Genomic DNA, 56,825 nt, shown 5'->3' with positions numbered 1-56,825 from the left:
ACTTCAGTGAAGGCAGCAAGTGGCTGATGCTGGGGTATGCCAAGCTGGAAGCTATTTAAAACGCTGGATGCTGGACTTTTGTGGGAGCGGGCTTGCTCGCGAAGAACGTTATCGCGGCATGACTGAATGAACGCAGTGCAGCCATTCGCGAGCAAGCCCGCTCCCACAGGGTTTCCCGTGGACCTACAGAAATTGATCCGAACAAGGCACTGAAAGCATGGGCTCAGGCTTTATTTCTTCTTGGACATTCTGGGCCCTGTTATCGGCGGCATTCGCGGCAATGACCGCCATTTTCGCGAAAGTCGGCATCGAAAACGTCAATTCCGACTTCGCCACCCTGCTGCGTACGGTAGTGGTCTTGGTCAGCCTGGCCTTGATTTTGTACGCCACGGGCCAATATCAGTCATTGGGATCGATCTCTGCGAAGAGCTACCTGTTCTTGCTGTTGTCGGGCCTGGCCACCGGTGCATCGTGGATCTGCTATTTCCGCGCACTCAAGGTCGGTCCGGCGTCACTGGTTGCTCCAGTGGACAAACTCAGCGTGGTGCTGGTGGCTGTTCTTGGCGTTATCCTGCTGGGTGAAAAACTCGACCTGCGCCAATGGGGCGGAATCGGCCTGATCACGGCCGGGGTCGTCTTGCTGGCTCTGCGACGCTAGGCGATCATCCTACAGACCCTGTCCACTCATCTGACAAATCAAAGTCAAAAGGCCTTATTGCACTGACTGAAGCTGAACACGACCTGTCAGGCAAAAGCCCGAAACACTCTGCCGCTAGCCAGTAACACTTCAGCTGTGCAACATGGCGCGCGTGCCTTCCACAAATGGGAATTCCCTTTATGAAACGTTTTCTTAGCATCGCCATGGCGTTGTGCATTGGCCTGACGATGAGTCTCGACGTCAATGCCGCCAAGCGCTTCGGTGGTGGCAAAAGCGCCGGCGCTGCGCCGACGCACCAGACCAGCCAGATGGCTCCTTCTTCCCCAGGCATGGGCGGCGCCGCGGCGACCGCTGGTGCTGCCGGTGCCGCTGGCGCCGCCGCCAAGGCCGGTGGTGCTTCGCGCTGGCTCGGCCCTCTGGCCGGTATCGCCGCTGGCGGCCTGCTGGCATCCATGTTCATGGGCGATGGCTTCCAGGGCATGCAGATCTTCGACATCCTGATCATGGCCGTCATTGCGTTCCTGGTCTTCCGCTTTATCGCTTCCCGTCGTCGCAAGCAGCAGGAGCACTACGCTCCAGCCGGCCACGCGCCGATGCAACGCGAAGCGTTTGAACAAAAACCTGCCGGCGGTTCGATCTTCGGTGGTTCGGCAGCGCCTGTTGCCGCTCGCCCAGTGATCAACGCTCCAGCCTGGTTCAACGAAAGAAACTTCGTCGAAGCGGCGCGCAACCACTTCCAGTCCCTGCAACAACACTGGGACGCCAACGAAATGGACAAGATCGCCGAGTTCGTGACCCCGCAAATGCTGGAGTTCCTCAAGCGTGAGCGTGCCGATCTGGGCGATGGCTTCCAGTCCACCTACATTGATAACCTCAATGTACAACTGGACGGCGTGGACGATCGCGCGGACAAGACCATTGCCACCCTGACCTTCAGCGGCGTATCGAAAAACTCCCGTTTCGATCAGGGCGAAGCATTCAGCGAAAGCTGGAACATGGAGCGCGTCCAGGGCGAAAACCAGCCCTGGCTGGTGGCAGGTATCCGCCAGAACGGCTGATTACCCTCCGAGATTCACGTGTTGTAGACAAAACCCCGGCCTCGGCCGGGGTTTTCTATTTCGCGGTTGCATCTATAGCGAGCTACTGTATAAACCGCCCCATATAAACCGCGCCATTCAAGCAAGAGGATCCCGGACGTGGAAGAAATCATCGAGCAACTGCGTGAAGCCAACGAACCGGTACCGGTCCCCTTGGAATTGCCCGACGAAGACCAACTGGTAGAAGTCGAAGAAGAACTGTTCATCAACATTCCGTTCGTCTTCAAGGAATTCCTGCTGACCGTCAGCGACGTGGTTTACGGCAGCCTTGAACCGGTGACCGTCACTGACCCGCAATCGCATACCTACCTGCCTGATGTAGCCGCAAATGCCTGGGATGCTGGCGTACCACGCGATCTGATCCCGATTTGCCAGGACGGCGACAACTACTACTGCGTCGAAGAGGACGGCACGGTGGTGCTGTGGTCGGGAGAAGAAGAGCTGATCACCGAAGAGTCCTGGGAGTCGGTATGGCACTGGGCACGGGACGTCTGGCTGGAAAGCTGATCCAGTCAACGCCGCAGGGTGGTCAATGCCCGGACGACTCCCTGTGATTGTCGAGAGTTTCCAGCAACGCCACCTGCATCCGCGTATGCACACGAATGAACCAGCGCCACAGCAGCGCCGCCACAGCGGCCGCGACCACGGCGATCAATACCAGCAACTTGTTGGTCGGCAGAATACTGGCCGACAAGGCTGCCAACAGCAAAAAGATCACCAGCAGCGACAGGATCGGAATCACTTCGGCGATCACCCGGCGCACTCGTTGTGTGTGGCGCCCGGCCATCTCTGGCTTGACGCCCATTTCCGCCAGCAACATCGACAGCGCTTTGAGCTTGCGGTACGCCGCAATCAAAAAAGGCAGCGACAACAACAGTGCCCCACCCCAGATCAATGCCTTCTGCCAACTCGGATCGCTGATCCAGCCTTGCAAGTAAGCCGACATGCGCTCGGCGAAGAACGCGCCAGAGAAGAAGATCGCGATCACCAACGCCAGGTTGACCCCAACCTGCAGCAAAATCCTTCTGATCATCGAAGCCAGCAACGCCCCCTCCCCCTGGGGCTGGATGCTGCGCAGCCATTCACCGTACATCCCCAGCACTCGCCCCAGACGTTCTGGCATGACGCCCGCGAGCTTGGTCGACAATGGATCAGCTGCGCGGATCAGATAAGGCGTCAGCAGGGTCGTGATCACCGATACCGCCACAGCCACGGGGTACAAGAAGTTGCTGGTGACCTGCAACGTCATGCCCAGTGCCGCGATGATGAAAGAAAATTCGCCAATCTGTGAAAGGCCCATCCCGACCCGCAGCGAGGTACGCCCGTCATTGCCGGCGATAAACGCCCCCAGGCCGCAAGACAGCATCTTGCCGAGAACCACGGCTACGGTGATTACGGCAATTGGCCAGGCGTACTGAAGCAGGATCGCCGGGTCGAGCATCAGCCCGATGGCCACAAAGAAAATCGCACTGAATAGATCGCGAACCGGTTCAATCAAGCGCTCGATTTTCAGCAGTTGCCGGGATTCAGCCATGATCGCACCGATCAGGAACGCCCCGAGGACCATGCTGTATTCAAGCTTGACCACCAGCAGGCAGAAGCCGAAGCACAGGCCCAGCACGGTAATGAGCAGCATTTCGTTGCTGTCGAATCTGGCGACGTAGGCCAGCAGGCGCGGCACCATCAGGATGCCAATGACCAACGCGACGATCATGAACAGCGACAGTTTGCCCACGGTGGAAAACACTTCACCGGAGCTGACAGTGCCGCTGACGGCGATGCTGGACAGTAACGCGATGATACCGATACCCAGAATGTCTTCGACGATCAGCACACCGAATATCAGCTGTGCAAATCGCTCGTTCTTCAACTTCAGATCGTTGAGCGCCTTGACGATGATGGTGGTCGAGGAAATCGCCAGGATCGCGCCGAGGAATAGTGAGTCCATGGTGTTCCAGTCGAACCAGCGACCGATTTCGTAGCCGATCCAGATCATCAGCACGATTTCCAGGAACGCCGCGATAAATGCCGTGGCCCCCACCTTGAACAACTTGCGCAGGCTGAACTCCAGGCCGAGGCAGAACATCAGGAAAATCACCCCGAGTTCGGCCAGGGTCTTGATGGTTTCTTCGTCATGGATCAGGCCGAATGGCGGGGTGTGCGGGCCAATGATGAAGCCGGCGACAATGTAGCCCAGCACCACCGGTTGTTTCAGGCGATGGAAAACCACGGTTACCACGCCTGCGATCAACATGATCACTGCCAGATCCTGAATAAAACTGATGGCATGCATGGCGAGCGGCTCCCTGATTATCGTTGCTCGATTCCCAGACGCAGGAATGCTCTGATCGATACCGAGTAAATATCTGCTTTACGCGTAGGAAATACCCTTGTAACGGGGCTTTCTGAAGGGTAACACCGCGACTTCTGGCAGAAAGGCGGTGCAATATATGGAAACAGATCGATCCGGCGTGACGGCGACTCTGCACCCGGCGTCCCGATAACTGTTGGTTTGAAAAAAACCGCCGAGGCACCCGCAGAGGTGCATCCCTCAAATCTGGCCTTGACCCGTGAGAATGCTATGGAACCCGGAAACGCCCAGCTGTCGATGACGGTATTGATGACCCCTGACATGGCCAACTTCTCTGGCAATGTTCACGGCGGCACCCTGCTCAAATACCTCGACGAAGTGGCCTACGCCTGCGCCAGCCGTTATGCCGGCCGCTATGTGGTGACCCTGTCGGTGGACCAGGTCATCTTCCGTGAGCCGGTACATGTCGGCGAACTGGTGACCTTTCTCGCCTCGGTGAACTACACCGGCAACACCTCGATGGAAGTGGGCATCAAAGTGGTGACCGAGAACATCCGCGAACGCTCGGTGCGTCACACCAACAGTTGCTTCTTCACCATGGTTGCGGTCGATGACCAGCGTAAACCTGCATCGGTACCACCGCTGCAACCAGACAATAGCGAGAGCAAGCGCCGCTTCATCCAGGCTCAACAGCGTCGGCAAATTCGTCAGGAACTGGAAAAGCGTTACCAGGAGATCAAGGGCGACGCCTAACGTGTTCGATCGTTCAATCGCCATCGCGGGCAAGCCCGCTCCCACAGGTTTTACTGTGTTGCACAAAGAGTGCTTACAACTTGAATCCCTGTGGGAGCGAGCCTGCTCGCGAATGGGGGCAGCGCTGAATCAGAGACTGATTGGTGTAGCCTCGAACCGTACCCGCGGATGGGCAATCCGGTCCTGAGCCCGAACCAGTTCCAGCTCGTAGCTGGCACACGCCTGGGTTTCCAGCAGCACTTCATGCACGGCCGACGCCGTGAACTCGAACGCGGCCACCAGGCTGTCGCCCAATAGCACACGCGCCAGGAACAGGCCCGACGTCAGATCACCCACACCCACCGGCTGACGCGGAAACGCCAGCAACGGGCGCTGCAAATGCCAGCTGCCTTCGGCCGTCACCAGCAGCATCTCGAAGACCTCTGCCGGCTTGCCGGGATAGTCCAGATGCTTGACCAGCACCGCTTTCGGGCCGCGCGCCAACAAGGCACGCGCCATGGCCAGGCAATCGAACAGCGATTGCGGCTTGCGCCCGGAAAAACTGTCCAGCTCCAGCTGGTTCGGGCACATGAAGTCCGCCACGGCAGCGGCCTCTTCCAGCAGAAAATCGCTGACTTCCGCCGGAACACTACAGCCCTTCTCCGGATGCCCCATGACCGGGTCACACAGGTACAGCGCCTTCGGATTCATCGACTTGATCCGCGCCACCCCCGTCAAAATCTCCCGGCCCTGGGCCGCGCTACCGAGGTAACCGGAGAGCACCGCATCGCAGTTGCCCAACTCGCCAATCGCCGCGATGCCCTCGACCAGGTCCGGTATCTGGTTCGGCGCCAGCACTTCACCGGCCCACTGACCGTACTGGGTATGATTGGAGAACTGCACAGTGTTGAGCGGCCAGACATTCACCCCGACCCGTTGCATCGGGAAAACCGCGGCACTGTTGCCAGCGTGACCGAATACCACGTGGGACTGGATAGCGAGCAAATGCGGTGTACGTTTCATGCGGTGGATTTCCGTAAAACGAATGAAATTCTAGCCGCGCAGTATGCGACTAAACGCAGCCTGTACGACAGACCAGCGACGCAGTTAAGCTGACACTATCTTGTTGGAGTACCCTGTTGATGCTGACCCTGGGAAATTTATTCGTGCTGATGCTGTTCGCCACTGTCGGCGCATGGCTATGGCATAACCACGGCTTGCGCGAGCGCGCGCTGGATCGGGTCAAGCAGCATTGCAGCAAACTGGGGATCGAATTGCTCGATGGCAACGTGGCCCTGAAAAGAATCGCGTTCACCAGGGATGCCAGTGGGCGGCGACGTCTGGCCCGCGTGTACAACTTCGAATTCACTGTGACCGGGGAAACCCGCCACAACGGCACTATCACTCAGTTCGGCGCCCATAGCGCACAGATTGAACTGGCGCCCTACCCGGTCCCGTTCGATGAAACCGAACCGGTGGTCGATGTGGTGAAGCCACGCGCGGAAGTGATCGAACTGAGCCAGTGGCGTCAGGAACACTCCAAGTGGCGGCCTTGAGCCGTCAGGCCGATCCGGATCGACACTCTGCCAGCTCACTCTGCAGTCTTTCTGCATCCTGCGGTTCACTGAAAATCAGCTCGATACGTGAATCCTGTCGCCACTCACTGGGCTGCCAGTCCAGCACCGAGTTATCCACCGCGTTCGCCGAGAGCCACCCGTGAACACTGTGGATAACCAGCTTTGCCCGTTTCCAGCCAAGGTTTTCAAGCCAGCGGCCAACCTGGTCGGCATCAAACACTTGGCTCGAATGCCAGCGCCAACCAATGCTCCAGCCTCCGTCCTGTTCCTGACTCAAACAAATCGGCAATGCACGATCACTCCAGACGGCCGGCAACTGTGCCAATCCCTTGGGCACCATGAAGTTATCCACACCTGCCGACGCTTTGGCATTCAGTCCCGGCAGCTCGCTCAAGGGTAGAACTGCCTGTTGTGTCCAATACAAAGGATTCGGCGGCAATTGCCGGGCGATTCGCTGGCGACTGTCTTCCTCGAGGCCTTCAGACTTGTTCAACAGTAGTAATCCCGCCTGGCCGAGCGCTTGTTGTTGCGCATCCGGCAACCGTTTTCCAGCGGCAAGCGACTGGGCATCCAATACCAGCACACAAGGCTGCACAGCCAGTACGCCTTGCCACGGTGCTTCGCTCAATTGCCTGAGCAACTGCGTCGGATGCCCCAGCCCTGAGGGTTCGATGAACAGCCGATCCGGTTGCGCCTTGCGCAACAAACGCCCAAGACCAATCTGAAACGGCGCCCCATTGACGCAACACAGGCAGCCCCCGGCCACTTCGCCCAGTGCGATACCATCGGCGTCCCGGGTCAGTAGCGCCGCGTCGAGACCAATCTGGCCAAACTCGTTGATCAGCACCGCCCACCGCTCGCCAGCCGGTCGCTGGGCCAACAGGTGCTTGATCAGGCTGGTCTTGCCAGCGCCCAATGGGCCGGCAATGACATGAGTGGGGATATTCTGCAGCATGGTCGATGATTTCTGAGGAGGTGAGGGATGCGGTTGATTGGCTTGTCGTTGCTCCTGGCAATCCTTTCAGGCGAAGCGCTGGCCCAGGCTTGCGTGGTTCACAGCCAGGCCGAGCGGCTTGATGTCCAGGTTTGCCAGCAGAACCGCAACATCCCGCCAAAACTATTCGCCGAGGGTTTCTGCCAACCGAACCTGCCGGGGCAGAAAGTCGAAGTGCATCATGTCGATCAATGCCCCGACGGCGCATTCGGTATCTGCAGCAACGCCCAAGTCGCCAATATGCCCTACCGCCAGGATATTCACTATTACGGCGTTGCCACCGACACGGCGTATTTGCAGCCGTACTGCGAAGCCCAGAGCCGGGGCACCTGGCTCAAGCCTTGAAGCGCCAGTTCAGGGTCAGCTTACTTCTTCGTACCAAGGGCCGAATGGATCAGGCAGCAAACCCCAGCCTTCAACGCCCAGCGCCATTTCCTCATCGGTCAGCAGGCAAGCATCCAGCTCGGCCGTGAGCTGCGTGAAGTCGATGTTCTGGCCGATGAACACCAGCTCCTGGCGACAGTCCCCGCTGTCGGCGGTCCAGTTTTTCATGATCCCGGTGGTACTTTCCGGGTCCTTCGGCCATTGGTTTTTCGGTACGTAACGCCACCAGCGCCCGGCAAAGCCATAGCGCATCAAGCCACCGGCCTGGGACCAGCTGCCTGCGTCCATGTGCTTGCTCGCCAACCAGAAAAAACCCTTGGAACGCAGTAGCCTGCCGTTGTCCCAAGGACCGTCGATGAAGTTGAAGAACCGCTGCGGATGGAACGGCCGACGAGCCCGGTAAGCGCTGGAAGCAATGCCGTACTCTTCGGTTTCAGGCACGTGTTCACCGCGCAGTTCCTGCAACCATCCCGGTGCCTGGGCGGCTTTTTCGAAATCAAAACGACCCGTATCGAGAATCTTGTTCAAGGGGATTGCGCCCATCGACATCGGAATGATTTCAGCCCGGGCGTTGAGCCGTTCCAATATGGCGATCAGCTCGTCGCGTTCGTGGCTGCTGATCAGGTCGATCTTGCTGAGCAAAATCACATCGGCGAACTCGACCTGCTCAATCAGTAGATCGGTAATCGAACGTTCGTCTTCATCCCCGAGTGTTTCTCCACGGGAGGCCAGGCTTTCGGCAGCCTGGTAATCGAACAGGAAGTTCATGCCATCGACCACTGTGACCATGGTGTCCAGGCGTGCAATGTCGTTGAGGCTCTGGCCGTTTTCATCACGAAAGGTAAAGGTTTCCGCCACTGGCAGCGGTTCGGAAATACCTGTGGACTCGATCAGCAAATAGTCGAACCGACCCTCCTTGGCGAGTTGACTCACTTCCTCCAGTAAATCTTCACGTAACGTACAGCAAATACACCCGTTACTCATCTCCACCAGACGCTCTTCAGCCCGATTAAGGCTGACATCACGCTGAACTTCGGCGCCATCGACGTTGATTTCGCTCATATCGTTAACAATCACCGCAACCCGCAAGCCATCGCGATTACGTAGTATGTAATTAAGTAGTGTACTTTTCCCGGCGCCTAAAAAGCCGGAGAGAACGGTCACGGGGAGTCGATTGGACATCTGCATATTCCTCACAGGGATACCCGGTCGTGGGTCGGGCCTATTGGAATGTTATAGTATAACTAGACAGATTAACCATCCCCTTGCTCAACAGGGCAAAGGACCGGATGCTGAACGCCACTCCCTTCGTGAGACTTCCCCCATGCGCAACGTCCTGAAACCTGCATTGATCATGCTTTCTCTGCTGGCGGCTGCCGACGCGATGGCCCAGATCCCCAGCCTGGCCAAGTGCACTCGCAGCGCCAATCTGCTGGCCTGCGTGGATGCGGATGGCAACGCCTACAGCGTCAATACCGCTGGCAGCACCATCTATTTGCGGGGTTTCGAGACAGTCGGAAAACGCTATTGGGTGCAGACCAACAGCCGCTACGGTCAGCTTACGTTTTTCACCGGCATCGCTTCCGATGGCGAGGCCTGGGTTGGCTACAACCAGCGCATCGGCTGGACCACCATCAACCGGTTTTCCAGCTCCGGCGGCAGCAGTGCCAGGTTCACCTGCAGCCGGATCGCGGGCTGTTAGACCCGCCTGTTTTTCTGCTCCTGCTGCCAGGCGAGGTAGCTGTTGATCGGCCCCGCTGGCCAACATCAGGTTGAGCAAGTGGCGTCTGAACATAATGAAAGCCTGTTCATGAAAAAGGCATCGCCGAATTGACACGTTATACTATAACATGTCAATTCAACTCCCAAGATGGACCTGCTCATGAATGCGCTGACTCTGCCGGATATCGCCGCGCAGGCCTCACGCCAAGCCCTGCCACTGGAGTGGGTGGGTATGTGTGGCATTGCTCTTCCAGTTTTGTTCGATGGCCAACGACTGAATGCAAAAGCCGATGCCGGCGTAAGCCTCGACGATGGCAATGCGCGCGGCATCCATATGTCACGGCTCTATCTGGCGCTTGAGTTGTTAGAGCAGGAAAGCCTTTCACCGGCTTTATTGCTGCGGGTTTTGCAGCGTTTTCTTGAGAGCCACGCGGGGCTTTCCAGCAGTGCCCACTTAACCATTCACGCCGATGTGTTGCTAAAAAGGCCGGCGCTGATCAGCTCTTTGGCAGGTTGGAAAAGCTATCCAATCAGCATCGAAGCACGGTTGAAAAACGCGATGTTCCACGTGGAACTAAAAATCGAACTGCCTTATTCCTCAACCTGCCCATGCTCCGCGGCCCTTTCTCGACAGTTGATTCAGCAGCAATTCGTCGACGATTTCGCCAACAAGTCACTGCAACACGCTGACGTTTTAGCGTGGCTTGGTTCCACTAACGGCATCGTCGCTACACCTCACAGCCAACGCAGCAGCGCAAATTTGCGTGTACGGCTGGCTGATTTCCTGGACGACTTGCCGCTGATCGCGATCATCAATGATGCCGAAGCCGCACTCGGTACAGCCGTTCAAACTGCGGTCAAACGCGCCGATGAACAAGCCTTCGCCCTGGCCAATGGTCAGAACCTGATGTTCTGCGAAGACGCCGCACGCCGTTTGAATCTGGCCTTGAAACGGTCCACCGGCATCAACGCCTTTCACATTCGTGTGACTCACGCCGAAAGCCTGCACGCCCATGACGCGGTGGCCGAAAGCCGTTTCAACTGGGAGGTCGCATGATTGCTTGCCACGCTTTGCGCTGGGGCGCACCTGGACAGCCACTCGTCCCGGCGCTGGACCTCGAACTGCCGAGGGGCAGCCTGACCGCTATCATCGGTGCGAACGGCTCAGGCAAAAGCAGCCTGCTGAAGGTCATCGCAGGCTTGCAAAAACCGTTGGCCGGAAAAGTGCGACTGAGTGTTCCACTCAAGGGTGGTGTGTCGTTCCTGCCCCAGCAACAGAACCTCGACAGGCAGTTTCCAATCAGCCTTCAGGCGTTGGTGGCCGCCGGTTTCTGGGGCAACAAACAGTCACCGGAGATCCGTAGCCAACGACTGACAACCGCCCTCGAAAACTGGTGCCTGAACGGTCTGGAAGATCGGCCTTTGATGGCCCTTTCCGGGGGTGAACTGCAACGCGCCCTGCTCGCCCGCTTGAGCCTGACTGACGCACCTTTGCTGCTGCTCGACGAACCCCACGCGGCCCTCGATGAATGGGGTCAAGCGTTGCTCTGGAAGCACCTGCACGAGTGGCACCATGAAGGCCGGACATTGATGGTCGTGTGCCATGACCTCGCCGCTGTCCGAGAGCACATCCCAAACACATTGCTGATTAAACACAGCGGTTGTGTATTCGGTCCGAGCTTCGAACTGATCCGCCAACAGCCACAAGCACAGGTGGCCTGATGATCGCTGCCGTGCATCTTTGGCAACCCTTCCAAGAATTCGTTTTCATGCGGCGGGCGTTGCTCGGTGGTCTGGTTCTGGCGTGCAGCACGGCGCCCTTGGGCGTGTTCCTGATCCTGCGGCGCATGAGCCTGATCGGTGATGCCGTCGCCCACGGCATCCTTCCCGGTGCGGCTTTAGGTTTCTGGTTTGCAGGACTGAGTCTCCCGGCGCTAACCGTCGGTGGCCTCAGTGCCGGCCTGGGCATGGCAGGCCTCGCGGCCTGGATTACCCGACTCACCGGCCTGCGAGAGGACGCCAGCCTCGCGGCGATCTACCCGATTTCCCTGGCCAGCGGCGTGCTGATTCTCGGCATCGCCGGCAAGCGCCTGGACCTGCTGCACCTGTTGTTTGGCTCTGCGCTGGCGGTCGATGGCCCGACCTTGACCGGGATGCTCTGGGTCTCGGGCCTGAGTCTGATTGCCATGGCATTGATCTACAAACCACTGTTGCTGGACACCCTCGACCCGCTGTTTCTGCAAACCGTGAGCCGGCTCGGCCCTCTGGCCCACGGCGTATTTCTGACGCTGGTAGTGCTGAATCTGGTCATCGGCTTCCAGGCGATCGGCGCGCTGATGGTGGTCGGCTTAATGATGTTGCCTGCCGCCGCAGCGCGCTTCTGGAGTCGCCGCTTGCCAGTACTGATCGTCGTTGCCGCGTTGCTCGGCAGCCTCTCGGTATGGCTCGGTTTATTAATCTCGTTCTACTTCTCGCTGCCCAGTGGCCCGGCAATCGTACTGGTGGCCGGCGGTGGATATCTGTTGTCCGTGGTGTTCGGGCCAGTACATGGCTTGCTGCGCCCCACGCCTTTGCCCACATCCCAATGAGGTGTTTCCCGATGCGCGCTTTACTCGTGCTGTTCAGCTTGATGGTGTCGATGTCGCTGTCTGCCGCCGAAAAACTTCAGGTGGTCACCAGCTTCAGCATCCTGGCCGACATGACCCGGCAGGTCGGCAAGGATCATATCCAGATCACCAACATGGTCGGCCCGGACGCGGATGCCCATACCTATGAGCCGACACCGGACGACGCCAAAGCGCTGCTCAACGCCCGGCTCATCATCAAGAACGGCTTGGGTTTCGAGCCCTGGCTGGATCGCTTGGTAACGAGCACAGAGACCCGGGCAGTGGTCATCAGCGCGAGCCACGGCGTCATACCGCGCAGCCTGGATGAAGACGGCGAAACCGTTCCCGACCCGCATGCCTGGCACAACCTGGCAAACACCGAGCTATACATCGCCAACATCACCAAGGCGCTGATCGCCGCCGACCCGGCGAACACCGTCGATTATGAACGCAACAGTAAGGCGTACCTGAAACAGGTCCACGCCCTGCTCGCCGAAGCCAAGACCAGGCTCGGCGCACTGCCACCGGGCAACCGCAGGATCGTGACGTCCCATGACGCCTTCGGTTATCTCGGCCAGGCCTACGGTATCGAGTTCATGGCGCCTCAAGGCCTGTCCACCGAGCGGGAACCTTCCGCCGCCGAAGTGGCCGCCCTGATCACCCAGATTCGTCAGGCCAGGGCCAAGGCGGTGTTCATGGAAAACATCAAGGACGCTCGCCTGCTCAAGCAGATCGCGGATGAAAGCGGCGCGCAGATTGGCGGCACCTTGTATTCCGATGCGCTTGCCGCTAGCGGTCCGGCCAGCACCTTCACCGGGTTGTTCGAGTACAACCTCAACACCCTGTACAACGCGTTGAGAAAGCCATGATCCGCAAGAATCCTTCCGGGGACCTGCCGGTGATTGCCGAGTGGTGCGACTGGACCCCCTTCGCCCACCGCAGCTTTCGACACAACGTCAGCACCACGATCGTGTCGGGGCAAATTGCCTGGCACGACAAACGTCTTAATGACAGCTGCAAGGTTTTGCCTCTACCGTTCATGCAATAAAGCTCGTTAGAAGCTTGTGAGTACGACGATCATGATCCAGATCACCCTGCCCGATGGTTCATTGCGTGAGTACGACCAACCACTGTCAGTGCATGAGGTGGCCGCCAGCATCGGTCCTGAGCTGGCCAGCGCCGCCGTAGCGGGCCGAGTCAATGGCGTGCTGGTGGACTGCGAATACATGATCGAGGCGGATGCCCGGGTCAATATTGTCACCCCCAATGAGCCGGACGGCCTGGAGATTCTGCGCCGTTCCTGTGCCTTGATGCTGGCCACGGCGGTCAAGCAGCTCCACCCGCATGCACAAATGCGCACGGGCAAGGAATTGGGCGATGGCTTCTTTTACGAGTTTGCCGTCGAGCGCCCCCTGACTCCGGCAGACCTGCCCACCATCGAAGCGCGCATGCAATCACTGGCAGCGACCAATCACTCGATCCGTCGTCGACCTTATCGCGAAGAGATGTCGCTGTACCGACTGGGGGATACCGAGCACCAGAGCCATGGACCGCATGTCCCCTCCACCAGGGTCTTGCAGGCGTTTGCCCTCGATCACATCAGCGGCACGTTGCAACAACGCATCTACGGCACCTGCTGGTCCAACCACCAGGAACTGCAACAGTGGGGCGTTCCACCCCACGTAGTCGTCTTGAGCATGGATGACCGTCAGGCGACTTATGCTCAAGCAGTGACCGACTCCTTGCGCCAAAGGGGCGTGCGCGCCAAGGCCGACCTGCGCAACGAAAAAGTCCGCTACAAGATTCGCCAGCACAGCCAGGCCGTGCCTTACCTGGTAGTGGTTGGCGAAAAGGAACAGGCTGGGGGATTTGTCAGTGTGCGCGGTTGCACGGGGGAGGATTTTGGCCGGATGGCTGTCGAGGCGGCATGTGAGTGGTTCAGTCAGCCTGGGATCAGGGCGGCTGAATAGACGCTTTCGCGAGCAGGCTCGCTCCCACAGGAGGCGCAGGTGGGAGCGAGCCTGCTTCGGGCGGCGATCCGACGAAGCTTTAAGCTCTTGGCTTGACCGTGCCGCAATCCTGCCCCAACCAGACGGCGCGGGACTCGAGGCTGCCTTTCTGCTGAATGCCGGTAGCATTGAACGTGCCGTTGACCTTGGTGGTGAATTCGCGATCACTGAGGAATGTCGCTACGCCCGCCCCCTGGGCTCTCGGGCAGCTGAAGCGGAATTTCCACTGCTTGCCCGAGCGCTCGGTGATTTCCTGTTTGCAGCCCGACTGCGGATCGGTCAGCGGAATGTTATCGGTCTTGACCTGCTCCGGGGTCAGGCACGCCCGGATCCCTTTGCCGCCCATGGTGATACCCTGTTTTTCCAGCATTGCACGCTGCTCGGGGGTCATCTGGCTCTGGAGCTGACCGAGGATCAATTGCAGGTCCGGCATATTCTGCTCATCGACCTTCATGTTGCTCGTGGTCAGCTCCCACAATCCCGGTTGCAGCATTTGCGCGTGAGCCGCCACAGGAAGTGCCAAACCCAGTGCCATGGCCAAACCCAGCAGACGAACGTTCATCAAGTAACTCCTGATCAGTAGTGGCCGTTAGACGTCAGCCGCAGGCTTCGGTTCATGGGCCAATTAATTAGCGACATTCTGCACGGAACATGGTCTGTTAAGCACTGAATCTTCAGGAGCAAGGCAGCCCCCCATGGATTACTTCGGTCCGCATATTTTCGGTTATACCATCGCCCTGTTGCACTCGTTGGGCATGATCGCGGCCATTCACGCCGTGTTGACCGTCCGCACCGCCCAAGGCTCGATCGCCTGGGCCCTGTCGCTGTTTTTCATTCCCTACCTCACATTGATTCCGTACCTGATGTTCGGCCGCAGTACCTTTGATGGCTACATCAAGGCCCGGCGACAGGCCAACGATGAAATGCGCAAGGCCGTTTCCGAACTCAACTGGCGGCCCTGGGTAGAAGAAGCACTCACCGCCCGCGCGTCTTCTGCATACGCCTCGCTCCGAGCGATGCCCAGGCTCGGACACATGCCCTGCCTGGCCAATAACGAAACGCACCTGCTGATCAACGGACAATCAACGTTCGAAGCGATTTTCGAGGCCATCAATCAGGCCAAAGAAGCGGTGCTGATCCAGTTTTTCATTGTCCATGACGACCGCCTCGGTCAACGCCTGCAGAATTTGTTGTTAAAGAAAGCCGCCGAAGGAGTGGCGATTTATCTGCTGTACGACCGAATCGGCAGCCATTCCCTGCCCCAGGGTTACGTGCAGGCCTTGCGTGATGGCGGGGTCGAGGTCAAGGCTTTTGGCCCCCGTAGCGGCTGGTTCAATCGCTTTCAGGTGAACTTCCGCAACCATCGCAAGATAGTGGTCGTGGACGGCATTCTCGGCTTCGTCGGCGGGCACAACGTCGGCGATGAATACATGGGCGAGACACCACCCCTGGCACCCTGGCGCGATACCCACGTGCAAGTGCGCGGTCCTGTGGTGGCGTGCATGCAGGAGTCATTCGCCGAGGACTGGTTCTGGGTGGCCCGTGCCCTGCCGCCGCTGATCCTGCCCGAGGTTTATCCGGAAGACGGCGTGCTATGCCAGTTGCTCGCCAGCGGACCGGCAGACGCCTGCGAAACCTGTTCCCTGTTCTTTGTCGAAGCCATCCATGCGGCGACAGATCGGGTGTGGATTACCAGCCCGTACTTCATCCCCGACGAAGCCGTGTTCGCTGCTTTGCGCCTGGCGGTACTGCGCGGCGTGGACGTGCGCCTGCTATTGCCCTCCCGGCCCGACCACCGAGTCGTCTACGCCGCCTCCAGTCTCTACGCCTTCGAAGCCGTGCGTGCCGGAGTGCGGGTATTCCGTTACCAACCCGGTTTCCTTCACCAGAAAGTGGTGCTGATCGACAGCGAAATCAGCGCCATCGGCAGCGCCAACCTGGACAACCGTTCGTTCCGGCTTAATTTCGAAGTGATGTTGCTGACCGTCGACAGCGCCTTTGCCGCCGAGGTGGAACAGATGCTCAACGATGACTTCGCCAACGCCCACGAAATCGCCAAAGAAGAAGGCCGGGAGACCCGCCGCATCCAACAGGTCGGCATGCGGATCGCCCGGCTTATTTCACCGATTCTTTAGAGATAGATATCGTCGCGGGTCCATGGCAGTTCATGACTGCCATCGGCATGAGCCTTCACCGCAAGAATCTGGTGCAGGTTGATCCAGCCGCGGGCAAATGCATAAGCGCATCCGGCCAGATACAGCCGCCAGATGCGCAGGGCTTGTTCCGGTACGAGCCTGGAGGCCGCTTCAAGGTTGTCTTCCAGGCGTTCGCTCCAGTGATCGAGCGTGCGAGCATAGTGCAGGCGCAAACTCTCGACGTCGACGATTTCCAGCCCGGCCTCGCTGATCTCGGCAGAGATCATCGACAGGTGCGGAAGCTCGCCGTTAGGGAACACATATTTCTCGATGAACTCACCGGCACCGCGGCCCACCGGACGGCCATCGGTGTATTTGGCGGTGATGCCGTGATTCATCACCAGACCGCCCTCTTTCACCGTGCCGAACAGGATCTTGCAGTACTCGGCCAGATTGGCGTGGCCGACGTGTTCGAACATGCCGACACTGACCACTTTGTCGAAACGGCCATCTTGTGGCAGATCGCGATAGTCGAGCAGTTGCAGTTCGACCAGGTCCTCCAGGCCCTCCGCTTTTACGCGCTCCCGGGCCAAGGCCAACTGTTCATTGCTCAGGGTGATACCGAACACTTTCGCGCCAAACTCCCGCGCCGCAAAACGCGCCAATCCTCCCCAACCGCAACCCACATCCAGCAGATACTCGCCAGGCTGCAGACGCAGCTTGCGGCACAAATGACGGAACTTGGCTTGCTGGGCTTGTTCAAGAGTTTCACTGCCGGTCTCGAAATAAGCGCACGAATAGGCCATGTCGCTATCGAGCCACAGCTGATAAAACGCGTTGGACAGGTCGTAATGGTAGGAAATCGCCTTGGCGTCCATCTCTTTATCGTGGGCGCTACGAACAGGCTGATTGTCGTCGTCCTCATCCAGCAACGCCTGGCTCCATTCATCACAGACGCGGATGACATCGCTGATGGAACCTTCAAGTTCCAGTTTGCCTTCGACATATGCAGCGCCAAGGGCATCCAGACTTGGATGATTGAACTGGGTGACCATTTGCGGGTCCTTGACCACAATCGTGACGCTGGGCGTCGGCCCCAGATTGAATTCATGGCCATCCCAGAGTCTCAGGCGAAGCGGTAACTGCAGATTCTGTAAGGCCGGTGGTAGTTGCGCGAGCATGGATAACCCCCTTGTTTCAGACGTCTGATCAGAGGGTAGACCATCTTTGAAAAATAGCTGGCTATCGAATTTATAGCCATTTTCAATGATTCGCGACGCCTGCACCTGCCGCGCCGCGAATGCACAAAATGATGTGCCCTCATCTCCAATGACTATGAACCGGGCGCACAGTTCTAAATATTTGAAACCCAGTGATTGCCCGGTCTGGAGCATTCGCCCTCAGGCGTCGTCCTTGAGTTTGAGCAGTGGCTCCTGGAACCGCAGCAAACGACCGGCATTGCCCAGCACCAACAAGGTGCTGAGGTTATGCAACAACGCCGCAATCATCGCCCCGGCGGCACCGAGCCAGCCGAACGCGGCGAAGGCCACGATCGCCAGAGTCCAGCCCAGGCCGATGATCACGTTGACCTGCAATGTCTGGCGGCACTGCCGACTCAGACGCACACAGGTGCCAAGCCGGCGCAGGTCACTGCCAATCAACACGATGTCAGCCGATGCCAGGGCGATATCGGCGCCGCCGGCCCCCATGGCTACGCCGACCACGCCAGCCTTGAGGGCCAGGGAGTCGTTGATGCCATCGCCGACCACCATCGGCCGGAAACCGCTATCGATTTCCTTGAGCACGCGGTTCAGTTTGTCTTCGGGCAACGCTTGCGCTTCGACGTCGCTGATCCCGACATCCCGGGCGAGGGTTTGCGCCACGCTGCGCCGGTCACCAGTGAGTAACAACTGACGACCCAATCCGAGGTCGCGCAATTCACTCAAGGCAAACTGCGCCTCGGGTTTGACGCTGTCGGCCAACAACAGCCAGGCGAGGAATTCACCATCGAGCGCCAGCCCGGCAATCGGCCCGTCGTGATCGGGAACCGCCGTAGAACTGATGCCCAGTTGTGCAAACAACTCCGGTCGGCCGAGCGCGGCTTGACCCTGCTCGGTCATCGCTACCACGCCCAGACCCTGGCGCTCATGAATGTCAGAAAGCAGCAGGAAATGCTCCTGGGTCACCAACCCCGCGAGCGCACGGCTGACTGGATGACTACTGGCCGAGCCGAGGCTGGCGGCGAGCTTGAGGACATGGCTGTAATCCTCCAGCGGACTGTCGATGGATTGCAGGCGCAAGGTGCCAAAGGTCAGCGTCCCGGTCTTGTCGACCACCAGCGAAGTCAGGTCCGCCAACTCTTCGAGGAATGCCGAACTGCGGATCAGAATCCCGTGGCGTGCCGCTACCGCCACCCCGGCAATTGCCGTGGCCGGTGCTGACAACACCAGCGCACAAGGACAGGCCGCCACCAATACCGCGAGCATCGCTTGAGCATTGTTGGTGATGAACCAGGTTACGGCCGCCAGCAGCAATACCAGCACCATATAGCTGCCAGCGTAACGCTCCAGCAGACGAGTGATTGGCGGCTTGGAACGCTCGGCGTTTTGCATCAGCGCAATCACTTTGCCGAGGGTTGACTCATGGCCAGTGCGGGTCACTTCGATCCGCAGCAGACCGTCGAGGTTGATCGCACCACCGAACACCGGCATCCCGACGCCCGCCTCCATCGGTACCGATTCGCCGGTAATGGAGGCGGTGTCCAGACTGGCCTGGCCGGATAACACCCGGCCATCCGCCGGCACCCGATCCCCAGCCCGCACCTCGACCAGATCACCAGCCTTGAGCGTGCCGTTGTCGACTTCGATGATGGAGCCGTCCGCCTGTATCCGGCGTGCATGGCTGCGGGTCAGTTTACCGAGGGCGTGAATGGCTTCCTGGGAACCGATCACACTGCGCTCCTCCAGCACATGGCCGAAAATCATGATGATGGGCAACAGCGCCGCCGTCAGCAGGTCCCCGGTAGCCCAGGCACCCAACATGGCCAGGGCAATCAACTGATCGGTGATGCCGTGCAGGCTCGGATATCGCAAGCTGTACCAGGCTGAACGCATCACGGGGACGGCCACCAGCAACGAAGCGAAACCCAGCAGCAACTGACTGACACCATTCTGCTCCGGCGCCAGCCAACGCCAGATCAAACCTAACGCCAGCATGCCCAGTGCGAGCATGGCCAGGGTCAACTGGCGCGCGGCGCGGCGCTGTTCGGCCGAAGACAACAGGCTCGGTGCGGCGGCGTTTTGAACGGTCATTGTGCAGCTCCCTGAATGATCAGGCGGGAATCGTCTTTGGGATTGACCGTGGTGACCGAACCGGCCTGGCCGAGAATTTTCGGCATCCGCTCGCGATAAATGCGCAACAGCATTTGCGGGTCAGTTCCTTGTTGCTGTGCCTTGGCCAGGCTCAATACAGTGGCCGTGTCGGCTGACGCCTTGGCCAGCCGCTCACTTGCCTGTGCATAGGCCACTTGCAGCGTGCGGTCGGCCTGTTCGTTGGAGCTTTGCGTCAGCTTCTCGGCTTCGGTGCGCGCATTGGCCACGGCTTTATCGGCTTGCTGGCTCGCCGTCAGTACCGCATTGAAGGCGCTGACCGCAGGGCTTGGCAGACTCGACTGCACATCGACCCGAGCCACTTCAATCCCCAGTCCCTGCCCTGTCGCAGTGAGTTCGGCCAGGCGTTGATTGATGCCCTGCACCAGATCACCTCGCAAACGCTCCCTTCGTTCCGCCGCCTGGTTATCGGCGCCGATCAATTCCGGACGGGCGACCAGGATGGTGTCCAGATCTCGTGCGGCAGTGAGTGCCACAGCGCTGCGGGTGACCAATCGATCCAGTGCAGGCAACACATGTTCGCCTTGAAGCACGAACGCATAGGGCTCGGTGACTTTGTAGAAAACCCGCACATCAAGTTGCACCACACCGGCGTCACCCGTTAACAGATAGCCGGAACCTGCGAGGGCGTCACTGATGGGTGTGGCAAAACTGGCCACGCGATCTGCCTGAATAGCGGCACCACTGCGCAACAAGCCTTCCACTCGACGTTCGATCACCCGATCCGCCGCCGGCAACAAAATCACTTGCTCGAACGGTTGCGGCCAGGCCAACAACAACCCGGCATTCTGAATGCGATCCAGCGCACCGAAATGCAAAACCACGGCGCGATTTTGCGGATCGATTTGCCGCACATTGGAAAAGGCCCACGCCAATGCCGCCAACACCGTCACCGCGTACAGGGCAATAAACGCCAATCGGCCAGCCTGAATCCAGGGGCTGATCAACTCATTTGTTCCACGTGGAACCAAACTCATGGCTGCGATCCGGACTTGTTGTCGAGGCTCGGCGGACCGTCAACCAACACCCGAAACGGTGCAGCGTCGGTGCGCAGAATCAGCTTGGTTCCCGGCGTCACCACCGTGCCCAGGGTGTCTAGCGAGCGCAGCAGGTTGTAGAGCTGTGGCGATCCCGCATAGGCACGACCATAAATCTGCGCCGCTTCAACGCGTGATTGCGCTTCGATATCCGCCGCCTTCACGGTGGCATCGGCCTGCAGAATTCGCGCATCACGTTCGGCGGCAGAGCGAATTTGCGCGGCTTCACGCTTGCCGATGGCTGTGCGTTCAGTGGCGATGGTTTCACGCTCGGCGCGCATCCGGTCGACGGTCGCAGTGAGCGTCACCGAAGGCAGCGTCAATCGTTCGATACCAACCTGCAACACCCGCACGCCATAAGTGGTAAGCAGTTGCTGATCGATTTGCTTGCGCAGTTGTGCTTCGAAATCGGCGATGCGCACTTGGCTGGCATCGGTATTCACCAAACTCGCCAGATCAAAACTGCTGGCGGTGGTTTCCAGTGCGGAGCCGACAAAGGTGCGAATCTGCCGCGCGGCTTCATCGGGCTGGTTCTGCACCGCCCGCATGAAACGTTGCACATTGTCCGGATCGCCCTGTACCTGCCACGCCACGTAGGCTTGGACGATGATGCGCAAACCGTCCCGGGTGCCGACATCCTGCAAACCGCTGGACGTGGTGCGCAGCCGCAGATCTACCGGAATCGCCGCTTCGAACGGAGCCGGCCAGCGCCAGCCCAGCCCCGGTTCAAGCAGGACTCGTGAAGGGTTGCCGAAGCGCGTGATCACCGTGGCCTCCCCCGAGCGCACCTGCACCAGGCTCGCGGCGGCGACGGCAAACGCCACCAACAATGCAGCCCACCCCATGCGTCGCCATGGGAATGGACCCGCCTCTTGTGGATCACCGTGGTGATGATGGTGATGGCCGTGGTGGTGATGCCCGCCATGGCCGTGATCGTGGCCGGCGTGATCATCGTGATCGTGAGTATGGGACTGGCTCAATTGGCAGCTCCTGGCTGAGCGGTTTTACGCGGCGGCGCAGGGTCAACCGGCAGCGTGAACGTACGGAGGTCGATGGTTGGCGCATTGCTGCCGCCGCCCAGTCGATGATCGAGAACCAGCAATCTGGCGTTGGCCAAGCTCTGGGACAATTGACTGAAATACTGCTCCAGCACAAAGGCCTGGCCAGCGCTGGCATAGGCTTTTTGCTCGGCGTTGAATTTCAGGTCCGCAGCCTGGGCACCGGCATTGATTTCACGGGCACTGGCCGACGCCTGATCGCGGGCGATGCTGGCCTGCAACTGCGCCTGGTTGGTGGCCTCGGCAGCGGCGCCGCGTTCCCTGGCGATCAAGGCTTGCGCTCCAATCTGCGCCGCTTGCACACCGTGATAGGCATTGGCTGCACCGGCCGGAGGGTGAATCGCCTCGACCACTGTGGCGAGAATCTCCACGCCGCTGTCGAGTTTTTGCAGGTCAGCCTGGACGGCGCGACCAATTTCTTCGGCCAGCCCTACCCTGTCCTCGCCCAGTAAACCGTCAAGGGTGCGCGAGGCGAAGTCGTGAACCAGGATTCGGCTGGCGGTGCTACGAATCAACATCGGCACATCGGCGCTGTTATAGGTTGCGGCCAACGCCGCCTGATCGCTCAGACCGATGCGATAGACGAAGCGCACGTCCATGTTGACGATCTGAAAGCTCTGCTTGTCTGCTCGGCTGCTGGCGATCACCTGGGATTTGTCGTTTACATGGCTGGCGTCCCACAGGCGATTGGCAATCGCCGGGGCCGGGCCTTCGGCAGGATCGGACTGAGTAGGAGCCGAGGTATCGCTGACACTGGTAGCCAGTTCGTGAACCACACCATTCTCGACGCTCAACACCCTGCCCAGTGGCCACGGCAACCCCATATGCAAACCTGGACCAAACACCTCCACCGGCTTGCCGAATCGCTCGTAGACACCGCGGCCTTGCAGGGCAATTTCGTGAATGCCGGTCAGCGACCAACCAACCAGCGACACCACCGCCAACACCGGCAGCAATGCCCGACGCATGTAGGTGAACGCCCAAATCTGCCGCAGATCGATGCCGAAGCGGTTATGCAATTCGTGCTGCAAAGCCAGCAATGGCTGGGGTGGCCAGCGCAGCATGTCAGCGACAAAACTACGCGCCAACAGCTCCGGCTCAAGGCGCTCACGGCGTGGGCTGAACAATGACAAAAGCGCACGCAACAACAGTTCTGCTGCCACCAGCCCCGGCAGCAGTCCGATCAACACCGCCAGGCGTCCGGGCCATACGGACGTTTCATCGGCAAACAACAGACAAAGAGCACCGAGTGTCTGGCTGATGATCGCCACGCGAGTCAATTGCGCCAACGCGGCGGCTTCAGGCCATTGTGCGGTCTTTTCCTGCGCCAGATGGCGCTCCATCACTAAAAGACCGAACGCCAACAGCATGCAACACGCCGCCCCGACAGTCGCCGCCAGGCCCAGTGCCACTGGGGGTAACGCGAGGTTCCAGACCTGTTCCACGCCCAACAGCGCCAAAAATGCCCAGCCGCCAAGCCATAGCGTCGGCGCGCCAATTTGCTCGAGCAGATGCTGCGATTGCTGGCTGATGCGGTCCAGCAAGCGTTCATACCATCCCGAAGGCGCAACAGATTCGTCGACAACGACCTCGGGCACGGCGGGATTCATGGCGCGGGCACGCCACCGGGCCACCCACCAGGCCGATTGCAAACCCGCCATCAACACCAGCAATGCCGCGCTCAGGTTCAACAGCAAAGCTGGCCACAGTGTTTGCGACAAAAACAGCCCGGCAAAAAACGCCAGCAGCACACCCACCGTCGCGAGGACGCCCACACCGATGGCGAACTGGCGCAAACGCCGCCCTTGAATGAACGCCTGCTGAAAGCGCGGCAACCCGGCTAACGGCGTTTCATCAACATCGAGATCGACTTGCATACCACCCCAGAGTGTCTTCGCTTACAGGACAATTCGTTACGATATAACGAAAATGGTGAAATTTCCGTGTTCAAGCGCGCCATCTAAAGATGCCCAACCTGTCGCTTACCTGAAGCCTTGACCGAAATGCTGCACAATGCTCATATTATGATCGTAATTTTTTCAGGAACTACTTTTAACGATCCCTTTCCCATTCGATCCAGGAGTACAGATCCATGAGCAGCTATGACGTCGTGATACTCGGCGCAGGCCCCGGTGGTTACAACGCGGCAATCCGCGCCGGACAACTGGGACTGAAGGCAGCCTGCGTGGAGGGACGCGCCACACTCGGCGGCACTTGCCTGAACGTGGGTTGCATGCCATCCAAGGCATTGCTGCACGCCTCTGAACTGTACGACGCAGCCATGGGTGCGGAATTCACCCGCCTGGGGATCGACGTCAAACCCAGCCTCAACCTTGCCCAAATGATGAAGCAAAAAGATGAAAGCGTTACCGGGCTGACCAAGGGCGTCGAGTTTCTTTTCCGCAAGAACAAAGTCGACTGGATCAAGGGCTGGGGCCACATCGACGGCCCGGGCAAAGTCACTGTGACCGATAGCGCCGGCGGCAAGACCGAACTGAGCGCCAAGGACATCATCATCGCCACCGGTTCCGAGCCCACTCCCCTGCCTGGCGTGGACATCGATAACAAACGCATCCTCGACTCCACCGGCGCCCTTGCGCTGACCAAAGTGCCCAAGCATTTGGTGGTGATCGGCGCTGGGGTGATCGGCCTGGAGCTGGGTTCGGTATGGCGACGTCTCGGAGCACAGGTGACGGTGGTGGAGTTCCTCGACCGAATCTGCCCCGGCGTGGACATCGAAGCGGGTAAAACCCTGCAGCGTTCCCTGAGCAAGCAAGGCTTGAGTTTCAAATTGAGTTCAAAAGTGACCAGCGCCACCCCCACCGCCAATAGCGTTCAACTAAGCATCGAGCCTGCCGCTGGCGGTACTGCCGAGCTGCTGGAAGCCGATTACGTACTGGTGGCCATCGGGCGCCGACCTTATACACAGGGCCTGGGCCTGGAGAACGTCGGCTTGGTCACGGACAAACGCGGCATACTCGCCAACAAGGGGCATCGCACCGAAGCCGCCGGGGTCTGGGTGATTGGCGACGTAACCTCAGGTCCCATGCTCGCCCACAAGGCTGAGGACGAAGCCATGGCCTGCGTCGAGCAGATCGTCGGCAAGGCCGGTGAGGTCAACTACGATCTGATCCCCAGCGTGGTTTACACCAAGCCGGAACTGGCCAGCGTCGGCAAGACCGAAGAACAGCTCAAGGCAGAAGGCCGGGCGTTCAAGGTCGGCAAGTTTCCCTTCACCGCCAACAGCCGGGCGAAGATCAACCATGAAACCGAAGGTTTCGCCAAAGTGCTGGCCGATGAGCGTACGGACGAAGTCCTCGGCGTGCATCTGGTCGGTCCAAGCGTCAGTGAAATGATTGGCGAGTATTGCGTGGCCATGGAATTCAGCGCCTCGGCCGAAGACATCGCCCTGACTTGCCATCCACACCCGACCCGCTCCGAGGCATTGCGCCAGGCAGCGATGGATGTGGAAGGAATGGCGACGCAGATGTGAGGCTTGAAGAGCTGCAGTGACTGATCTATCGGCTTCGCGAGCAGGCTCGCTCCCACAAGGTTTGCGCTGTACCTGTGGGAGCGAGCCTGCTCGCGAATCAGACGACGCGGTCTAAAGTGGTAAATGCTCCAGCGGCAACGCCCCCGGTGCCTTCACAGTGTGAATCGCAAAGTTGCTGCGGATATCGCTCACCCCCGGCAGCTTCAACAGACGCCCGGTGAGAAACCGGTCATAGGCACGCAAGTCCGGCACCACCACCTGCAACAGAAAATCCGATTCCCCGGACACCAGAAACGCCGAAATAACCTCGGGCAATGCCGTCACCGCCAGGCGAAAACTTTCGGCTTGTTCATCGTTATGACGCTCGACCTTGACCCCGACAAACACTGTCAGCCCCAACCCCACTTCATCGCGATCCAGATTGGCCTGGTAGCCGCGAATCACCCCCGCCTCTTCAAGCATCCGAACCCGACGCAAGCAGGGTGATGCCGACAGGCCTATCTCATCTGCCAGTTGCACATTGCTCAGGCGACCATCCCGTTGCAGTGCGGCGAGAATCTTGCGGTCGTAGGCGTCGAGTTTCATTGTTTGGCAGATCCCGATGGCTCATGCGAAAGAAAGTGGCAGGTTATGCCAATTCGGCGCCCGATAGAAGCTGACAACGCAAGCACCTGCCCCGCCCTTCAGCCCTAGACTGGCACCACCAAATCGACAACGAATGGGGGGTGCAACATGCAAGGTCTCTGGCTGTTTTTCATGGCATTGGCAGTGGTCTATCTTCTGCCGGGGCCTGACATGATCCTGCTGTTGCAGACCGGTGCGCGCCAGGGCAAAGGCGCTGCGCTGGCCACGGCCGTGGGGCTGGGCATCGCCCGGGGTTGTCATGTGGCATTGGCGGCGCTGGGGTTGGCCGCACTGTTCAAGGCAGCGCCCTGGACCTTCGATGTGGTGCGCCTGGCAGGCGCCGCGTATCTGCTGTGGATCGGTATTCAGTGCCTGCGAACCACGATGCTGCCGAGCCTCACCAGCGCTGATGCAACCGGTGAAAAAACGCGCTGGAGCACAGCCATCCGACGCGGACTGCTGACCAATTTGCTCAACCCCAAGGCATTGCTGTTCTGTTCGGTGCTGCTGCCGCAATTCATCAACCCACAGGCCGGGCCGGTGCTCGGGCAATTTGCGACCTTGGGCGTCGTGCTGGTCGCCGTCGGCTTGCTGTTCGACAGCGCTTACGCACTGGTCGGCGCGGCACTCGGCCGGTGGCTGCAACGCAGCCCCTCAGCCCAGCGCCTGCAACAATGGTTGTTCGGTAGCCTGTTGATCGGTTTCGCCGTACGGCTGACCTTTGTGCAACAGGCTTGAACCTTACTGCGCCTTGCGGCGGCGATTGAACAGCAACAACGCGCCTGCCGCGACCACCAGAACGCCACCGACCTGTAACGGCCTCTTGTAAGGCCGTAATGCCGAACGCGCAGCGTCGGTGACCTGAGTCACGTAGCGTTTGTCGGCATTGTCGAAGTCGGGATACGGGCACTGGTGGCCGAAGTCGGCGGCCCATTCCACGTAGGGCCCTTCTTTGATGTAACGCTGATAAATCGCACTTTGCTCCTCAAGACTGCTGTTCCAGCCCGCCGCCTCGCAAAGCACCGCCGCAAACGCCTGGCTGGTATGAGGCAAGTTATCCGCCGCCCTGTTCGCCAGCCCCGTGGCCACGAAGCGATAGTGGTAACGCTGATCGGGTTGGGCAGCGCTGGCCTGTTGACGTTTCACTTCGTCCTCGGCCACCAATGGCCCGACCTTCAGTTCAGCGTTTTCAAGCATGTAGTTACCACCGAACGTGGCGTAGTCCGGTGCCATCTCGTAGCCCAGAATGTCCATGCCCCACTCACGTGCCGTCCAGGCCGCATTGAACAGCGCAGCGGCGCGACGAGTCGGCCACCAGGCAGAATCAGCCGCCATACGTTGCTCGCCATACAACCTGGCCTTGTGCCGCAAGCCATCATTATCGAAGTACGCCGGCGCTTGCTCGTAATGCCCCTCGCGCAACAAACGCCGGCCCAACAGATTGCGCAGGCTCGCCGCCACCGGCAAGGGCACATAGTTGTCGCGGTCCTGTTGGGTAAGCGCCGGTGGGGCCGGCACTTGTGTGTCGACATAGTGCTTGAGTTCTTCGAGGGTCAGCACGCGTTCGGCAACAGTGGCAGCGTCGAACCAGTAAATCCTTTGGCTGCGATAGAGCTGATCGAAGGCTTGCAGGTAATCCCCGCGCTGCAGGGCCAGGATCGCACTTTCACCCTCGACCCGGCATTTGGGCTGGAGCGTTTCGTAATCGTAGTCCGGGGTCCGTCGCTCGCCCCAGGATTCATTCTGCGGAAAGGCCTGGGCCGCTTTGGCATAGGCTGCGGCAGCCGCGCTCTTGTCACCCTCGCGCATTGCCAGTTTCGCCCGCAGCCACCAGGCCAATCCGCCGTCGCCGGCATGTTCGAGCAAAGCCTTGGCGCTGGCGTAATCACCCTGCTGATAATTCATCGCCGCCAGGCGGTCGGCGTTTTCGAGACTGCCACGGGTACTGTTTTGCAGCAGCTTGATCATTTTCTGTTCATTTGGCGGTTGATCGCCGAACGACCAGCCCAATCGACTGATCAGTGACGCGGTCACCAGTTGCTGCACGGGCTGCCCCTTGAGCAACTCGGCCACTTGATCCTCCGGCAGCGTCATCAGGTCCGCCACCAACAGCCTCAGCGATTCGTAGCCCACCGCAGAGCCGTGCAGATTTTGCGCGGCGTACAGCTCGATGGCGCGGTTCCAGTCACCGGCCGTGCGCACCACCCGGGCTTCTTCGCCGAGGCTGGCAACCCCCAGTTCCAGTGGGTCACTGAAGCCGTCGATGCTCAGTTGCCGGGTTTGCTCAAAGGCCTTTGCAGATTGTTCGAGCAGATCCGCAGCCGCATTGGTTTCAGCGCTCATGGCGAACAAGGCGCGCCCCAGCGAGTAAGCCGCCCAGGTGCTGCGCGAGGCCCGTTGCTCTGCGGGCAGCGCCAGCACTTTCCTGAAATACCCGACGGCCAAGGCAGGATCACCCGCGCCAAATGCCACGGCGCCCGCCAGATACAACCTGAGCTCGGGCGGCAGTTGCGCCCCTTCGGTTTCAACCTGACGAGCATCGGTCAGGCTGCGCAGATGTTTCACCAACGCTTGTTGCTCAGCGGAAAGTCCTGCCTGCTCGGCCTGATCCCGCAGCGCCAAAGAGTCGGGTTCATCGCTGTAGTCGGCGCGGGTGGTGACGTTCTTCAAGCCTTTGATGGCGTGGCCGAGGCGGCTGATTTCGAAGCCGAAGTTGCCTTCCGGCAGTTCCGCCAGCGACTGGCCACGGTTATCCAGCAGGCGCATGGGAAAGTCCGGACCGCAGGCCAGCGCCGAACCCAGCGGCAAGCTGAGGCTCAAGCAAAGCAAATGACGCGGCCAGTTACGGGTGAACATTCGAACCTCCTTGATCAATGTGTGCGCAGCGAGCCCAACCAATGGCACGCTGCCCGCCGGCCGGTAGTCGGCCATCGCGCAGGCGGGTGAAGGTAAGCAGATCCGGGCTCTGTTGCAACGCGTATCCGGCCAAGGCATCGGCCCCTTCACAGCCACTGGCCGCCAGCGTCAGGCGTTCGGGCCAGGCGCGGTCGAGATTGCCCTGGTTGCTGACGCCGATGTCATAGAGGCCATTGTCGGCCGAGAGTTGCAGTTTCAAATGACTGTCGAGGACATCGCCACGTGCCACTGCGCGCAAGGTGGTCAAACTCCAGGCCCGACGGTCGTTGGCCAATGGCAGGCGAAACCAGATCAGGCCCGCGAAATGCCGGGGAGGATCAGCGCGTAACTGAGTGCCGAGGGTGCGCAATGACTGCGGATCGGCGAGCAACTCCCGGCGCAGGCCCTCACGCTCCAGCGTTACTTCGCTTTCCACCACAGGCGCGCCATCCGTCGATGGCAGCAAGGCCACGCCGTAGGCCGGTAGCGCCAGATAGAAGGGTTTCGTCGTGATACGGCTCCAGGCCTTCGCCCATTGCCGGGCCTGATCGGCATCGAACAAGCCGCGACGCGGATCGCTCACGGCGTGCACCTGTAACACGCTGCTGTCGACTGTGGATAACAGCGCCGGCAGTTCGCGACTGTCGAGCCAGGACGGCAACGCGGTGATGCTCAGTGGCAGCGAAGTCGGCATCGCTTCACGCAAATGCGCGAGAAATTCGCGGTACGCCGGTAGCCGGGCATTACCCGCATCGTGGTCGATTTCCACACCGACGAGGTTCATCCCTTGTTTCTGCCAATCGCCGATCACCTGACGGATCTGCGCCGTGACCTCTTCCCGATCCAGTGCCTTGAGTTGCCCGTCCAGGCGCACCACCGCAATCACCGGCCGGCCGTCGCGCACGAGCAGTGCCGGGTCTATTCGAGCTCGACTCCAGCCGGTGCCGGGGAAGGCCTGCAAGGCCAGCACCCGCAACGTCGAAAAATCTGCACGGCTGTCCCTGAGGGCGGCGTCATGGGCCGGCGTCCACTGTCGCTGCCAGATGTAGAGTTGCTGGTCCAGCGGCGGCGCGTCCTGTCTCTCGCAACCGGCGGTCAGTGCCAGCGCCATCGACAAGAGAATCGAGCGAGTGAAAAAAACCATTGAAACGCTTGTTCCTGAAATGCAGTAGAGGCTTTACCACGAACCTTGTGGGAGCGGGCTTGCTCGCGAAAGCAGTGTGTCAGCAACGGTGATGTTGGCTGACACTACGCCTTCGCGAGCAAGCCCGCTCCCACAATATCCGGGGCTCAGCCCACCCTACTCAGCCATCGACCGTCAGGCAATGTTCGCCAGCCATCTTCCTTCAGATATCGAGCACCAACGGCTGCGCCCCCTGAGCCGGAATCGCACAGCAAATCAGCACTTGTCCGTCATCCGGCACCTCCGCTGGCGGCAGCGGGTAATGCACTTGGCCGCTGATCAAGCGCGTCTTGCAGGTGCCGCAGGAGCCACCGCGACAACTGAATTCAGGGCGCAGGCCACGGCTTTCCGCCAACTCCAGCAGGCTGCCGCCCTCGGGCTGCCAGCGCGCTTCCTTGGCCGAGCGCTGGAACACCACGGGCACGGACGTGGTGGCGGCCGGCGCTTGCTCGATGACCACGGCATCGGGATCCGCACGCCGGCGCAAGGTGGACGGGCCGAAGGTTTCGGCGTGAATCCGTGAATCGCGAATGTCCAGTTCGCGCAGGCCGTCGTACAGCGCCTGGGTAAAACTTCCGGGGCCACAGACGACAAAATCCGGTTGATCGTAGTCCTCGACTGTCAGCAGGTCCTTGAGTAGCGCGACATCGATACGGCCCTGAAGGTCGAAGTCCTCACCTGGTGTTGCCTCGACTTCCGGTTGGCTGAGCAAACGCACCACCCGCACTGCGTCACCGGCATCTTCGAGCAAGCGATCCAGTTCCTGGCGAAACGGCTGATCGGCCAGTGTGCGCGAACTCTGGATAAACCATGTCGGACGAATACGGCGGGTGCGTAGTCCCTGGTAAACCACTTCCCGCAACATCGACAACAGCGGCGTGATACCCACCCCGGCCGCCAGCAACACCAATGGCCGCCGCTCATGGGGCGCCACGGTGAAATGCCCTTGCGGCGCCCGTGCCTGCAACAGGTCACCGACACGAATCCGCTCATGCAAATGCGTAGACACCCGCCCGTCACGCTTCACGCTGATGCGGAAAAAATCATCGGACGGTGCGCTCGATAAACTGTAGGTTCGGATGTGCACTTCACCGTCGATGTTGAAGCGCAGGGGCAAATGCTGCCCAGCTTGAAACAACGGCAATCCGGCTCCGTCAGCGGGCTCCAGGTAAATCGAGCGGATGTTGTGGCTTTGCGCTTCAATCCGCTCCACCCGCAATGGCCGCCATTGATCGCCCAAAGCTCTGGCCTGCAAGCGCGCCGTGGCCTGCTCCCACGTGCCAGTGAGCAAACTGGTGGGCGACACGCCGTCGAAGCGCCAGCGCAAGGCCAGTGCGGCGGGACGACGGACGACTTGCTCGACATCGAATGTCCACATCCGCTCGGCGCCCTGGAATGCCTCGACCTGAGGGCCTTCCAGAATGATTTCGGTGCGTCCGCTGAGCTGCAGCAAATCACCGGTATTGAAATCGATGAACAGCAATCCGGCCCGAGGATTGAGCAGCAGGTTGCCCAAGGTGTTGAAATGCAGATTGCCGGCGAAGTCCGGAATGGTCAGGCGATTACCTTCCACCTGTACGAAACCGGTCTGGCCGCCGCGGTGAGACACATCCACCGAACGCTCACCGTCGATCTCCACATAACTGGCAACGAAGAACGTGTCCGCCTCGGCGATCATGGCTTTGGCCGCGTCATCCAGTTCGGTGAAACGCCGGGCGACACGCGTCGAAGGATCGGCCAGCGGCACCGGGCGGAACTGGCGCAACTGAATGTACTGCGGGCAATTGCCGAAGGACTGATCCACCGTCACCGCGAAACCGTCGTTCGTCATCGCATGGACATGGCCATTGATGCGGTTGCGACGACGGGTGTGCAGTTCGATACCCAACAGGCCGATGGCCGAGCCGTCGTGCAACTGTGCGGGATCATCAAGGGCAGGCAGGCTGCGAAATTGCAGCAGGCCAGGCGCTGGCGAGTGGGCGAAACCGGGCTGGCCTTCAAGGATGCTGGCCCAGGGACGACCCTCGGTATCCACCGCCCCGTACAGCATGAACGGCAGCTGCTGATAAAACGTGCGGTGCTGATCCGGCATCTCGCTGCGAATCACCTTGCGACCGAACACCTCCATGCGCTCGGCAACGCCCACATGCGCCTGCAGTTGTTTCTCGCCGGCATGCCAGGGTGAACGGTCCATACGGTTTCTCCCCTGCGCCAGTGGCGCAGAATGAGGCGACCCGGCAACCCCGGGTCGCCAGCATCAAGCCGTTTTTTGCAGACCGGCAATGGTGCGCGGCATGCCGACAAAACCTGGCAAGGCTTCAATACGCGACAGCCAGGCGCGAATGTTGGCGTAGTCGTCCAAAGACACATTGCCCTCCGGCGCATGGGCGATGTAGCTGTAGGCGGCAACGTCGGCAATCGTCGGTTCAGTGCCGGCCAGATACGGCGTACTGGCCAATTCGTGATCGATCACTTTGAGCACCGAATGGGCGTAGGCAATCACTTCTTCAGCGTTGTAAGGCGCGCCAAACACGGTGATCAATCTTGCCCGGGCAGGGCCGAAGGCAATCGGGCCGGCAGCCGCCGACAACCAGCGCTGCACCTTGGCCGCCCCCACCGGATCAGCCGGCAGCCAGCGACCGTTGCCGTACTTTTGCGCCAGATAAACCAGAATCGCGTTGGAGTCGGCCAGTACCACGCCCTGGTCATCAATCACCGGCACCTGACCGAATGCGTTGAGCGCCAGAAACGCCGGTTGCTTGTGCTCGCCCTTGGCGAGGTCGACAAAGATCAATTCGGTCGGCAATTTCAGCAGGGACAGCATCAACTCCACACGATGAGCATGGCCGGAACGTGGGAAGTTGTAGAGTTTGATCGCTTGCATGGTCGACACCTCGGGTCAGTGGCGCTGTTCAGGAGTGAGAGGGGTCCTATCTTCCACCGACAACCAGAACAACAGAATCACCAGCAAGCGCAATCCATTATTTCATTGGGTGAAATAGTTCAACGCTCAAGCGCTGGATGTTCGCGCAACGTCTGCACCGCGAAATCAACAAAACTGCGCACCCGGGCCGGTGCTTTGCGCCCGCCCTGATAGACCACATGGATGGGCAACGGCGGCAGTTCGAAGTCGGCCAGAATGATCTCCAGCTCACCGGCAGCCACCTTGCTCGCCACTTGATAAGACAGTACCCGCGTAAAGCCCAAACCCAGACAGGCTGCCGTGATGGCCGCCTGATTCGCTGTCACCACCAGTCGCGGCTCGGCCCGGACACTCAAGGTTTCGCCGTCTTCAATGAATGGCCAACTCTTCAGCTGACCGATGGCAGAGGTCGCGATAATCGGCGCCTGAGCCAGTTCCTGTGGATGCCTGGGCCGACCATGACTGGCCAGATACTGTGGCGATGCGCAGATCACCCGCCTGACCTCGCCCACGCGGATCGCATGCTGATTGCTGTCAGGTAGCTCGCCGATGCGAATGGCCACATCGACTCCTTCCTCGACCACGCTTACCACCCGGTCGACCAGCAGCGCATTGATGCAGACTTCGGGGAATTGCGTCAGGTAGCTCACCATCAGCGGCGTGACAAACAGCTCGCCAAACAAGACCGGTGCGGTGATGGTCAGTTGCCCACGCGGATGGATATGGCTGCCCGCTGCCGAATCCTCGGCTTCCTGCACCTCGGCGAGAATTCTCCGACAGTCCTCCAGGTAGCGCTGGCCGGCCTCGCTCAAATGCACGCTGCGCGTGGTACGCGTGAGCAGTTGCGTGCCGATTCGCTGCTCCAGCGCCGCCACCGCTCGGGTGACGCTGGCCGCCGATAGCCCCAAACGCCGCGCCGCCGCCGAAAAACCCTGTTCCTGGGCGACGGCAGCGAAGACCTGCATTTCCTGGAAGCGGTCCATGGGCACGTCCTCATTTCAGATAGTTAAAGCGCAACCGAAGGCCGGTATTCAAGCGAAGGCGTTCAATAACATAGTTGGGCGCCCGCCCCTCAAATAGATCAATTGGCTACCGCACTCTAGCGTCTTCGCCGTGAAAACGAAGCGTTTCACAATCCTCAAAACAGGGCCCGGGGATTATTGATAGTTATTGAGGATTATTTTCTTGCTACGGATACGACTGTTTGCAATTATCCAGGCCAGCTCGCTGCGCGGCCAATGCCTGACAGGGAAAAGAGTCACTGGTTCGGCCCCAAACCGTCTCCAGGCAAGGGCTCGCCAGCGGACGCCATCCACTACAGCAGAATTCCAGCCTGGGCACACAGGCGGAATATTCGACTGCTCCTATACTACAAACCACCCTGTTACCTATTGAGTTTCAGCAGGTACCTCGTTGAGTTTTCCCTAAATGAAATAAGGCGTTAGTTGTTTACGCTTGGGTGAATTTCCATCGATCCTGCTTTCAAGATTCACTGAGCAGGGAAGAGTGAACGTCAACTAGCTGGCTAACCTGGTGACACCGCAAGGAGTTCGTAAATGTTGCGCACAAACATTTCCGCAAGAGCACTGTCCGGTGGCTTGCTCGATGTACTGATACGCGCCGGCCTGATTACCGTGCTGGTGCTGTTCTGCTTCCAGATCTTCCACCCGTTCCTCAACCTCATGCTCTGGGCGGTGATTCTGGCCATTACGCTTTATCCACTGCATGCGCTGATCAAGCGCAAGCTGGTCAACAAGGACGGTCGCGCCGCCACCCTGATTGTTGTGGTCTCCCTGGCCTTGCTGATGGTGCCGATCTACCTGCTGGGCACCTCGATCAGTGAATCAATCCAGGGCACCCTGGCCATTCTCAAGTCCGATACGCTGCAAGTACCGCTGCCCAACGAAAAAATCGCTTCCCTGCCGCTCATTGGCCAGCCGCTGTATGACTACTGGATGCAAGCCGCTACCGACATGGGCAGTGTGCTGATGAAGGTGATGCCTTATATCAAGTCCGTCGGCCTGACCTTGTTGGGCAAAATGGCTGATGTTGGCGTGGGCTTTCTGTTGTTCATCGGCGCCCTGATCATTGCCGGTGTACTCATGGCCTATGGCGAAAACGGCGAAAGAAGCTCCCTGGCCATCACCTCGCGCCTTTCCGGGCCAGAACGTGGCCCACGCATCACCGAGCTGTGCACGGCTACCATCCGCGCAGTCGCCCAGGGTGTGGTGGGTATCGCGTTCATTCAGATGTTACTGGTCGGCGTGGGCTTCGTGCTCATGGGCGTTCCCGGTGCCGGGCTGCTGGCGATGGTGGCGCTGTTGATGGGGATCATGCAGTTGCCCGTGGTGCTGGTGACCCTCCCGGTAATCGCTTATGTCTTCGCCACCGAAGGGACCAGCCTGGCCACCATCGTGTTTGCCATCTACAGCCTGATTGCCGGGATGGCCGACAACGTCCTCAAGCCATTGATGCTCGGTCGTGGCGTCGATGTCCCAATGCCGGTGATTCTGATTGGCGCCCTGGGTGGCATGGTAAGCAGCGGCTTCATCGGCTTGTTCATCGGGCCGGTAGCGCTGGCGGTGGGTTACAAACTGTTCTGGCAATGGGTCCAGGACCAACCGTCTGCCGAGATACTGAGCGAGACACCAGAGATCGAGGCGTTGAACGAGACGCCTCAAATAGAGGCAATAAACGATCAGCGTCCCCGCTGAGGAGTTTGCGCTTGATGCCTCGCCCCGCTCGCGTCAGCCGGCTGCTGCTCTGTGGCACCGTCGTTCTAGGGGGCTGCACGCAACTGGGTCCGGATTTCCAGTCGCCGGCCCAGCCCTGGGTCGAACACTGGAACAGTCCGGCTCTGGAAATTGCCGGGCAAAAACGTGCGCAACCGGATAGCCGCCAATGGTGGCGTGTGTTCGACGACCCGGTGCTGGATCACCTGATTGCCGAAGCCGATGCCCATAACCCCGACCTGCAGGTCGCTGGCCTGCGGGTCATGGAGGCACGCGCGCAATTGGGCATCGCCCTGAGTGGACGCTACCCGCAATTGCAGCAGGCCAGCGCCGACAGCCTGTACCTGAACCGTCGGCAATCTGGCGGCGCCAACCCTCAGGACTCGCATTTCTGGCAACACAGCGTCGGCTTCGATATTGGTTGGGAGCTGGATTTCTGGGGGCGTTTCAGTCGCGCCATCGAGTCCGCCGACGCCTCCTGGTTTGCCGCCCAGGCCAACTATGAAAATGCCTTGGTGCTATTGCACGCGCAGCTGGCGCAAAACTACTACGCCTTGCGCACCGCCGAGGCGCGCCTGGCCATCGCCCGTAGTAACGCCACCTTGCAAAAGCGCAGTTACGAGATCACCGAGCGCCTGTTCAAAAGCGGGGCCGAAGCTGAACTCGACCTGCAACAAGCCAAGACCCAGTACCTCGGCACCCTGAGCACCATCCCGGATTTCGAGAGCCAGGTAGCGAGCTTGCGAAACGCGTTGTCCACCCTGATTGGCCAGCCGCCGGGCTCGATCCCCGACCTGGATCGCAACACCGGGGTAGTGCCGCTGCTCGATACCGCAGTCTTGCAAGATGTGCCAGCCAACCTCCTGGTGCGGCGCCCCGATGTTCGCGCTGCCGAACTGCAAGTGGCGGCGCAGTCGGCGTTGATCGGTGTGGCCGAGACCGATCTGTACCCCTCCATCAGCCTGCTTGGCAGCATCGTCTGGTCCGCCAACTCGCTCAACGGTGCACCCAACACCCTGGACATGGTGGCCGGCCCCAGCCTGCGCTGGGACATCTTCGACCACGGCCGGATCACCAACAACGTCCGCGTGCAGGACGCCCGCTTGCAACAACTGATCGTTATCTACCAGGACAGCGTTCGCCAGGCGGCGCGCGAGGCCGACGATGCCGCGACCGGCCTGATCAAGGCACTGGAGCGCGACCAGATCCTCGGCGATGCATCGGTGGCCGCCGAACGTTCGGTGACCCTGGCCAACGCCCAATACCGCGAAGGCTATTCAGATTTCCAGCGTGTGCTGGATGCCCAGCGCGCCCTGTTTGCCCAGCAGGATATCTACCTGGTCAACCGTGGCACCGCCGTCAACAGCCTGATCGCCCTGTACAAGGCCCTGGGCGGTGGCTGGTACAGCGACCAGCCGATGATTGACCCGGCCACCCGCCAACAGATGCAACAACGGACCGATTGGGGCGATCTGCTCGACGAACCGAAGGAAAGTGCCCATGACTGACAGCCAACAACCGGCCGCCGAGAACGCCTCGGTCCCCACCGCCGACCCAGCCAAAAAAGCGATCAACTGGGTCGTGCTGCTGATCATCCTGAGCCTGGTCTGGTACCTGATGGCCGACCGTTACACTCCTTACACGCAACAGGCACGGGTGCAGGCCTTCATTGTGCCGGTGGCGGCCGAGGTATCCGGCCGGGTGACCAAGGTGCACGTACGCAACAACCAGGACGTCAAGGCCGGCGAATTGCTGTTTGAAGTCAATCCGGAGCAATACCAGATTGCCGTCGATCGTGCCCGTGCCGACCTTGAATCGACCCGCCGCCAGGTGGGCGCCAACACCGCCGGCGTCGACTCCAAGCTAGCGTCCCTGCGCGCGTCCCAAGCCAACGAGCTCAAGGCACGCCAGGACATCCAGCGGCTTGAACGCCTGTATCGCGAAGACCCGGGCACCATCTCATTGCGTCGCCTGGAAATCTCTCGCGCCACCCTGGAAGAATCCATCAGCCAGGTCGCCGCGGCCAAGGCCGAAGTACAACGTGCACGGGAACAACAGGGCGGAGACGAAAGTGAAAACGCCCAGTTGCTCAGCGCCGCCAGCAACCTTGAAAAAGCCGAGCTGGACTTGAGCAATACCAAGGTCCACGCGCGCTCGGCCGGTCTGATTACCGATTTGCGCACCGATGTCGGCCAGTTCACTTCCGCCGGTGCGCCGGTGATGACCTTGATCGCCATCCACGATGTGTGGATCAGCGCCGACATGACCGAAAACAACCTGGGAAGCGTCCAGCCCGGGACGCCGGTGTCCATCGTCCTCGACGCCCTGCCGGGGAGAATTTACAAAGGCCACGTGCGCAGCGTCGGATATGGCGTCGATATCGGTCAGACCACCCAGCCGGGCAGCCTGCCGAAAGTGGAGAACAGTCGCGATTGGCTACGCCCTGCCCAGCGCTTTCCGGTCATCATCGAGTTCGAGCCCGGTGAGTTGACCAGCCCGCAAGGCATCCGGTCCGGCGGGCAGGCCGAAGTCATGGCATTCCCGAGTGAAAACAACCCGCTGAATATCCTGGGTCGCCTGTTCCTGCGCGTAATGAGCTGGATGTCCTATGCGTATTGAGCGCCCGGCCCGGGTTCAGCGCGCCCTGCGCCTGAGCTTCGGTACGGCGCTGTGCCTGGCGGTGAGCTTCGGTCTGGCCCTGCCCATCCCATTCCTCGCGCCGATGCTGGCGCTGATGATGCTGGCAGCAATGAACCGGCCGTTACCGTTCAAGGCCAGCCTGGGCCTGATCCTGATCCTTTTGCTGACTACCGGGATCGGCCTTCTGCTCATTCCCCTGCTGCGTTACTACCCGTTCAGTGGTGTGCTGCTGGTAGGGCTATGCCTGTTCCTGGCATTCGGTTACGGGCTGCGCGGCGGCAACCCCTTGGTGGCGACATTCCTGGTGGTGGGCTTGACCTTGATCAGTGCGGCCGGAACCGCTGAATTCGCCCTGGCGCTTGAGGTAATCGTGGCCCTGGTCAAAGGGTTGTTCCTGTCCGTCACGACGCTGACCATCAGCCATTGGCTGTTTCCCGACCCCGCCAATGCCCCCGCGGCCAAACCCGGCCCGAGCCTTTCTCCAACCGAAAGCGGTTGGCTGGCGCTACGTGCCACGCTGGTGGTGCTGCCGACTTTCCTGTTGGCCATGGTCGACCCGGCCAGCTACCTGCCGATCATCATGAAAGCCGTCAGCCTCGGTCAACAAAGCTGCGCCACCAGTGCCCGCACCGCCGGCCGGGAACTGCTCGGCTCGACCCTGCTGGGCGGCCTGATGGCGATCCTTTTCTGGTGCGCGCTGAGTCTGTTCGTCAACCTGTGGATGTTCTTTCTGTGGATGTTGCTGTTCGGCCTGCTGGTGGCCAGAAAGCTCTACGGCCTGGCCATGACTCGACAGCCGCCGAGTTTCTGGCTCAACAGCCTGGCGACCCTGATCATTCTGCTCGGCCAATCGGTGCAGGACAGTGCCGCGGGCAAGGATGTCTACACAGCCTTCGCCATCCGCATGGGCCTGTTCATTCTGGTGACCTTGTATGCCTGTGTGATGGTCTATCTGCTGGACACGCGGCGGCGTCGAATGACGACCACCTAGAAACAGAAAAACCCCCGTAGAGGGGGTTTTTCATTGTGGATAACTTATTCCACAGTAACCGACTTCGCCAGGTTGCGCGGCTGGTCAACGTCGGTGCCCTTGAGCACGGCGACGTAGTACGACAGCAGTTGCAGCGGGATGGTGTAGAGGATCGGCGACAGGATGTCGTGAATGTGCGGCATGTGCACCACGTGGGTGCCTTCGCCGTTGGTCATGCCGGCCTTCTCGTCAGCGAAGACGATCAGCTGGCCACCGCGGGCGCGGACTTCCTGGAGGTTGGACTTCAACTTCTCCAGCAGTTCATTGTTCGGCGCCACGGTCACCACTGGCATGTCGTTATCCACCAGCGCCAACGGGCCGTGTTTCAGCTCGCCGGCGGGATAGGCTTCGGCGTGGATATAGGAGATTTCCTTGAGCTTGAGTGCCCCTTCCATCGCGACCGGGAATTGCGCGCCACGGCCAAGGAACAGGGTGTGGTGTTTCTCGGCGAACAGCTCGGAGATTTTTTCCACGGTGCTGTCCATGGCCAGTGCTTCGCCCAGACGGGTTGGCAAACGGCGCAGTTCTTCGACCAGCGTCGCTTCGACGCCTTTGTCCAGGGTGCCACGAACCTGGCCCAGGGATAGCGTCAGCAACAACAGGCCAACCAATTGCGTGGTGAAGGCTTTGGTCGATGCCACACCGATTTCACGGCCGGCCTGGGTCAGCAGGGTCAGGTCGGATTCACGCACCAACGAGCTGATGCCGACGTTGCAGATCGCCAGGCTGGCGAGGAAGCCCAGCTCCTTGGCGTTGCGCAGCGCGGCCAGGGTGTCGGCGGTCTCGCCGGACTGGGAAATGGTCACGAACAAGGTGTCTGGCTGCACCACCACCTTGCGGTAGCGGAATTCACTGGCGACTTCGACCTGGCAAGGAATACCGGCCAGCTCTTCGAGCCAGTAACGCGCGACCATACCAGCGTGGTAACTGGTGCCGCACGCGACAATCTGTACATTGCGCACTTTGGCGAACAGCTCGGCAGCCTGTGGACCGAACGCCTGTACCAGCACCTGGTTCTGGCTCAGGCGACCTTCCAGGGTGCGCTGCACCACGGAGGGTTGCTCGTGGATTTCCTTGAGCATGAAGTGGCGGAACTCGCCCTTTTCAGCGGCTTCGGCACCGTCGCGATACTGCACGGTTTCGCGCTTGACAGCCTGACCGTCAACGTCCCAGATCTGTACGCTGTCGCGGCGGATGTCGGCGATGTCGCCTTCTTCCAGGTACATGAAGCGGTCGGTCACCTGACGCAGAGCCAACTGGTCGGACGCCAGGAAGTTCTCCCCCAGGCCCAGACCGATCACCAACGGGCTGCCGCTGCGGGCTGCGACCAGACGATCCGGTTGCTTCGCGCTGATCACTGCCAAGCCATAGGCACCGTGCAGCTCTTTGACAGTCGCCTTGAGAGCGACGGTCAAATCGTGCAGATCCTTGAGTTTGTGGTTCAGCAGGTGGGCGATGACTTCGGTGTCGGTATCCGAGGTGAACACGTAGCCCAGGGCCTTGAGTTGTTCACGCAGGGCTTCGTGGTTTTCGATGATGCCGTTGTGCACCACTGCCAGGTCACCGGAGAAATGCGGGTGAGCATTACGCTCGCACGGTGCACCGTGAGTAGCCCAGCGGGTGTGGGCGATACCCAGACGACCGACCAGCGACTCGGTGGCCAGTGCCTGCTCCAGTTCACTGACCTTGCCCGGACGACGCAGGCGCTCGAGTTTTTCATCATTGGTGTAGACCGCCACGCCAGCGCTGTCATACCCACGGTATTCGAGGCGTTTCAGGCCTTCGACGAGGATGGCGGTGATGTTACGTTCTGCGACTGCGCCGACAATTCCACACATGCTATTTCTCCTGACTGACAGCCGCGCATATCAATGTGATGCCGCGGGCCTGAATCTGATCGCGAGCCTCAAGCGGCAGGCGTTCATCGGTAATAAGGGTATGGACACTGCTCCAGGGCAGTTCCAGGTTGGGAATCTTGCGGCCGATCTTGTCGGCCTCCACCATCACGACCACTTCACGGGCGACTTCGGCCATGACCCGGCTCAGCCCGAGCAGTTCGTTGAAGGTGGTTGTACCGCGAACCAGATCGATGCCATCGGCACCGATAAACAGCTGGTCGAAGTCGTAGGAACGCAGTACCTGCTCGGCGACCTGCCCTTGAAAAGACTCGGAATGCGGGTCCCAGGTACCACCGGTCATCAACAGCACTGGCTCGTGCTCAAGCTCGCTCAGGGCATTGGCGACATGCAACGAGTTGGTCATCACCACCAGGCCAGGTTGCTGGCCGAGTTCCGGGATCATCGAGGCGGTGGTACTGCCACTGTCGATAATGATGCGCGCATGCTCGCGAATCCGCGCTACGGCGGCACGAGCGATGGCTTGCTTGTATTTGGAAACCGGTTGACCAAGGTCGGCCACCAGTTCCTGAGGCATGGTGATCGCGCCGCCGTAACGACGCAGCAGCAGACCATGGCTTTCAAGTGCCGCCAGATCCTTGCGAATCGTAACTTCCGACGTTTCGAAGCGCTTGGCCAATTCATCCACACTGACTTCACCCTGCTCATTGAGCAAGGCAAGGATGTTATGGCGACGCTGAGGCGTGTTGCGCTTCGACATGAGCGGATAAGTTTCGTTTCGAAAGATAACGGAAGTAATCAAAACCTATCAGCGAAACTTCGTCAAGCGCCTTGCGATAAAAAGAACTGTGGGTAACTTGTAGGAGCAAGCTTGCTCCTACAAGGGAGTTGTGGATAACTCAGCCCTTCTTGATCTTCTCCGGCCGCTTCCAGCCGTCGATGTTCTTCTGACGGGCACGCCCGATGGCCAACTGGGATTTATCCACAGCCGAGGTAATGGTCGAGCCGGCTGCCGTCGTTGCGCCGTCGAGGATATCCACAGGTGCCACCAACGAGTTGTTGGAACCAATGAACACATCTTCGCCCAACACGGTTTTCCATTTGTTGGCGCCGTCATAGTTGCAGGTAATGGTACCGGCACCGATGTTGGTGCGCGCACCCACCTCGGCATCGCCCAGGTAAGTCAGGTGACCGGCCTTGGCACCCTCGCCCAGGTGGGCATTTTTCAACTCGACAAAGTTACCCACATGCGCGCGGGCTTCCAGCACGGAACCTGGACGCAGACGGGCGAACGGACCGGCATCGCTGCCTTCACCCAGAATGGCTCCTTCGATATGGCTATTGGCCTTGATGACCACGCCTTTGCGCAGGGTGCTGTCCTTGATCACGCAGTTCGGGCCGATCACCACGTCATCTTCAATGACAACCTTGCCTTCGAGGATCACGTTGATGTCGATCAGCACATCGCGGCCAACCGTGACTTCACCGCGAATGTCAAAACGAGACGGGTCGCGCAGCGTCACGCCTTGAGCCATCAAACGACGGCCGGCGCGCAATTGATAATGCCGTTCCAGTTCGGAAAGCTGCTTGCGGTCGTTGGCGCCCTGCACTTCCATGGCGTCGTGCGGCTGTTCGGTGGCCACCACCAGACCATCGCTCACGGCCATGGCAATGATGTCGGTCAGGTAGTACTCGCCTTGGGCGTTGTTGTTGGAAAGACGGCTCATCCAGTCGCCAAGACGGGCGAAAGGCAGCGCCAGAATGCCGGTATTGCCTTCGGTGATCTGGCGTTGGGCTTCATCGGCATCTTTCTGTTCGACGATGGCCGCAACCTTGCCGGCGCTGTCACGAACGATACGGCCATAACCCGTCGGGTCATCCAGTTCGACGGTCAGCAAGCCCAATTGCTCTGGCCCCACCTGCTTGAGCAGGCGCTGCAGGGTTTCGACCTCGATCAACGGTACATCACCGTAGAGCACCAGCACGTTTTCGGACTGAATGAACGGCACGGCTTGAGCAACGGCGTGACCGGTACCCAACTGTTTATCCTGCAGCACGAAATTCAGGTCATCCGCCGCCAGGCGTTCGCGCACGGCATCGGCACCATGGCCGATCACCACGTGGATGCGCTGTGGATCAAGTTGCCGGGCGCTGTGGATAACATGACCGAGCATGGAGTTGCCGGCAATCGGGTGCAAGACTTTCGGCAAAGCGGAACGCATGCGCGTGCCTTGGCCAGCAGCGAGAATTACGATTTCAAGAGACATGACTGGCTACCAATCCTGGGTGGTCAGCGGCTGCGACCAGGTTGTAAAAATCGGAAAAGAAAAAAGGGTAGCCGAGGCTACCCTTTTTAATCAATCACACAACAAGCACTGCCTTAGTGGCCGAACTTCTTGCGGACCTGCTGGACGGTGCGCAGCTGAGCTGCAGCCTCGGCCAGACGTGCGGCAGCAGAACCGTAATCGAATTCCGCGCCACGATCATGCAAGGCCTTCTCGGCAGCCTTGACGGCTTCCTGAGCGGAGGCTTCATCCAGATCGGCAGCACGTTGCACGGTGTCGGCAAGTACCTTGACCATGTTCGGCTGAACCTCGAGGAAACCACCGGAGATGTAATACACCTCCTCTTCCCCGCCCTGCTTGACCAGGCGGATCGGACCTGGCTTCAGGTTAGTGATCAGCGGCGCGTGACCCAGAGCGATACCAAGATCACCCAGTGCACCGTGCGCAATCACCATCTCGACCAGACCGGAAAAGATTTCCCCTTCCGCGCTGACGATATCGCAATGGACTGTCATAGCCATCTGATTGCCTCACCCTAAATTAGCGCCCGTTTCCGGGCGCCGGGATTACAGTTTCTTGGCTTTCTCGATCGCTTCTTCGATGGCGCCAACCATGTAGAACGCTTGTTCTGGCAGGTGGTCGTAGTCACCGTTGAGGATGCCTTTGAAGCCAGCGATGGTGTCTTTCAGGGAAACGTATTTACCCGAAGCACCGGTGAAGACTTCAGCCACGAAGAACGGCTGCGACAAGAAACGCTGGATCTTACGAGCACGGTTTACCAACTGCTTGTCGGCTTCCGACAGCTCGTCCATACCCAGGATCGCAATGATGTCCTTCAGTTCTTTGTAACGCTGCAGCACGTACTGAACACCGCGAGCGGTTTCGTAGTGGTCGTTGCCGATCACGTTCGGGTCCAGCTGACGCGAAGTCGAGTCCAGTGGGTCTACCGCTGGGTAGATACCCAGGGAAGCGATGTCACGGGACAGAACGACGGTGGCGTCCAAGTGGGCGAAGGTGGTCGCTGGCGACGGGTCGGTCAAGTCGTCCGCTGGTACGTATACCGCCTGGATCGAAGTAATCGAACCTTGCTTGGTCGAAGTGATGCGCTCTTGCAGCACGCCCATCTCTTCAGCCAGGGTCGGCTGGTAACCTACTGCCGAAGGCATACGGCCCAGCAGTGCGGATACTTCAGTACCGGCCAGGGTGTAACGATAGATGTTGTCGACGAACAGCAGAACGTCGTTACCTTCGTCACGGAACTTCTCGGCCATGGTCAGGCCGGTCAGGGCTACGCGCAGACGGTTTCCCGGCGGCTCGTTCATCTGACCGTAAACCAGTGCCACTTTGTCCAGAACGTTGGAGTCCTTCATCTCGTGGTAGAAGTCGTTACCCTCACGAGTACGCTCACCCACACCGGCGAACACGGAATAACCGCTGTGCTCGATGGCGATGTTACGGATCAGTTCCATCATGTTTACGGTCTTGCCTACACCGGCACCACCGAACAGACCGACTTTACCACCCTTGGCGAACGGGCAAACCAGGTCGATAACCTTGATGCCGGTTTCCAGCAGCTCGTTGCCACCGGCTTGTTCAGCGAAGGTTGGCGCGGCACGGTGAATGCCCCAGCGCTCTTCTTCGCCGATCGGGCCAGCTTCATCGATCGGGTTGCCCAGTACGTCCATGATCCGGCCCAGGGTCGCTTTACCGACCGGTACGGAGATGGCTGCGCCAGTGTTGTTGACGTCCAGACCGCGCTTCAAGCCTTCGGTGGAGCCCATCGCAATGGTACGAACCACGCCGTCGCCCAGCTGCTGCTGAACTTCCAGAGTGGTTTCGGCGCCTTGAACTTTCAAGGCGTCGTAGATGCTCGGTACGCTGTCGCGTGGGAATTCCACGTCGATAACGGCGCCGATGATTTGAACGATACGTCCGCTACTCATAGCTGGATCCTCTGAATATTTGAACCGTTAAACCGCGGCAGCGCCGCCGACGATTTCCGAGATCTCTTGGGTGATCGCAGCCTGACGCGCCTTGTTGTAGACCAGCTGCAAATCGCTGATCAAATCACCGGCGTTGTCGGTAGCGTTCTTCATCGCGATCATCCGCGCAGCTTGTTCGGCCGCGTTGTTCTCGACCACCGCCTGGTAGACCTGCGACTCCACGTAACGGACCATCAGGCCGTCGAGCAGCTCCTTGGCATCCGGTTCGTAGAGATAGTCCCAGTGGTGCTTGAGATCTTGATCCGGGGTTGCCACCAGTGGAATCAACTGCTCCACGGTAGGCTGTTGTGTCATGGTGTTGATGAACTTGTTGGACACCACGGACAGGCGGTCAATACGGCCGTCCAGGTAGGCATCCAGCATCACCTTGACGCTGCCGATCAGATCATTGATCGACGGCTCTTCACCCAGGTGGCTGATAGCTGCAACGACGTTGCCGCCGAAGTTGCGGAAGAAAGCCGCACCCTTGCTACCAACTACACACAGATCGATCTCGACGCCGTTTTCGCGGTTTACCGCCATGTCCTTGACCAAAGCCTTGAACAGGTTGGTGTTCAAGCCACCACACAGACCACGGTCACTGCTCACTACGACATAACCGACGCGCTTTACTTCACGGTCGATCATGAACGGGTGGCGATATTCCGGGTTAGCGTTGGCCAGATGACCAATAACCTGGCGGATGCGCTCCGCATAAGGACGGCTAGCAGCCATGCGCATTTGTGCCTTGCGCATTTTGCTGACCGCCACTTTTTCCATGGCGCTGGTAATTTTTTGCGTGCTTTTGATGCTCGCAATCTTACTGCGAATCTCTTTTGCGCCTGCCATGTAACACCTATCAGGTTAGCAAGCGGGAGCCGTCAGGCTCCCGCTGCGGCTTACCAGGTTTGGGTGGCCTTGAACTTCTCGATACCGGCTTTCAGGCCGCCATCGATTTCGTCATTGAAGTCACCCTTCACGTTGATCTTCGCCATCAAGTCGGCGTGATCGCGGTTGAAGTAAGCAATCAGCGCTTGTTCGAAGCTGCCGATCTTGGCGATTTCAACGTCGGTCAGGAACCCACGCTCAGCGGCATACAGCGACAGCGACATGTCGGCGATCGACATTGGCGCGTATTGCTTCTGCTTCATCAGCTCGGTAACGCGCTGACCATGCTCAAGTTGCTTACGGGTCGCTTCGTCCAGGTCAGAAGCGAACTGGGCGAATGCCGCCAGTTCACGGTACTGAGCCAGAGCGGTACGGATACCACCGGACAGCTTCTTGATGATCTTGGTCTGAGCGGCACCACCCACACGGGATACCGAAACACCGGCGTTCACAGCAGGACGGATGCCCGAGTTGAACATGGCCGATTCCAGGAAGATCTGACCGTCGGTGATGGAAATCACGTTGGTCGGAACGAACGCGGAAACGTCGCCAGCCTGGGTTTCGATGATCGGCAGTGCGGTCAGGGAACCGGTTTTGCCGGTCACTGCGCCGTTGGTGAACTTCTCTACGTACTCTTCCGAAACGCGGGATGCGCGCTCCAGCAGACGGGAGTGGAGATAGAACACGTCGCCTGGGTAAGCTTCACGTCCTGGTGGACGGCGCAGCAGCAGGGAAATCTGGCGGTAAGCCACTGCTTGCTTGGACAGATCGTCATAAACGATCAGCGCGTCTTCACCGCGGTCGCGGAAGTATTCGCCCATGGTGCAACCGGAGTACGGTGCCAGGAACTGCAGTGCTGCAGATTCCGAAGCGCTCGCTGCAACGATGATGGTGTTAGCCAGTGCACCGTTTTCTTCCAGCTTGCGAACAACGTTGGCGATGGTCGATTGCTTCTGACCAACAGCTACGTATACGCAGAAAATGCCGCTGTCTTTCTGGTTGATGATCGCGTCGATCGCCAGAGCGGTTTTACCGATCTGACGGTCACCGATGATCAGCTCACGCTGGCCACGGCCGACAGGGATCATGGCATCGACAGCCTTGTAGCCAGTCTGTACAGGCTGGTCTACCGACTTACGCCAGATCACGCCTGGAGCAACTTTCTCGACCGCGTCGGTCTCGGTGTTGTTCAGCGGACCTTTGCCGTCAACTGGGTTACCCAGTGCGTCGACTACGCGACCCAGCAGTTCCTTGCCAACCGGAACTTGCAGGATGCGACCGGTGCACTTGGCGCTCATGCCTTCGGCCAGAGTCTGGTATGCGCCCAATACAACGGCACCTACAGAGTCTTGCTCCAGGTTGAGGGCCATACCGAAGACGCCGCCCGGAAACTCGATCATCTCGCCGTACATGACGTCGGCCAGACCGTGAATCCGCACGATACCGTCAGATACGCTGACGACAGTGCCTTCGTTACGGGCTTGGGAGGTCACATCGAGCTTCTCGATGCGGCCCTTGATAATTTCACTTATTTCGGAAGGATTGAGTTGCTGCATTGCTCTGCTGCCCCTTCAAACTCAAGATTTCAATGCTTCGGCAAGTTTCGCGATTTTGCCGCGAATCGAGCCATCGATAACCAGGTCGCCGGCGCGGATGACAACACCCCCAATAAGGGATGAGTCTTCCTCGACTTGCAGGCGCACTTCCCGGTTGAGTCGTGCACTGAGAACCTTGGCGAGTTTGTCTTGCTGTTCTTGGTTCAATGCGAAAGCACTGGTCACTTCAACGTCTACCGACTTCTCTTGTTCGGCCTTGTACAGGTCGAACAGAGCGGCGATCTCCGGCAACAGCGGGAGACGGTCGTTTTCGGCAACGACGTGGATGAAGTTCTGTGCCTTTACATCAAACTTGTCGCCGCACACGTCAATGAACGTGGCGGCCTTTTCTGCGCTCGTCAGTCGCGGGGCCTTGAGCACGCGCTGCATGGTGTCGTCTTGCGACACCGCTGCTGCCAGGCCGAGCATGGCTGACCAATTGGCCAGTTGCTGGTGGGCCTGAGCGTGCTCGAAGGCCGCCTTAGCGTAAGGTCGGGCCAACGTGGTCAGTTCTGCCATGATCGCCCTCGCTTAGATTTCAGCAGCCAGTTTGTTAACCAGCTCTGCGTGCGCGTTTTGATCGATTGTGGCACCCAGGATCTTCGCAGCACCACCAACGGCCAGGCTACCCACTTGGGCGCGCAGCGCGTCTTTGACGCTGTTCAGTTCCTGTTCGATCTCGGCCTGAGCCTGAGCCTTCACACGGTCAGCTTCGACGCGAGCCTGTTCACGGGCTTCGTCGACAATCTGGGTACCGCGTTTCTTGGCTTGCTCGATGATTTCAGCTGCCTGAGCTTTCGCATCGCGCAGTTGCTGACCCGCTTTCTCTTGGGCCAACTCCAGGTCGCGAGCTGCTCGGTTGGCAGCGTCCAGACCATCAGCGATCTTCTTTTGACGTTCGTGCAGTGCCGTGATGACCGGAGGCCATACGAACTTCATGCAGAACAGTACAAAAATCAGGAACGCAACGGACTGGCCAATCAGGGTCGCATTAATGTTCACGCCAACACCTCGCAGTTACGTTGTCCATCACACCAAATTACCCGGAAGATCCGAGTAATTAGCCAGCGATCTGACCAACGAACGGGTTCGCAAAGGTGAAGAACAGAGCGATACCAACACCGATCATGGTTACGGCGTCGAGCAGACCGGCAACGATGAACATTTTAACTTGCAGCATTGGAACCATTTCTGGCTGACGCGCTGCGCCTTCCAGGAACTTGCCGCCCAGCAGGCCGAAACCAATTGCAGTACCCAGTGCGCCCAGGCCGATCAACAGTGCAACAGCGATAGCGGTTAGACCAACTACAGTTTCCATCTTTCCTCCCGACTTTTACGTCGTATGGTTTAGGTTTTTTTAATTTAAAGCGGTAAAACAAATCGTTTCAGAGGCTCCGTGAAGAGCCCCTTCCCGTTTTACCGGGAAGGACATCAGACTAGTCGAGACTGGTCTTAATGGTTTTCTTCGTGCGCCATCGACAGGTAGACGATGGTCAACATCATGAAGATGAACGCCTGCAGGGTGATGATCAGGATGTGGAACACAGCCCACGCCCACTGCAGAGCGACGCCCAGGCCGCTGAGCCAGAGCAGACCGCTGCCGAACATCACAGCAATCAGAATGAAGACCAGCTCGCCGGCGTACATGTTGCCGAACAGACGCAGAGCCAGGGAGATCGGCTTGGCGATCAGGGTTACGAATTCCAGCAGGAAGTTCACCGGGATCAGCAAGGCTTGAACGAAGATGTTCTTGCTGCCGAACGGGTGCAGGGTCAGCTCGCCGATGAAACCGCCGAGGCCCTTGACCTTGATGCTGTAGAAAATGATCAGTGCGAAAACCGAGAACGCCATGCCCAGGGTCGCGTTCGGGTCGGTAGTCGACACGGCACGGAACGGGATGTGGTGGTCGCCGGAGATCAGGATGGCCAGTTGAGGAATCCAGTCGACCGGTACCAGGTCGACGGCGTTCATCAGGAACACCCAGACGAAGATGGTCAGTGCCAGTGGTGCAATCACCGGGCTACGGCCATGGAAGCTGTCTTTCACGCTGCCATCGACGAATTCGACCAAAACTTCAACGAAGTTCTGCAAAGCGCCCGGCTGACCGGAGGTCGCCTTCTTTGCCGCCATGCGGAAAAGAAGAACGAAGATCAGACCCAATGCAATCGACCAGCCGAGGGTATCGACGTGGAAAGCCCAGAAGCCCATTTCCTTGGCTTCTGCTGCGGTGTGGGCAAAGCCCCAGCCGCCGGTAGGGTGCTGACCGAAGGTCAGGTTCTGCAAGTGGTGCTGGATATAGCCCGAAGCGGTTGTTTCTGCCATGGTTGCCTCAAACGCCCTAAGGTCTCGAAAGTCTTGTTCTCATCAGCAGGGGAGCGAACCAGCTGACCAGTTGGGTCAGCACGAAGACGCCGAATACAGCTAGCGGCGCCAGTGGCTTCACACCTGCGAACGTCAATGCAAAAAGCACCGCCGTCAAAATCAGTTTGCCCGCCTCGCCGGCATAAAATGACCGAACGATGGCTTGGGCTGCCCGGGCGCCGGAAAACCGAAATGCCCTGTGAGCGAAATAAACATTGGGAAGCAAGGCTATCAGGCCTCCGCAAAGTCCCGAGTACCCGGCAACGACTCCATATCGTTGCCAGAGCGCCAAAGCGGCAATGAGCAGAACGACAAGTTGAGCCATTAACACCGGAAAAACTGCCAGGCGATGGAACGGCAGGCGGTTTGGCGTGCGGGTTTCCATCACTTTTGCTCTCCAATGGTCGGCTGCCGAAATTCAATAACTTGGCATAATTTGTGCCGACAAAATGCGCGCAGAGTATAGGGGCGGTTCAGCCCCTATTCAACTGTCAGGTAGTGATTTCCGACTGCGCGCTACATGAGGAAATGTTTCAGCGGATATGTGCGAGAACGCCTTGAAGCTCATCCAGGGAGTTGTAACCAATTACCAACTGCCCCTTACCCTTCTTGCCGTGGCGAATCTGCACCGCAGAGCCTAGGCGCTCGGCCAGGCGCTGCTCGAGACGGGCGATATCCGGGTCAGGTTTTGCCGGTTCAACAGGCTCGGGTTTATCACTCAACCATTGGCGAACCAGTGCCTCGGTTTGGCGCACTGTCAGCCCACGTGCGACAACATGTCGCGCCCCTTCGACCTGTTGATTTTCCGGCAAACCGAGCAAAGCTCGGGCATGACCCATTTCCAGGTCGCCGTGGGACAACATGGTCTTGATGACTTCCGGCAAGGAAATCAGCCGCAGCAGGTTCGACACGGTCACCCGGGACTTGCCCACCGCCTCGGCCACCTGTTGCTGGGTCAGCTGGAACTCCTGCTGCAAACGCTGCAGGGCCAACGCTTCTTCAATCGGGTTCAGGTCTTCGCGCTGGATGTTCTCGATCAGCGCGATGGCGATCGCGGTTTCATCGGGCACATCGCGGACCATCGCCGGGATGGTTTCCTGCCCGGCTTGCTGGCTGGCGCGCCAGCGGCGTTCACCGGCAATGATTTCAAAGCGGCCGCTGCCGATCGGGCGAACCACGATGGGTTGCATGACGCCCTGTGCCTTGATCGACTGCGCCAGCTCTTCGAGCGCCTGCGGATCCATGTCGCGACGCGGCTGGTATTTGCCGCGCTGGAGCAGATCCAGAGGAAGGTGTTGCAGCTCACGTTGATCGGCTTGCGCCGCTTGTTCTTCCAGCGAGCTGACAGTCGGACCACTCAACAGAGCATCCAGTCCACGTCCGAGACCTCGTTTCTTGACGGCCATGGGGATTCCTTAAGTTGCCTGGGCAGCGGCGATGCGTGAGTTTTTGCGTTGACGACGAACCATTTCGCCCGCCAATGCCAGATAGGCAACGGCGCCTCGCGATGCTTTGTCGTACGCCAGCGCCGGCATCCCATAACTTGGCGCTTCGGCCAGACGGATGTTGCGCGGAATGACGGTGTCGTAGAGCTGTTCGCCGAAATGTTCCTTGAGCTGCGCCGAAACATCGTTCATCAGGCTCAGGCGCGGGTCGTACATCGTACGCAACAAGCCTTCGACCTTGAGGTTCGGGTTCAGCAGTTCGGCGATACGCTTGATGTTATCCACAAGGTCGCTCAAACCTTCGAGTGCGAAGTACTCACATTGCATGGGGATAATGACCCCATCGGCGGCAACCAGTGCGTTCAAGGTCAGCATCGACAGCGACGGCGGGCAGTCGATCAGGATGTAGTCGTAGTTTTCCCGGATCGGCGCCAGCGCACTGCGCAGGCGACTTTCCTTCATCTGCATTTCCAGCAGCACCACTTCGGCCGCGGTGAGGTCGCGGTTGGCCGGTAACAACTGGTAACCACCGTGTTCGGAGAAGTGCATGGCCTGGGCCAGATCACATTCACCGATCAGTAGGTCGTAGACCGAGTTTTCCAGGCCATGTTTATCCACACCGCTACCCATGGTGGCGTTGCCCTGTGGATCAAGATCGATCAACAGCACCCGGCGCTTGGTCGCGACCAGGGATGCTGCGAGGTTGATGCAGGTGGTGGTTTTGCCCACGCCACCCTTTTGGTTCGCTATCGCGAATACCTTAGCCATTCTTGCTTGTGTTCCCAATCATGCCGTGCGGCGCAGTATCAGCAGATGGCGTTGGCCTTGGCAACCAGGTACGGCCAGGGCGTGTTCGCTATCGAGGTGGAAGTCTGCCGGCAATGCTACCAGCTCATCGGCCGGATGAACGCCCTTCATTGCCAGCCAGCGTGTTTCGCTATCGCCAAGATGGCGAGTCCAGTTGCTGAAGTTCTCCATGCTGCTGAACGCCCGGGAAATAATCCCGTTGAACGGCTGGGCAGGCTGGAAGGCTTCGACGCGACTGTGGATAACTTGCAGGTTATCCAGTTTGAGTTCGAGTTTGACCTGGGTCAGGAAGCGGGTTTTCTTGCCGTTGCTGTCCAGGCAAGTCACCTGAGACTCGGGAAACAGGATGGCCAGTGGAATGCCAGGCATGCCACCGCCACTGCCGACATCGAGCCAGCGCCCGTTTTCGATGAATGACATCACGCTCAGGCTGTCGAGCAGATGGCGGGAGACCATTTCGTCCGGATCACGTACGGCAGTGAGGTTGTAAGCCTTGTTCCATTTTATCAACAGGGCCAGATAACCCAGCAGTTGCGCGTGCTGGGTTTCTGACAGCGTGACGCCAAGCTGGCGGGCACCTGTGGATAATTCTTCTGCGTGTTGCGAAGTGACCAACGAACTCAAGCGCTTTGCTCCAACTGACGGCCCGCGCCGCGTTTTTTCAAATGAATCATCAACAGCGAAATGGCTGCTGGTGTTACGCCCGGGATACGCGAGGCCTGGCCCAAAGTCTCCGGACGGGTCGCACCGAGCTTGCTCTGGATCTCTTTGGAGAGACCGGAAATAGTCGTGTAATCGATATCCACAGGCAGTCTGGTGTCTTCGCTGGCGCGCAAGCGGGCGATTTCATCCTGTTGACGATCGATATAACCGGCGTACTTGGTCTTTATTTCGACCTGTTCGGCGACCTGTGGATCGTCTGCCCCGTCACCGGTCACTTCGATCAGACCAGCGTAGTCGATTTCCGGACGGCTCAAGAGATTGAGCAGGTTGTATTCGTGAGTCAGCGGCGTGCCGAATTTTTCGGCAATCGCATCGCCCTGTTCAGTGCCCGGGCGGACCCAAGTGCTTTTCAGGCGCTGCTCTTCCAGTTCGATGCCTTCGCGTTTTTTGCAGAAAGCTGCCCAACGCACGTCATCCACCAGGCCAAGTTCGCGACCTTTTTCGGTCAAGCGCAAGTCGGCGTTGTCTTCGCGCAGGATCAAACGGTACTCGGCACGGGAGGTGAACATCCGGTACGGCTCTTGGGTACCCAGGGTAATCAGGTCGTCGACCAGCACACCGATGTAGGCCTCATCGCGACGCGGGCACCATGCTTCTTTGCCTTGGGCGCGCAGTGCGGCGTTGGTGCCGGCGAGCAAACCCTGGGCGCCGGCTTCTTCGTAACCGGTGGTGCCGTTGATTTGCCCGGCGAAGAACAGGCCGCCAATGACTTTGGTTTCCAGGCTGTACTTCAGGTCACGCGGATCGAAGTAGTCGTACTCGATGGCGTAGCCCGGGCGCACGATGTGTGCGTTTTCCATGCCGCGGATCGATTGCACGATCTGCAATTGCACGTCGAACGGCAAGGATGTGGATATTCCGTTCGGATACAGCTCGTTTGTCGTCAAACCTTCCGGTTCGATGAAGACCTGATGGCTTTCCTTGTCGGCAAAGCGATGGATCTTGTCTTCGATCGATGGGCAATAACGCGGGCCGATGCCTTCGATCACGCCGGAATACATCGGCGAACGATCAAGGTTCGAGGCAATGATTTCGTGGGTGCGGGCGTTGGTGTGGGTAATCCAGCAGCTGATCTGCCGTGGATGTTGCTCTTTGGAACCCATGAACGACATCACCGGGATCGGCGTATCGCCGGGTTGCTCGGTCATTACCGAGAAATCCACAGAACGGGCATCGATGCGTGGTGGCGTGCCGGTTTTCAGGCGACCAACGCGTAGCGGCAGTTCACGCAGGCGGTGAGCCAGGGCAATCGATGGTGGATCACCGGCGCGGCCACCGGAAAAATTCTGCATGCCGATGTGGATAAGTCCGCCGAGGAACGTGCCGGTGGTCAAAACCACCGAATCCGCGAGGAAACGCAGGCCCATTTGGGTCACTACGCCACGTACTTGCTCCTGCTCGACGATCAGATCATCAGCAGCCTGTTGAAATATCCACAGGTTCGGCTGGTTTTCCAGGATTTCGCGGACAGCGGCCTTGTACAGAGCCCGGTCAGCCTGTGCACGGGTTGCACGCACGGCCGGGCCTTTGCGGCTGTTCAACACGCGAAACTGGATGCCGCCTTTATCGGTAGCCATGGCCATCGCACCGCCGAGGGCGTCGATTTCCTTGACCAGGTGGCTTTTGCCGATCCCGCCAATGGCCGGGTTGCAACTCATGGCACCGAGGGTTTCCACGTTATGCGTCAGCAAAAGGGTTTTAACCCCCATACGTGCTGAGGCCAGTGCTGCCTCGGTACCGGCATGACCGCCGCCGATGACGATCACTTCAAAACGGGAAGGGAAATCCACCACGCACCTCGTGCCTGCTTAAGTAGGTAATTCAGGAATAGTTTGAGTTCAGGTTTTTGGACCTGGTCGACAAGTATAGGGACTTAGCCCTTCCTAAAGAACCCTTTGCACAAAATTTAACCAGCTGTGGAAAAGTCGGAGTTATAGAAATTAAAAAGAGAGAAATTTATAAAGTCTTTGTTTTTATGTTTATTTCTATACACCCAGCGATCTGTGGATAGATTCATACAGCCCTTTATTTTCACTGTGTACAGAGAATCAAAACCCTGTGTTCATGTGCCAATGAGGCCCTTGGATAACCGGTGTAAGCCTGTGGATGAAAGGGATGGTTATCCACAGAGGCGGTTATGTTCAGTTTTCGGGCCCTGTTATCAACTGACCTTAGCGTCGGTTATTCACAGGGCTTAATCCATGGAAAAGTGCCGTTCGCACGAATTTCAGGCACGAGTATTCCGCTCAAGCAGGCGGAGTCCGCTCGGCACTGGTGCATTTATTCAAGAAGGAAGGGGGGCAGACAGGCTCGAATGGCCTGTCTGTGAGTGGCGGGGAAGCTACTTGCCGATACAGAAGCTGGAGAAAATTCGCCCCAACAGGTCGTCGGAGCTGAAAGCACCGGTGATTTCTCCCAGCGAGTGCTGAGCCTGGCGCAGATCCTCGGCCAGCAATTCACCGGCACCGGCCAGTGTCAGTTGAGCGCGGCCATGCTCGAGGGCGGCACTGGCATGACGCAGCGCCTCAAGGTGTCGTCGGCGAGCGCTGAAGCTGCTTTCCGAGGTTTGTTCATAGCCCATGCAGGCCTTGAGGTGATCACGCAGCAGCTCCAGGCCGCCCCCCCCGGACTTGGCGCTCAGGCTGATAGTGACGTGGCCGTCCTCGCTGACTTCCAGGGCAATGGCTTCGCCCGTGAGGTCAGCCTTGTTGCGAATCAGGGTGACCTTGGCAGGATCGGGGCGGGTTTCGAGAAATTCCGGCCACAGCGCAAACGGATCGAGGGCTTCCGGTGCCGTGGCATCGACCACCAGCAGTACCCGATCCGCTTCGCCGATGGCTTTCAAGGCACGCTCGACGCCAATTTTTTCCACATGGTCATCGGTATCGCGCAGACCGGCGGTATCCACCACGTGTAACGGCATGCCATCGATGTGGATATGTTCACGAAGTACGTCACGGGTGGTGCCGGCAATTTCGGTCACGATTGCCGCTTCGCGCCCGGCCAGTGCATTGAGCAGGCTGGATTTACCGGCATTCGGGCGACCGGCGATGACCACGGTCATGCCGTCGCGCAACAAGGCGCCCTGCCCGGCTTCACGGATGACGGTGGATAACTCGTCGCGCACCTTGTCGAGCATGCTCAATACATGGCCATCGGCGAGGAAGTCGATTTCCTCTTCCGGGAAATCGATGGCTGCTTCGACATAGATTCGCAGGCCGATCAGTTGCTCGGTGAGGTTATGCACACGTGACGAGAAAGCCCCCTGCAGGGAGCGCAACGCGTTTCGCGCAGCCTGGGCGGAACTGGCTTCAATCAGGTCGGCAATTGCCTCGGCCTGGGCGAGGTCAAGTTTGTCGTTGAGGAACGCACGCTCACTGAATTCCCCCGGTCGGGCGAGTCGGCAACCCAGTTCCAGGCAACGCTTGAGCAACATATCCAGAACGATCGGGCCGCCATGACCCTGCAACTCCAGCACATCTTCGCCGGTGAAGGAGTTTGGCCCCGGGAAATACAGCGCGATGCCCTGGTCCAGTACCTCGTCGTTTTCACTGAAAAACGGGCCGTAGTGGGCAAATCGCGGCTTGAGCTCGCGACCGCTGAAGGCCTTGGCCGCAACGCTGGCCAACGGCCCGGAAATTCGCACGATGCCTA

54 protein-coding genes (2 of these 54 running past the window's edge) are annotated in these 56,825 nt (G+C 59.3%); 21 read left to right on the top strand and 33 right to left on the bottom strand.

Annotated features, from left to right (window positions below; genetic code table 11):
• The 4 genes from uvrD to CAG47_RS03900 form a co-directional block, all read left to right on the top strand.
• Window positions 1-59: the 3' portion of a DNA helicase II gene (gene uvrD, locus CAG47_RS03915; RefSeq protein WP_085723599.1), read on the top strand. The gene continues 2,125 nt to the left of window position 1, outside the view; the window shows 59 of its 2,184 coding nt (coding positions 2,126-2,184); its start codon lies off the left edge, out of view; it ends in the stop codon at window positions 57-59.
• Window positions 60-217: 158 nt separating this feature from the next.
• Window positions 218-658 carry an EamA family transporter gene (locus CAG47_RS03910; RefSeq protein ID WP_085723598.1) on the top strand — a complete coding sequence of 147 codons (441 nt, stop codon included), beginning with the start codon at window positions 218-220 and terminating at the stop codon, window positions 656-658.
• 179 nt (window positions 659-837) lie between these two features.
• Window positions 838-1,716 carry a Tim44 domain-containing protein gene (locus tag CAG47_RS03905; RefSeq protein WP_085723597.1) on the top strand — a complete coding sequence of 293 codons (879 nt, stop codon included), beginning with the start codon at window positions 838-840 and terminating at the stop codon, window positions 1,714-1,716.
• A 138-nt stretch (window positions 1,717-1,854) separates the two neighbouring features.
• Window positions 1,855-2,262: an SMI1/KNR4 family protein gene (locus CAG47_RS03900; protein ID WP_007995855.1), complete on the top strand. Its 408-nt coding sequence runs from the start codon at window positions 1,855-1,857 to the stop codon at window positions 2,260-2,262.
• Between the two features lie 22 nt (window positions 2,263-2,284).
• On the opposite strand, the gene CAG47_RS03895 is transcribed toward CAG47_RS03900, so the two are convergent.
• The gene (locus tag CAG47_RS03895) at window positions 2,285-4,048 is read right to left on the bottom strand and encodes a cation:proton antiporter (protein WP_085723596.1); all 1,764 of its coding nucleotides are present in this window, start codon (window positions 4,046-4,048) and stop codon (window positions 2,285-2,287) included.
• 288 nt (window positions 4,049-4,336) lie between these two features.
• On the opposite strand from CAG47_RS03895, the gene CAG47_RS03890 reads away from it, so the two are divergent.
• Entirely contained in the window at window positions 4,337-4,819 is a 483-nt protein-coding gene (locus CAG47_RS03890) for an acyl-CoA thioesterase (RefSeq protein ID WP_085723595.1), read from the top strand.
• A 129-nt stretch (window positions 4,820-4,948) separates the two neighbouring features.
• Here the strand turns inward: CAG47_RS03890 and pdxY are convergent, their stop codons facing one another.
• Window positions 4,949-5,821: a pyridoxal kinase PdxY gene (gene pdxY, locus CAG47_RS03885; protein ID WP_085723594.1), complete on the bottom strand. Its 873-nt coding sequence runs from the start codon at window positions 5,819-5,821 to the stop codon at window positions 4,949-4,951.
• Between the two features lie 119 nt (window positions 5,822-5,940).
• Between pdxY and CAG47_RS03880 the strand changes: the two genes are divergently transcribed.
• The gene (locus CAG47_RS03880; protein ID WP_085723593.1) at window positions 5,941-6,354 is read left to right on the top strand and encodes a DUF3301 domain-containing protein; all 414 of its coding nucleotides are present in this window, start codon (window positions 5,941-5,943) and stop codon (window positions 6,352-6,354) included.
• Between the two features lie 4 nt (window positions 6,355-6,358).
• Here the strand turns inward: CAG47_RS03880 and CAG47_RS03875 are convergent, their stop codons facing one another.
• Entirely contained in the window at window positions 6,359-7,330 is a 972-nt protein-coding gene (locus CAG47_RS03875; protein WP_085723592.1) for a GTP-binding protein, read from the bottom strand.
• Window positions 7,331-7,357: 27 nt separating this feature from the next.
• Between CAG47_RS03875 and CAG47_RS03870 the strand changes: the two genes are divergently transcribed.
• Window positions 7,358-7,714: an NADH:ubiquinone oxidoreductase gene (locus CAG47_RS03870; protein WP_085723591.1), complete on the top strand. Its 357-nt coding sequence runs from the start codon at window positions 7,358-7,360 to the stop codon at window positions 7,712-7,714.
• 15 nt (window positions 7,715-7,729) lie between these two features.
• On the opposite strand, the gene zigA is transcribed toward CAG47_RS03870, so the two are convergent.
• Window positions 7,730-8,935: a zinc metallochaperone GTPase ZigA gene (zigA, locus tag CAG47_RS03865; protein ID WP_085723590.1), complete on the bottom strand. Its 1,206-nt coding sequence runs from the start codon at window positions 8,933-8,935 to the stop codon at window positions 7,730-7,732.
• Between the two features lie 142 nt (window positions 8,936-9,077).
• On the opposite strand from zigA, the gene CAG47_RS03860 reads away from it, so the two are divergent.
• From CAG47_RS03860 to CAG47_RS03830, 7 genes are all read left to right on the top strand, one after another.
• A complete protein-coding gene (locus CAG47_RS03860; RefSeq protein WP_085723589.1) occupies window positions 9,078-9,455 on the top strand; it encodes a glutamine synthetase in 378 nt (125 codons plus the stop codon).
• Between the two features lie 180 nt (window positions 9,456-9,635).
• On the top strand, window positions 9,636-10,532 hold the full coding sequence (folE2, locus tag CAG47_RS03855; protein WP_085723588.1) for a GTP cyclohydrolase FolE2: 897 nt from the start codon (window positions 9,636-9,638) through the stop codon (window positions 10,530-10,532).
• Window positions 10,529-11,197 carry a metal ABC transporter ATP-binding protein gene (locus CAG47_RS03850; RefSeq protein ID WP_085723587.1) on the top strand — a complete coding sequence of 223 codons (669 nt, stop codon included), beginning with the start codon at window positions 10,529-10,531 and terminating at the stop codon, window positions 11,195-11,197. The genes folE2 and CAG47_RS03850 overlap by 4 nt, the downstream gene beginning before the upstream one ends.
• Entirely contained in the window at window positions 11,197-12,063 is an 867-nt protein-coding gene (locus CAG47_RS03845) for a metal ABC transporter permease (RefSeq protein WP_085723586.1), read from the top strand. The genes CAG47_RS03850 and CAG47_RS03845 overlap by 1 nt, the downstream gene beginning before the upstream one ends.
• A gap of 11 nt (window positions 12,064-12,074) precedes the next feature.
• The gene (locus tag CAG47_RS03840) at window positions 12,075-12,950 is read left to right on the top strand and encodes a metal ABC transporter substrate-binding protein (RefSeq protein ID WP_085723585.1); all 876 of its coding nucleotides are present in this window, start codon (window positions 12,075-12,077) and stop codon (window positions 12,948-12,950) included.
• Entirely contained in the window at window positions 12,947-13,129 is a 183-nt protein-coding gene (locus tag CAG47_RS03835) for a hypothetical protein (RefSeq protein ID WP_085723584.1), read from the top strand. The genes CAG47_RS03840 and CAG47_RS03835 overlap by 4 nt, the downstream gene beginning before the upstream one ends.
• A 31-nt stretch (window positions 13,130-13,160) precedes the next feature.
• The gene (locus tag CAG47_RS03830) at window positions 13,161-14,051 is read left to right on the top strand and encodes a His/Gly/Thr/Pro-type tRNA ligase C-terminal domain-containing protein (RefSeq protein ID WP_085723583.1); all 891 of its coding nucleotides are present in this window, start codon (window positions 13,161-13,163) and stop codon (window positions 14,049-14,051) included.
• 79 nt (window positions 14,052-14,130) lie between these two features.
• On the opposite strand, the gene CAG47_RS03825 is transcribed toward CAG47_RS03830, so the two are convergent.
• Window positions 14,131-14,652 (bottom strand): DUF3617 domain-containing protein, encoded by a 522-nt coding sequence (locus CAG47_RS03825; RefSeq protein WP_085723582.1) that lies wholly within the window; start codon window positions 14,650-14,652, stop codon window positions 14,131-14,133.
• 133 nt (window positions 14,653-14,785) lie between these two features.
• Here CAG47_RS03825 and cls point away from each other — a divergent pair, with 133 nt between their 5' ends.
• The gene (gene cls, locus CAG47_RS03820; protein ID WP_085723581.1) at window positions 14,786-16,225 is read left to right on the top strand and encodes a cardiolipin synthase; all 1,440 of its coding nucleotides are present in this window, start codon (window positions 14,786-14,788) and stop codon (window positions 16,223-16,225) included.
• On the opposite strand, the gene cfaB is transcribed toward cls, so the two are convergent.
• The 5 genes from cfaB to hflK (CAG47_RS03795) form a co-directional block, all read right to left on the bottom strand.
• Window positions 16,222-17,406 carry a C17 cyclopropane fatty acid synthase CfaB gene (gene cfaB / locus CAG47_RS03815; protein WP_085723580.1) on the bottom strand — a complete coding sequence of 395 codons (1,185 nt, stop codon included), beginning with the start codon at window positions 17,404-17,406 and terminating at the stop codon, window positions 16,222-16,224. The genes cls and cfaB overlap by 4 nt on opposite strands.
• A 219-nt stretch (window positions 17,407-17,625) precedes the next feature.
• Entirely contained in the window at window positions 17,626-19,536 is a 1,911-nt protein-coding gene (locus tag CAG47_RS03810; protein ID WP_085723579.1) for a cation-translocating P-type ATPase, read from the bottom strand.
• Window positions 19,533-20,591: a protease modulator HflK gene (gene hflK / locus CAG47_RS03805; protein ID WP_085723578.1), complete on the bottom strand. Its 1,059-nt coding sequence runs from the start codon at window positions 20,589-20,591 to the stop codon at window positions 19,533-19,535. The genes CAG47_RS03810 and hflK (CAG47_RS03805) overlap by 4 nt, the downstream gene beginning before the upstream one ends.
• Entirely contained in the window at window positions 20,588-21,631 is a 1,044-nt protein-coding gene (hflC, locus tag CAG47_RS03800) for a protease modulator HflC (RefSeq protein WP_085723577.1), read from the bottom strand. Before hflC ends, hflK (CAG47_RS03805) begins: the two co-directional genes overlap by 4 nt.
• Window positions 21,628-23,586, bottom strand: coding sequence for a protease modulator HflK (gene hflK / locus CAG47_RS03795; RefSeq protein ID WP_085723576.1), 1,959 nt, complete (start codon window positions 23,584-23,586; stop codon window positions 21,628-21,630). The genes hflC and hflK (CAG47_RS03795) overlap by 4 nt, the downstream gene beginning before the upstream one ends.
• Window positions 23,587-23,801: 215 nt before the next feature.
• On the opposite strand from hflK (CAG47_RS03795), the gene lpdA reads away from it, so the two are divergent.
• Window positions 23,802-25,202 carry a dihydrolipoyl dehydrogenase gene (gene lpdA, locus CAG47_RS03790; protein ID WP_085723575.1) on the top strand — a complete coding sequence of 467 codons (1,401 nt, stop codon included), beginning with the start codon at window positions 23,802-23,804 and terminating at the stop codon, window positions 25,200-25,202.
• A 111-nt stretch (window positions 25,203-25,313) separates the two neighbouring features.
• Here the strand turns inward: lpdA and CAG47_RS03785 are convergent, their stop codons facing one another.
• The gene (locus tag CAG47_RS03785; protein ID WP_085723574.1) at window positions 25,314-25,787 is read right to left on the bottom strand and encodes an Lrp/AsnC family transcriptional regulator; all 474 of its coding nucleotides are present in this window, start codon (window positions 25,785-25,787) and stop codon (window positions 25,314-25,316) included.
• Between the two features lie 147 nt (window positions 25,788-25,934).
• Between CAG47_RS03785 and CAG47_RS03780 the strand changes: the two genes are divergently transcribed.
• Window positions 25,935-26,564, top strand: a complete 630-nt coding sequence (locus CAG47_RS03780) for a LysE family translocator (protein WP_085723573.1) — start codon at window positions 25,935-25,937, stop codon at window positions 26,562-26,564.
• Between the two features lie 3 nt (window positions 26,565-26,567).
• Here CAG47_RS03780 and CAG47_RS03775 read toward each other — a convergent pair whose 3' ends face one another.
• The 5 genes from CAG47_RS03775 to CAG47_RS03755 form a co-directional block, all read right to left on the bottom strand.
• On the bottom strand, window positions 26,568-28,682 hold the full coding sequence (locus CAG47_RS03775) for a hypothetical protein (RefSeq protein ID WP_085723572.1): 2,115 nt from the start codon (window positions 28,680-28,682) through the stop codon (window positions 26,568-26,570).
• The gene (locus CAG47_RS03770) at window positions 28,669-29,865 is read right to left on the bottom strand and encodes a DUF3142 domain-containing protein (RefSeq protein ID WP_085723571.1); all 1,197 of its coding nucleotides are present in this window, start codon (window positions 29,863-29,865) and stop codon (window positions 28,669-28,671) included. The genes CAG47_RS03775 and CAG47_RS03770 overlap by 14 nt, the downstream gene beginning before the upstream one ends.
• A gap of 202 nt (window positions 29,866-30,067) precedes the next feature.
• Window positions 30,068-32,098, bottom strand: a complete 2,031-nt coding sequence (locus tag CAG47_RS03765; protein ID WP_085723570.1) for a pyridoxamine 5'-phosphate oxidase family protein — start codon at window positions 32,096-32,098, stop codon at window positions 30,068-30,070.
• 63 nt (window positions 32,099-32,161) lie between these two features.
• On the bottom strand, window positions 32,162-32,788 hold the full coding sequence (locus CAG47_RS03760; RefSeq protein WP_085723569.1) for a glutathione S-transferase family protein: 627 nt from the start codon (window positions 32,786-32,788) through the stop codon (window positions 32,162-32,164).
• Window positions 32,789-32,907: 119 nt separating this feature from the next.
• Window positions 32,908-33,810, bottom strand: a complete 903-nt coding sequence (locus CAG47_RS03755; RefSeq protein WP_085723568.1) for a LysR family transcriptional regulator — start codon at window positions 33,808-33,810, stop codon at window positions 32,908-32,910.
• A gap of 573 nt (window positions 33,811-34,383) precedes the next feature.
• Between CAG47_RS03755 and CAG47_RS03750 the strand changes: the two genes are divergently transcribed.
• The 4 genes from CAG47_RS03750 to CAG47_RS03735 are packed head-to-tail and all read left to right on the top strand — an operon-like array spanning window position 34,384 to window position 39,190.
• Window positions 34,384-35,541 carry an AI-2E family transporter gene (locus CAG47_RS03750; protein ID WP_085723567.1) on the top strand — a complete coding sequence of 386 codons (1,158 nt, stop codon included), beginning with the start codon at window positions 34,384-34,386 and terminating at the stop codon, window positions 35,539-35,541.
• A 14-nt stretch (window positions 35,542-35,555) separates the two neighbouring features.
• A complete protein-coding gene (locus CAG47_RS03745; RefSeq protein WP_085723566.1) occupies window positions 35,556-37,067 on the top strand; it encodes an efflux transporter outer membrane subunit in 1,512 nt (503 codons plus the stop codon).
• The gene (locus tag CAG47_RS03740; protein WP_085723565.1) at window positions 37,060-38,178 is read left to right on the top strand and encodes an HlyD family secretion protein; all 1,119 of its coding nucleotides are present in this window, start codon (window positions 37,060-37,062) and stop codon (window positions 38,176-38,178) included. Before CAG47_RS03745 ends, CAG47_RS03740 begins: the two co-directional genes overlap by 8 nt.
• A complete protein-coding gene (locus CAG47_RS03735; RefSeq protein WP_085723564.1) occupies window positions 38,168-39,190 on the top strand; it encodes a DUF2955 domain-containing protein in 1,023 nt (340 codons plus the stop codon). The genes CAG47_RS03740 and CAG47_RS03735 overlap by 11 nt, the downstream gene beginning before the upstream one ends.
• 44 nt (window positions 39,191-39,234) lie before the next feature.
• Here the strand turns inward: CAG47_RS03735 and glmS are convergent, their stop codons facing one another.
• From glmS to mnmE, 17 genes are all read right to left on the bottom strand, one after another.
• A complete protein-coding gene (gene glmS, locus CAG47_RS03730; protein ID WP_085723563.1) occupies window positions 39,235-41,067 on the bottom strand; it encodes a glutamine--fructose-6-phosphate transaminase (isomerizing) in 1,833 nt (610 codons plus the stop codon).
• Window position 41,068: 1 nt separating this feature from the next.
• A complete protein-coding gene (locus tag CAG47_RS03725) occupies window positions 41,069-41,845 on the bottom strand; it encodes a DeoR family transcriptional regulator (RefSeq protein ID WP_085723562.1) in 777 nt (258 codons plus the stop codon).
• Between the two features lie 139 nt (window positions 41,846-41,984).
• On the bottom strand, window positions 41,985-43,352 hold the full coding sequence (gene glmU, locus CAG47_RS03720; RefSeq protein ID WP_085723561.1) for a bifunctional UDP-N-acetylglucosamine diphosphorylase/glucosamine-1-phosphate N-acetyltransferase GlmU: 1,368 nt from the start codon (window positions 43,350-43,352) through the stop codon (window positions 41,985-41,987).
• A gap of 113 nt (window positions 43,353-43,465) precedes the next feature.
• Window positions 43,466-43,891: a F0F1 ATP synthase subunit epsilon gene (locus tag CAG47_RS03715; protein ID WP_085723560.1), complete on the bottom strand. Its 426-nt coding sequence runs from the start codon at window positions 43,889-43,891 to the stop codon at window positions 43,466-43,468.
• A 45-nt stretch (window positions 43,892-43,936) separates the two neighbouring features.
• Window positions 43,937-45,313, bottom strand: a complete 1,377-nt coding sequence (gene atpD / locus CAG47_RS03710; protein ID WP_085723559.1) for a F0F1 ATP synthase subunit beta — start codon at window positions 45,311-45,313, stop codon at window positions 43,937-43,939.
• 27 nt (window positions 45,314-45,340) lie between these two features.
• A complete protein-coding gene (atpG, locus tag CAG47_RS03705) occupies window positions 45,341-46,201 on the bottom strand; it encodes a F0F1 ATP synthase subunit gamma (RefSeq protein ID WP_085723558.1) in 861 nt (286 codons plus the stop codon).
• 50 nt (window positions 46,202-46,251) lie between these two features.
• Window positions 46,252-47,796, bottom strand: coding sequence for a F0F1 ATP synthase subunit alpha (atpA, locus tag CAG47_RS03700; RefSeq protein ID WP_085723557.1), 1,545 nt, complete (start codon window positions 47,794-47,796; stop codon window positions 46,252-46,254).
• 21 nt (window positions 47,797-47,817) lie between these two features.
• Window positions 47,818-48,354, bottom strand: a complete 537-nt coding sequence (locus CAG47_RS03695; RefSeq protein WP_007969904.1) for a F0F1 ATP synthase subunit delta — start codon at window positions 48,352-48,354, stop codon at window positions 47,818-47,820.
• A 12-nt stretch (window positions 48,355-48,366) separates the two neighbouring features.
• A complete protein-coding gene (locus tag CAG47_RS03690; protein ID WP_085723556.1) occupies window positions 48,367-48,837 on the bottom strand; it encodes a F0F1 ATP synthase subunit B in 471 nt (156 codons plus the stop codon).
• Between the two features lie 58 nt (window positions 48,838-48,895).
• Window positions 48,896-49,153, bottom strand: a complete 258-nt coding sequence (gene atpE / locus CAG47_RS03685) for a F0F1 ATP synthase subunit C (protein ID WP_003097235.1) — start codon at window positions 49,151-49,153, stop codon at window positions 48,896-48,898.
• A 134-nt stretch (window positions 49,154-49,287) separates the two neighbouring features.
• On the bottom strand, window positions 49,288-50,157 hold the full coding sequence (gene atpB / locus CAG47_RS03680) for a F0F1 ATP synthase subunit A (RefSeq protein WP_085723555.1): 870 nt from the start codon (window positions 50,155-50,157) through the stop codon (window positions 49,288-49,290).
• Window positions 50,158-50,173: 16 nt separating this feature from the next.
• A complete protein-coding gene (locus tag CAG47_RS03675; RefSeq protein ID WP_085723554.1) occupies window positions 50,174-50,581 on the bottom strand; it encodes a F0F1 ATP synthase subunit I in 408 nt (135 codons plus the stop codon).
• Between the two features lie 148 nt (window positions 50,582-50,729).
• The gene (locus CAG47_RS03670; protein ID WP_085723553.1) at window positions 50,730-51,602 is read right to left on the bottom strand and encodes a ParB/RepB/Spo0J family partition protein; all 873 of its coding nucleotides are present in this window, start codon (window positions 51,600-51,602) and stop codon (window positions 50,730-50,732) included.
• 9 nt (window positions 51,603-51,611) lie between these two features.
• Window positions 51,612-52,409, bottom strand: coding sequence for a ParA family protein (locus CAG47_RS03665; protein ID WP_007969897.1), 798 nt, complete (start codon window positions 52,407-52,409; stop codon window positions 51,612-51,614).
• Window positions 52,410-52,427: 18 nt separating this feature from the next.
• The gene (gene rsmG, locus CAG47_RS03660) at window positions 52,428-53,072 is read right to left on the bottom strand and encodes a 16S rRNA (guanine(527)-N(7))-methyltransferase RsmG (protein WP_085723552.1); all 645 of its coding nucleotides are present in this window, start codon (window positions 53,070-53,072) and stop codon (window positions 52,428-52,430) included.
• A complete protein-coding gene (gene mnmG / locus CAG47_RS03655; protein WP_085723551.1) occupies window positions 53,069-54,961 on the bottom strand; it encodes a tRNA uridine-5-carboxymethylaminomethyl(34) synthesis enzyme MnmG in 1,893 nt (630 codons plus the stop codon). The genes rsmG and mnmG overlap by 4 nt, the downstream gene beginning before the upstream one ends.
• Window positions 54,962-55,512: 551 nt before the next feature.
• A protein-coding gene (gene mnmE, locus CAG47_RS03645; RefSeq protein ID WP_085723550.1) for a tRNA uridine-5-carboxymethylaminomethyl(34) synthesis GTPase MnmE crosses the window boundary here: on the bottom strand, window positions 55,513-56,825 show its 3' portion. It continues 58 nt past the right edge of the window; the window shows 1,313 of its 1,371 coding nt (coding positions 59-1,371); its start codon lies beyond the right edge, outside the window — the gene reads right to left on this strand; the stop codon is at window positions 55,513-55,515.

This window comes from Pseudomonas sp. R37(2017), from assembly GCF_002113375.1.
GTDB lineage: Bacteria > Pseudomonadota > Gammaproteobacteria > Pseudomonadales > Pseudomonadaceae > Aquipseudomonas.
The sequence above is the reverse complement of the archived record's forward strand: the minus strand, read 5'-3'. Positions and strand labels throughout refer to the sequence as shown.

Coding starts and splice junctions, on each gene's coding strand:
- CAG47_RS03910 (WP_085723598.1), top strand. CDS start 218: ATGGGCTCAGGCTTTATTTCTTCTTGGACATTCTGGGCCCTGTTATCG.
- CAG47_RS03905 (WP_085723597.1), top strand. CDS start 838: ATGAAACGTTTTCTTAGCATCGCCATGGCGTTGTGCATTGGCCTGACG.
- CAG47_RS03895 (WP_085723596.1), bottom strand. CDS start 4,048: ATGCATGCCATCAGTTTTATTCAGGATCTGGCAGTGATCATGTTGATC.
- CAG47_RS03890 (WP_085723595.1), top strand. CDS start 4,337: ATGGAACCCGGAAACGCCCAGCTGTCGATGACGGTATTGATGACCCCT.
- pdxY (WP_085723594.1), bottom strand. CDS start 5,821: ATGAAACGTACACCGCATTTGCTCGCTATCCAGTCCCACGTGGTATTC.
- CAG47_RS03880 (WP_085723593.1), top strand. CDS start 5,941: ATGCTGACCCTGGGAAATTTATTCGTGCTGATGCTGTTCGCCACTGTC.
- CAG47_RS03875 (WP_085723592.1), bottom strand. CDS start 7,330: ATGCTGCAGAATATCCCCACTCATGTCATTGCCGGCCCATTGGGCGCT.
- CAG47_RS03870 (WP_085723591.1), top strand. CDS start 7,358: ATGCGGTTGATTGGCTTGTCGTTGCTCCTGGCAATCCTTTCAGGCGAA.
- zigA (WP_085723590.1), bottom strand. CDS start 8,935: ATGTCCAATCGACTCCCCGTGACCGTTCTCTCCGGCTTTTTAGGCGCC.
- CAG47_RS03860 (WP_085723589.1), top strand. CDS start 9,078: ATGCGCAACGTCCTGAAACCTGCATTGATCATGCTTTCTCTGCTGGCG.
- folE2 (WP_085723588.1), top strand. CDS start 9,636: ATGAATGCGCTGACTCTGCCGGATATCGCCGCGCAGGCCTCACGCCAA.
- CAG47_RS03850 (WP_085723587.1), top strand. CDS start 10,529: ATGATTGCTTGCCACGCTTTGCGCTGGGGCGCACCTGGACAGCCACTC.
- CAG47_RS03845 (WP_085723586.1), top strand. CDS start 11,197: ATGATCGCTGCCGTGCATCTTTGGCAACCCTTCCAAGAATTCGTTTTC.
- CAG47_RS03840 (WP_085723585.1), top strand. CDS start 12,075: ATGCGCGCTTTACTCGTGCTGTTCAGCTTGATGGTGTCGATGTCGCTG.
- CAG47_RS03835 (WP_085723584.1), top strand. CDS start 12,947: ATGATCCGCAAGAATCCTTCCGGGGACCTGCCGGTGATTGCCGAGTGG.
- CAG47_RS03830 (WP_085723583.1), top strand. CDS start 13,161: ATGATCCAGATCACCCTGCCCGATGGTTCATTGCGTGAGTACGACCAA.
- CAG47_RS03825 (WP_085723582.1), bottom strand. CDS start 14,652: ATGAACGTTCGTCTGCTGGGTTTGGCCATGGCACTGGGTTTGGCACTT.
- cls (WP_085723581.1), top strand. CDS start 14,786: ATGGATTACTTCGGTCCGCATATTTTCGGTTATACCATCGCCCTGTTG.
- cfaB (WP_085723580.1), bottom strand. CDS start 17,406: ATGCTCGCGCAACTACCACCGGCCTTACAGAATCTGCAGTTACCGCTT.
- CAG47_RS03810 (WP_085723579.1), bottom strand. CDS start 19,536: ATGACCGTTCAAAACGCCGCCGCACCGAGCCTGTTGTCTTCGGCCGAA.
- hflK (WP_085723578.1), bottom strand. CDS start 20,591: ATGAGTTTGGTTCCACGTGGAACAAATGAGTTGATCAGCCCCTGGATT.
- hflK (WP_085723576.1), bottom strand. CDS start 23,586: ATGCAAGTCGATCTCGATGTTGATGAAACGCCGTTAGCCGGGTTGCCG.
- lpdA (WP_085723575.1), top strand. CDS start 23,802: ATGAGCAGCTATGACGTCGTGATACTCGGCGCAGGCCCCGGTGGTTAC.
- CAG47_RS03785 (WP_085723574.1), bottom strand. CDS start 25,787: ATGAAACTCGACGCCTACGACCGCAAGATTCTCGCCGCACTGCAACGG.
- CAG47_RS03780 (WP_085723573.1), top strand. CDS start 25,935: ATGCAAGGTCTCTGGCTGTTTTTCATGGCATTGGCAGTGGTCTATCTT.
- CAG47_RS03775 (WP_085723572.1), bottom strand. CDS start 28,682: ATGTTCACCCGTAACTGGCCGCGTCATTTGCTTTGCTTGAGCCTCAGC.
- CAG47_RS03770 (WP_085723571.1), bottom strand. CDS start 29,865: ATGGTTTTTTTCACTCGCTCGATTCTCTTGTCGATGGCGCTGGCACTG.
- CAG47_RS03765 (WP_085723570.1), bottom strand. CDS start 32,098: ATGGACCGTTCACCCTGGCATGCCGGCGAGAAACAACTGCAGGCGCAT.
- CAG47_RS03760 (WP_085723569.1), bottom strand. CDS start 32,788: ATGCAAGCGATCAAACTCTACAACTTCCCACGTTCCGGCCATGCTCAT.
- CAG47_RS03755 (WP_085723568.1), bottom strand. CDS start 33,810: ATGGACCGCTTCCAGGAAATGCAGGTCTTCGCTGCCGTCGCCCAGGAA.
- CAG47_RS03750 (WP_085723567.1), top strand. CDS start 34,384: ATGTTGCGCACAAACATTTCCGCAAGAGCACTGTCCGGTGGCTTGCTC.
- CAG47_RS03745 (WP_085723566.1), top strand. CDS start 35,556: ATGCCTCGCCCCGCTCGCGTCAGCCGGCTGCTGCTCTGTGGCACCGTC.
- CAG47_RS03740 (WP_085723565.1), top strand. CDS start 37,060: ATGACTGACAGCCAACAACCGGCCGCCGAGAACGCCTCGGTCCCCACC.
- CAG47_RS03735 (WP_085723564.1), top strand. CDS start 38,168: ATGCGTATTGAGCGCCCGGCCCGGGTTCAGCGCGCCCTGCGCCTGAGC.
- glmS (WP_085723563.1), bottom strand. CDS start 41,067: ATGTGTGGAATTGTCGGCGCAGTCGCAGAACGTAACATCACCGCCATC.
- CAG47_RS03725 (WP_085723562.1), bottom strand. CDS start 41,845: ATGTCGAAGCGCAACACGCCTCAGCGTCGCCATAACATCCTTGCCTTG.
- glmU (WP_085723561.1), bottom strand. CDS start 43,352: ATGTCTCTTGAAATCGTAATTCTCGCTGCTGGCCAAGGCACGCGCATG.
- CAG47_RS03715 (WP_085723560.1), bottom strand. CDS start 43,891: ATGGCTATGACAGTCCATTGCGATATCGTCAGCGCGGAAGGGGAAATC.
- atpD (WP_085723559.1), bottom strand. CDS start 45,313: ATGAGTAGCGGACGTATCGTTCAAATCATCGGCGCCGTTATCGACGTG.
- atpG (WP_085723558.1), bottom strand. CDS start 46,201: ATGGCAGGCGCAAAAGAGATTCGCAGTAAGATTGCGAGCATCAAAAGC.
- atpA (WP_085723557.1), bottom strand. CDS start 47,796: ATGCAGCAACTCAATCCTTCCGAAATAAGTGAAATTATCAAGGGCCGC.
- CAG47_RS03695 (WP_007969904.1), bottom strand. CDS start 48,354: ATGGCAGAACTGACCACGTTGGCCCGACCTTACGCTAAGGCGGCCTTC.
- atpE (WP_003097235.1), bottom strand. CDS start 49,153: ATGGAAACTGTAGTTGGTCTAACCGCTATCGCTGTTGCACTGTTGATC.
- atpB (WP_085723555.1), bottom strand. CDS start 50,157: ATGGCAGAAACAACCGCTTCGGGCTATATCCAGCACCACTTGCAGAAC.
- CAG47_RS03675 (WP_085723554.1), bottom strand. CDS start 50,581: ATGGAAACCCGCACGCCAAACCGCCTGCCGTTCCATCGCCTGGCAGTT.
- CAG47_RS03670 (WP_085723553.1), bottom strand. CDS start 51,602: ATGGCCGTCAAGAAACGAGGTCTCGGACGTGGACTGGATGCTCTGTTG.
- CAG47_RS03665 (WP_007969897.1), bottom strand. CDS start 52,409: ATGGCTAAGGTATTCGCGATAGCGAACCAAAAGGGTGGCGTGGGCAAA.